Source organism: Nonomuraea sp. LPB2021202275-12-8, from assembly GCF_037044575.1.
Classification (GTDB): Bacteria; Actinomycetota; Actinomycetes; order Streptosporangiales; family Streptosporangiaceae; genus Nonomuraea.
Genome location: NZ_JBAHWD010000048.1, coordinates 1 through 55,038, shown reverse-complemented (window position 1 = coordinate 55,038; position 55,038 = coordinate 1). Strand labels below are relative to the sequence as shown.

58 protein-coding genes (1 of these 58 only partly in view) are annotated in these 55,038 nt (G+C 70.9%); 20 read left to right on the top strand and 38 right to left on the bottom strand.

The window, feature by feature from the left end; all coding sequences use genetic code 11:
* A protein-coding gene (locus V5E28_RS44820; protein WP_336216301.1) for an SDR family oxidoreductase crosses the window boundary here: on the top strand, positions 1-687 show its 3' portion. It extends 60 nt beyond the left edge of the window; the window shows 687 of its 747 coding nt (coding positions 61-747); its start codon lies beyond the left edge, outside the window; the stop codon is at positions 685-687.
* A 13-nt stretch (positions 688-700) separates the two neighbouring features.
* Positions 701-1,108, top strand: a complete 408-nt coding sequence (locus tag V5E28_RS44815; protein ID WP_336216299.1) for a cupin domain-containing protein — start codon at positions 701-703, stop codon at positions 1,106-1,108.
* 27 nt (positions 1,109-1,135) lie between these two features.
* On the opposite strand, the gene V5E28_RS44810 is transcribed toward V5E28_RS44815, so the two are convergent.
* Positions 1,136-1,459 carry a cupin domain-containing protein gene (locus tag V5E28_RS44810; RefSeq protein WP_336216298.1) on the bottom strand — a complete coding sequence of 108 codons (324 nt, stop codon included), beginning with the start codon at positions 1,457-1,459 and terminating at the stop codon, positions 1,136-1,138.
* 71 nt (positions 1,460-1,530) lie between these two features.
* Here V5E28_RS44810 and V5E28_RS44805 point away from each other — a divergent pair, with 71 nt between their 5' ends.
* Positions 1,531-2,520, top strand: coding sequence for a helix-turn-helix domain-containing protein (locus V5E28_RS44805; RefSeq protein ID WP_336216297.1), 990 nt, complete (start codon positions 1,531-1,533; stop codon positions 2,518-2,520).
* Here the strand turns inward: V5E28_RS44805 and V5E28_RS44800 are convergent.
* The 8 genes from V5E28_RS44800 to V5E28_RS44765 form a co-directional block, all read right to left on the bottom strand.
* A complete protein-coding gene (locus V5E28_RS44800) occupies positions 2,467-2,790 on the bottom strand; it encodes an STAS domain-containing protein (protein WP_336216296.1) in 324 nt (107 codons plus the stop codon). The genes V5E28_RS44805 and V5E28_RS44800 overlap by 54 nt on opposite strands.
* Positions 2,791-2,963: 173 nt before the next feature.
* Complete coding sequence (locus V5E28_RS44795) at positions 2,964-3,356, bottom strand: YkvA family protein (RefSeq protein WP_336216294.1); 393 nt, start codon at positions 3,354-3,356, stop codon at positions 2,964-2,966.
* Positions 3,357-3,359: 3 nt separating this feature from the next.
* Positions 3,360-3,485 carry a hypothetical protein gene (locus tag V5E28_RS44790; protein ID WP_336216293.1) on the bottom strand — a complete coding sequence of 42 codons (126 nt, stop codon included), beginning with the start codon at positions 3,483-3,485 and terminating at the stop codon, positions 3,360-3,362.
* A 130-nt stretch (positions 3,486-3,615) separates the two neighbouring features.
* Positions 3,616-4,980, bottom strand: a complete 1,365-nt coding sequence (locus tag V5E28_RS44785) for a serine hydrolase domain-containing protein (RefSeq protein WP_336216292.1) — start codon at positions 4,978-4,980, stop codon at positions 3,616-3,618.
* A gap of 50 nt (positions 4,981-5,030) precedes the next feature.
* Positions 5,031-5,540, bottom strand: coding sequence for a GbsR/MarR family transcriptional regulator (locus tag V5E28_RS44780; RefSeq protein ID WP_336216290.1), 510 nt, complete (start codon positions 5,538-5,540; stop codon positions 5,031-5,033).
* Between the two features lie 134 nt (positions 5,541-5,674).
* The gene (locus V5E28_RS44775; protein ID WP_336216289.1) at positions 5,675-6,214 is read right to left on the bottom strand and encodes a YdeI/OmpD-associated family protein; all 540 of its coding nucleotides are present in this window, start codon (positions 6,212-6,214) and stop codon (positions 5,675-5,677) included.
* On the bottom strand, positions 6,211-6,618 hold the full coding sequence (locus V5E28_RS44770; RefSeq protein WP_336216288.1) for a VOC family protein: 408 nt from the start codon (positions 6,616-6,618) through the stop codon (positions 6,211-6,213). The genes V5E28_RS44775 and V5E28_RS44770 overlap by 4 nt, the downstream gene beginning before the upstream one ends.
* 80 nt (positions 6,619-6,698) lie before the next feature.
* Positions 6,699-6,908: a hypothetical protein gene (locus V5E28_RS44765; RefSeq protein ID WP_442945977.1), complete on the bottom strand. Its 210-nt coding sequence runs from the start codon at positions 6,906-6,908 to the stop codon at positions 6,699-6,701.
* Here V5E28_RS44765 and V5E28_RS44760 point away from each other — a divergent pair, their 5' ends adjacent.
* The gene (locus V5E28_RS44760; RefSeq protein ID WP_336216286.1) at positions 6,909-7,061 is read left to right on the top strand and encodes a TetR/AcrR family transcriptional regulator C-terminal domain-containing protein; all 153 of its coding nucleotides are present in this window, start codon (positions 6,909-6,911) and stop codon (positions 7,059-7,061) included. It begins immediately after the preceding gene.
* A gap of 16 nt (positions 7,062-7,077) precedes the next feature.
* Here the strand turns inward: V5E28_RS44760 and V5E28_RS44755 are convergent, their stop codons facing one another.
* From V5E28_RS44755 to V5E28_RS44730, 6 genes are all read right to left on the bottom strand, one after another.
* Entirely contained in the window at positions 7,078-7,524 is a 447-nt protein-coding gene (locus V5E28_RS44755) for a hypothetical protein (protein ID WP_336216285.1), read from the bottom strand.
* 78 nt (positions 7,525-7,602) lie between these two features.
* Positions 7,603-8,043 (bottom strand): MarR family winged helix-turn-helix transcriptional regulator, encoded by a 441-nt coding sequence (locus tag V5E28_RS44750; RefSeq protein ID WP_336216283.1) that lies wholly within the window; start codon positions 8,041-8,043, stop codon positions 7,603-7,605.
* Positions 8,044-8,071: 28 nt separating this feature from the next.
* Entirely contained in the window at positions 8,072-8,530 is a 459-nt protein-coding gene (locus V5E28_RS44745; protein ID WP_336216281.1) for an ATP-binding protein, read from the bottom strand.
* A gap of 95 nt (positions 8,531-8,625) precedes the next feature.
* Positions 8,626-9,567, bottom strand: coding sequence for a DUF5996 family protein (locus V5E28_RS44740; protein WP_336216280.1), 942 nt, complete (start codon positions 9,565-9,567; stop codon positions 8,626-8,628).
* Between the two features lie 183 nt (positions 9,568-9,750).
* The gene (locus V5E28_RS44735) at positions 9,751-10,485 is read right to left on the bottom strand and encodes an RNA polymerase sigma factor (RefSeq protein WP_336216278.1); all 735 of its coding nucleotides are present in this window, start codon (positions 10,483-10,485) and stop codon (positions 9,751-9,753) included.
* A gap of 112 nt (positions 10,486-10,597) precedes the next feature.
* Positions 10,598-10,750 (bottom strand): VOC family protein, encoded by a 153-nt coding sequence (locus V5E28_RS44730; protein WP_336216276.1) that lies wholly within the window; start codon positions 10,748-10,750, stop codon positions 10,598-10,600.
* Between the two features lie 176 nt (positions 10,751-10,926).
* On the opposite strand from V5E28_RS44730, the gene V5E28_RS44725 reads away from it, so the two are divergent.
* Positions 10,927-12,027 carry a serine hydrolase domain-containing protein gene (locus V5E28_RS44725; protein WP_336216274.1) on the top strand — a complete coding sequence of 367 codons (1,101 nt, stop codon included), beginning with the start codon at positions 10,927-10,929 and terminating at the stop codon, positions 12,025-12,027.
* Positions 12,028-12,066: 39 nt separating this feature from the next.
* On the opposite strand, the gene V5E28_RS44720 is transcribed toward V5E28_RS44725, so the two are convergent.
* On the bottom strand, positions 12,067-12,708 hold the full coding sequence (locus V5E28_RS44720; RefSeq protein ID WP_336216273.1) for an SDR family NAD(P)-dependent oxidoreductase: 642 nt from the start codon (positions 12,706-12,708) through the stop codon (positions 12,067-12,069).
* An 86-nt stretch (positions 12,709-12,794) separates the two neighbouring features.
* Between V5E28_RS44720 and V5E28_RS44715 the strand changes: the two genes are divergently transcribed.
* The 4 genes from V5E28_RS44715 (at position 12,795) to V5E28_RS44700 (ending at position 15,334) form a co-directional block, all read left to right on the top strand.
* Positions 12,795-13,184, top strand: coding sequence for a MerR family transcriptional regulator (locus V5E28_RS44715; protein WP_336216272.1), 390 nt, complete (start codon positions 12,795-12,797; stop codon positions 13,182-13,184).
* 274 nt (positions 13,185-13,458) lie between these two features.
* The gene (locus tag V5E28_RS44710) at positions 13,459-13,887 is read left to right on the top strand and encodes a DUF418 domain-containing protein (RefSeq protein ID WP_336216271.1); all 429 of its coding nucleotides are present in this window, start codon (positions 13,459-13,461) and stop codon (positions 13,885-13,887) included.
* Positions 13,888-13,921: 34 nt separating this feature from the next.
* On the top strand, positions 13,922-14,383 hold the full coding sequence (locus tag V5E28_RS44705) for a VOC family protein (RefSeq protein ID WP_336216270.1): 462 nt from the start codon (positions 13,922-13,924) through the stop codon (positions 14,381-14,383).
* Between the two features lie 129 nt (positions 14,384-14,512).
* Positions 14,513-15,334 (top strand): SCO6745 family protein, encoded by an 822-nt coding sequence (locus tag V5E28_RS44700; protein WP_336216269.1) that lies wholly within the window; start codon positions 14,513-14,515, stop codon positions 15,332-15,334.
* 109 nt (positions 15,335-15,443) lie between these two features.
* Here the strand turns inward: V5E28_RS44700 and V5E28_RS44695 are convergent, their stop codons facing one another.
* The 3 genes from V5E28_RS44695 to V5E28_RS44685 all read right to left on the bottom strand — a co-directional run bounded on the left by V5E28_RS44695 (position 15,444) and on the right by V5E28_RS44685 (position 18,271).
* A complete protein-coding gene (locus tag V5E28_RS44695) occupies positions 15,444-16,049 on the bottom strand; it encodes a TetR/AcrR family transcriptional regulator (protein ID WP_336216266.1) in 606 nt (201 codons plus the stop codon).
* Between the two features lie 279 nt (positions 16,050-16,328).
* Positions 16,329-17,123, bottom strand: a complete 795-nt coding sequence (locus tag V5E28_RS44690; protein ID WP_336216265.1) for an SDR family oxidoreductase — start codon at positions 17,121-17,123, stop codon at positions 16,329-16,331.
* A gap of 158 nt (positions 17,124-17,281) precedes the next feature.
* A complete protein-coding gene (locus tag V5E28_RS44685) occupies positions 17,282-18,271 on the bottom strand; it encodes an NAD(P)-dependent alcohol dehydrogenase (RefSeq protein WP_336216264.1) in 990 nt (329 codons plus the stop codon).
* Positions 18,272-18,362: 91 nt separating this feature from the next.
* Here V5E28_RS44685 and V5E28_RS44680 point away from each other — a divergent pair, with 91 nt between their 5' ends.
* The 3 genes from V5E28_RS44680 to V5E28_RS44670 all read left to right on the top strand — a co-directional run bounded on the left by V5E28_RS44680 (position 18,363) and on the right by V5E28_RS44670 (position 22,277).
* The gene (locus V5E28_RS44680; protein ID WP_336216262.1) at positions 18,363-20,636 is read left to right on the top strand and encodes an ATP-binding protein; all 2,274 of its coding nucleotides are present in this window, start codon (positions 18,363-18,365) and stop codon (positions 20,634-20,636) included.
* Positions 20,637-20,709: 73 nt separating this feature from the next.
* Entirely contained in the window at positions 20,710-21,348 is a 639-nt protein-coding gene (locus V5E28_RS44675; RefSeq protein WP_336216261.1) for a TetR/AcrR family transcriptional regulator, read from the top strand.
* A gap of 122 nt (positions 21,349-21,470) precedes the next feature.
* On the top strand, positions 21,471-22,277 hold the full coding sequence (locus tag V5E28_RS44670) for an aminotransferase class IV family protein (RefSeq protein ID WP_336216260.1): 807 nt from the start codon (positions 21,471-21,473) through the stop codon (positions 22,275-22,277).
* A gap of 45 nt (positions 22,278-22,322) precedes the next feature.
* Here V5E28_RS44670 and V5E28_RS44665 read toward each other — a convergent pair whose 3' ends face one another.
* Positions 22,323-23,600, bottom strand: coding sequence for an alpha/beta hydrolase family protein (locus V5E28_RS44665; RefSeq protein ID WP_336216259.1), 1,278 nt, complete (start codon positions 23,598-23,600; stop codon positions 22,323-22,325).
* 59 nt (positions 23,601-23,659) lie between these two features.
* On the opposite strand from V5E28_RS44665, the gene V5E28_RS44660 reads away from it, so the two are divergent.
* From V5E28_RS44660 to V5E28_RS49875, 4 genes are all read left to right on the top strand, one after another.
* Positions 23,660-24,214 carry a helix-turn-helix domain-containing protein gene (locus tag V5E28_RS44660; RefSeq protein WP_336216258.1) on the top strand — a complete coding sequence of 185 codons (555 nt, stop codon included), beginning with the start codon at positions 23,660-23,662 and terminating at the stop codon, positions 24,212-24,214.
* 164 nt (positions 24,215-24,378) lie between these two features.
* A complete protein-coding gene (locus V5E28_RS44655) occupies positions 24,379-24,768 on the top strand; it encodes a VOC family protein (RefSeq protein ID WP_336216257.1) in 390 nt (129 codons plus the stop codon).
* Positions 24,769-25,008: 240 nt separating this feature from the next.
* Positions 25,009-26,217, top strand: a complete 1,209-nt coding sequence (locus tag V5E28_RS44650; protein WP_336216256.1) for a low temperature requirement protein A — start codon at positions 25,009-25,011, stop codon at positions 26,215-26,217.
* A gap of 49 nt (positions 26,218-26,266) precedes the next feature.
* Positions 26,267-26,779 carry a histidine kinase gene (locus tag V5E28_RS49875; RefSeq protein ID WP_442945976.1) on the top strand — a complete coding sequence of 171 codons (513 nt, stop codon included), beginning with the start codon at positions 26,267-26,269 and terminating at the stop codon, positions 26,777-26,779.
* Between the two features lie 309 nt (positions 26,780-27,088).
* Here the strand turns inward: V5E28_RS49875 and V5E28_RS44640 are convergent, their stop codons facing one another.
* Complete coding sequence (locus V5E28_RS44640) at positions 27,089-30,370, bottom strand: AfsR/SARP family transcriptional regulator (RefSeq protein ID WP_336216255.1); 3,282 nt, start codon at positions 30,368-30,370, stop codon at positions 27,089-27,091.
* Positions 30,371-30,602: 232 nt separating this feature from the next.
* Here V5E28_RS44640 and V5E28_RS44635 point away from each other — a divergent pair, with 232 nt between their 5' ends.
* Entirely contained in the window at positions 30,603-31,889 is a 1,287-nt protein-coding gene (locus V5E28_RS44635) for an MFS transporter (RefSeq protein ID WP_336216254.1), read from the top strand.
* A 265-nt stretch (positions 31,890-32,154) separates the two neighbouring features.
* Here V5E28_RS44635 and ilvD read toward each other — a convergent pair whose 3' ends face one another.
* From ilvD to V5E28_RS44620, 3 genes are all read right to left on the bottom strand, one after another.
* On the bottom strand, positions 32,155-33,801 hold the full coding sequence (ilvD, locus tag V5E28_RS44630; protein ID WP_336216253.1) for a dihydroxy-acid dehydratase: 1,647 nt from the start codon (positions 33,799-33,801) through the stop codon (positions 32,155-32,157).
* Positions 33,798-34,181: a hypothetical protein gene (locus V5E28_RS44625; RefSeq protein WP_336216252.1), complete on the bottom strand. Its 384-nt coding sequence runs from the start codon at positions 34,179-34,181 to the stop codon at positions 33,798-33,800. Before V5E28_RS44625 ends, ilvD begins: the two co-directional genes overlap by 4 nt.
* Before the next feature lie 587 nt (positions 34,182-34,768).
* Entirely contained in the window at positions 34,769-35,548 is a 780-nt protein-coding gene (locus tag V5E28_RS44620) for a class I SAM-dependent DNA methyltransferase (protein WP_336216251.1), read from the bottom strand.
* Between the two features lie 194 nt (positions 35,549-35,742).
* Here V5E28_RS44620 and V5E28_RS44615 point away from each other — a divergent pair, with 194 nt between their 5' ends.
* Positions 35,743-37,908 carry a transglycosylase domain-containing protein gene (locus V5E28_RS44615; RefSeq protein ID WP_336216250.1) on the top strand — a complete coding sequence of 722 codons (2,166 nt, stop codon included), beginning with the start codon at positions 35,743-35,745 and terminating at the stop codon, positions 37,906-37,908.
* A gap of 197 nt (positions 37,909-38,105) precedes the next feature.
* Here V5E28_RS44615 and V5E28_RS44610 read toward each other — a convergent pair whose 3' ends face one another.
* The 13 genes from V5E28_RS44610 to V5E28_RS44550 all read right to left on the bottom strand — a co-directional run bounded on the left by V5E28_RS44610 (position 38,106) and on the right by V5E28_RS44550 (position 52,995).
* Positions 38,106-38,564 carry an SDR family NAD(P)-dependent oxidoreductase gene (locus V5E28_RS44610; protein ID WP_336216306.1) on the bottom strand — a complete coding sequence of 153 codons (459 nt, stop codon included), beginning with the start codon at positions 38,562-38,564 and terminating at the stop codon, positions 38,106-38,108.
* Between the two features lie 162 nt (positions 38,565-38,726).
* Positions 38,727-39,602: a recombinase family protein gene (locus V5E28_RS44605; RefSeq protein WP_336216249.1), complete on the bottom strand. Its 876-nt coding sequence runs from the start codon at positions 39,600-39,602 to the stop codon at positions 38,727-38,729.
* Positions 39,603-39,845: 243 nt separating this feature from the next.
* Positions 39,846-41,408 (bottom strand): ABC transporter permease, encoded by a 1,563-nt coding sequence (locus tag V5E28_RS44600; protein ID WP_336216248.1) that lies wholly within the window; start codon positions 41,406-41,408, stop codon positions 39,846-39,848.
* Positions 41,405-42,301, bottom strand: coding sequence for an ABC transporter ATP-binding protein (locus V5E28_RS44595; protein ID WP_336216247.1), 897 nt, complete (start codon positions 42,299-42,301; stop codon positions 41,405-41,407). Before V5E28_RS44595 ends, V5E28_RS44600 begins: the two co-directional genes overlap by 4 nt.
* An 86-nt stretch (positions 42,302-42,387) precedes the next feature.
* Positions 42,388-44,007: a LuxR C-terminal-related transcriptional regulator gene (locus V5E28_RS44590; RefSeq protein WP_336216245.1), complete on the bottom strand. Its 1,620-nt coding sequence runs from the start codon at positions 44,005-44,007 to the stop codon at positions 42,388-42,390.
* Between the two features lie 179 nt (positions 44,008-44,186).
* Complete coding sequence (locus V5E28_RS44585; RefSeq protein ID WP_336216244.1) at positions 44,187-45,050, bottom strand: ATP-binding protein; 864 nt, start codon at positions 45,048-45,050, stop codon at positions 44,187-44,189.
* 197 nt (positions 45,051-45,247) lie between these two features.
* A complete protein-coding gene (locus tag V5E28_RS44580) occupies positions 45,248-45,412 on the bottom strand; it encodes a hypothetical protein (RefSeq protein ID WP_336216243.1) in 165 nt (54 codons plus the stop codon).
* Positions 45,413-45,472: 60 nt separating this feature from the next.
* Positions 45,473-45,904, bottom strand: coding sequence for a hypothetical protein (locus V5E28_RS44575; protein ID WP_336216242.1), 432 nt, complete (start codon positions 45,902-45,904; stop codon positions 45,473-45,475).
* Positions 45,905-46,024: 120 nt separating this feature from the next.
* On the bottom strand, positions 46,025-49,087 hold the full coding sequence (locus V5E28_RS44570; RefSeq protein ID WP_336216241.1) for a Tn3 family transposase: 3,063 nt from the start codon (positions 49,085-49,087) through the stop codon (positions 46,025-46,027).
* A 51-nt stretch (positions 49,088-49,138) separates the two neighbouring features.
* Positions 49,139-49,612, bottom strand: coding sequence for an SDR family NAD(P)-dependent oxidoreductase (locus V5E28_RS44565; protein WP_336216239.1), 474 nt, complete (start codon positions 49,610-49,612; stop codon positions 49,139-49,141).
* Positions 49,613-49,625: 13 nt separating this feature from the next.
* The gene (locus V5E28_RS44560) at positions 49,626-50,279 is read right to left on the bottom strand and encodes a TetR/AcrR family transcriptional regulator (protein ID WP_336216238.1); all 654 of its coding nucleotides are present in this window, start codon (positions 50,277-50,279) and stop codon (positions 49,626-49,628) included.
* Positions 50,276-51,484 carry a cytochrome P450 gene (locus V5E28_RS44555; protein WP_336216237.1) on the bottom strand — a complete coding sequence of 403 codons (1,209 nt, stop codon included), beginning with the start codon at positions 51,482-51,484 and terminating at the stop codon, positions 50,276-50,278. Before V5E28_RS44555 ends, V5E28_RS44560 begins: the two co-directional genes overlap by 4 nt.
* Before the next feature lie 239 nt (positions 51,485-51,723).
* Complete coding sequence (locus V5E28_RS44550; protein WP_336216236.1) at positions 51,724-52,995, bottom strand: S1 family peptidase; 1,272 nt, start codon at positions 52,993-52,995, stop codon at positions 51,724-51,726.
* Positions 52,996-53,005: 10 nt separating this feature from the next.
* On the opposite strand from V5E28_RS44550, the gene V5E28_RS44545 reads away from it, so the two are divergent.
* Both V5E28_RS44545 and V5E28_RS44540 read left to right on the top strand, forming a co-directional pair.
* A complete protein-coding gene (locus V5E28_RS44545; RefSeq protein ID WP_336216234.1) occupies positions 53,006-53,155 on the top strand; it encodes a hypothetical protein in 150 nt (49 codons plus the stop codon).
* 33 nt (positions 53,156-53,188) lie between these two features.
* Positions 53,189-53,704, top strand: coding sequence for a response regulator transcription factor (locus V5E28_RS44540; RefSeq protein ID WP_336216233.1), 516 nt, complete (start codon positions 53,189-53,191; stop codon positions 53,702-53,704).
* 40 nt (positions 53,705-53,744) lie between these two features.
* Here V5E28_RS44540 and V5E28_RS44535 read toward each other — a convergent pair whose 3' ends face one another.
* The gene (locus V5E28_RS44535; protein ID WP_336216231.1) at positions 53,745-54,989 is read right to left on the bottom strand and encodes an RNA polymerase sigma factor; all 1,245 of its coding nucleotides are present in this window, start codon (positions 54,987-54,989) and stop codon (positions 53,745-53,747) included.
* Positions 54,990-55,038 lie beyond the last annotated feature (49 nt).

Genomic DNA, 55,038 nt, shown 5'->3' with positions numbered 1-55,038 from the left:
CGTGAGCGCGGCCACGAGGCGCTGGCCGCGTCCCCCAAGTCGGGCGTCAACACCATCACCGGCGAAGGGCTGGCCGATGCGCTGGAGGGCGCCTCGGTGGTCGTCGACGTGGCGAACTCCCCCTCGTTCGAGGACGCGGCGGTGATGGAGTTCTTCCGGACTTCGACCGGGAACCTGCTCGCCGCCGAGGCGGCCGCGGGCGTGGAGCATCACGTCGCCCTGTCCGTGGTGGGGAGCGACCGCCTGCCCGACAGCGGCTACTTCCGCGCCAAGATCGCTCAGGAAGAGCTGATCAAGGAATCGCCCATCCCCTACTCGATCGTCCGCGCGACGCAGTTCTTCGAGTTCGTCACGGCCCTCGCTCAGGCCGCGACCAACGGCAACACGGTCCGCCTGGCGCATGTGCTCATCCAGCCCATCGCGGCGGCCGACATCGCCGAAACGGTGGCGAAGGTGGCCGTGGGCCCGCCCGTGAACGGCACCATCGAGCTGGCCGGCCCCGAGCAGTTCCGCCTCGACGAGCTCGTCCGGCTGGATCTGAGCGCACGCGACGACCCCCGCGAAGTGATCATCGACTCGCACGGGCGCTACTTCGGGGCCGAGCTGAGCGAGCGCGTCCTCATCCCCGCCGATGGCGCGATCCTCGCCGAGACCCGTTTCGAAGACTGGCTCAGAACCAAGGGATGAAAGGAGCCCTCCCATGCCGGAGAGGTCCAGCACCTGGCGCGACGCGCTCACCACGCTGCAGACGGCGAAGCCGCCCTTCGTCCCGGAAGGGGCCGAGGTGATGACCGTCCTCATCCAGTACCCGCCCGGCGACCCCGGTGCTCCGCCGCACCGGCACTCCGGACCGGCCTTCGGTTACGTGCTGGAGGGCGAGATGCTGTTCGAGCTGGAAGGCGAGCCCGAGCGCGTCATCCGGGCCGGGGAGGCGTTCTGGGAGCCGGGCGGCGACGTGATCCACTACCAGGACGGCAACAACCGGACGGACAGTTGGAGCCGGTTCGTCGTCACGATGATGGGCGAGCCCGGCAAGCCCATGCTCGTCGTCGTCGACGACGAGGAGCTGGCCCAGCGCAGGGACCGGCGCGCACCCCGGCCCTCCTGACCGTGCCGCCCGAGGCCGGCGGCGACCCTATCGAGGCGGGATGCTGATGCCGAGCATGCGCGCCCCCGTCTCCGTGCGCGGGCGGTGCGAGCTGCCCGGCGCGAACACCACGTAGCTGCCCGGCCCGAGCCGGCGCCCCCTGTCGAGAAACTCTCCCGACACGACGTAGTAGCGCTCCTCACCATCGTGTACGTCCACTTCCGGCCATTCGGTGCCGGGTGCGAAGTCGTACATCCAGCCGCGCGCCCACTCGGTGGCCGGCAGCCGCCGCCGGATGATCCCGGGGACGACCTCGACCGCTTCCACCTCGTCGACCTGCAGGACCTGGATGTCATCGGGTTCTTGCGTCATGCCGCCATCGTGGCCGGAACGCGGCATCCGGGCCCAGTGTCTTGATTGACGCGTTCAGGTACATTCCTGCCATGAGTCTGCATAGGGTGGTCGCCCTGGTCCTGCCCCCGCAGTCCACCTTCGAGCTCGCGTGCGCCGCCGAGGTCTTCGGGATGCGCCGTCCCGGCCTGCCCGCCCGCTACGAGTTCGCGGTGTGCGCCGAGAGTCCCGGCGCGGTGCCGACTCTGGCGGGCTACGACATGGCGGTCGCCGACGGCCTGGCGGCGCTGGAGGCCGCCGACACGGTCGTGATCCCCGGCAGGCAGCGGCGCGACGAGCCCGTTCCGCCCGCCGTGATCGACGCGGTGCTGCGGGCCCACCGGCGCGGGGCGCGGATCGTCGCCATCTGCTCCGGCGCCTTCCTCCTGGCCGAAGCGGGCCTGCTCGATCACCGGCGGGCCACCACCCACTGGCGGATGGCCGCCGAGCTGGCGGCCCGTTTCCCCGAGGTGCGGGTCGAGGCCGACACCCTCTACGTCGACCTGGGGGACCTGGCGACCAGCGCGGGCACCGCCGCGGCCATCGACCTCTGCCTGCACCTCGTCCGCGCCGACCACGGCGCCGCCTACGCCGCGCAGGTCGCCCGGCACATGGTCATGCCTCCGCACCGAGAAGGCGGGCAGCTCCAGTACGCGGTGGTCCCCGGCGGCGTGCCCGACTCCCTGGCGCCGGTCCTCGACTGGGCAGCCGAACGGCTCCACGAACCCCTCACCGTCGACGACCTCGCCGCGCGGGCGGGGGTCTCGCCTCGCACGCTGGCCCGCAGGTTCGCCGAGCAGCTCGGCGTCAGCCCGGGCAGGTGGCTGCTCGGGCAGCGCGTCTCGGCGGCCCGTGCGCTGCTGGAGGAGACCGATCTGCCGGTCGAGACGATCGCCGGGAGGGTGGGGCTGTCCTCCGCCACCAACCTGCGCAGGCGCTTTCACCGTATCGTGCGCACCACCCCGGCGGCCTACAGGCGATCCTTCGGCTCACACCACGATCGGCAGGCTGCGGTCCAGGCCGGCGATGTGCAGCAGCCTTGACACGCACGGGCGCGGAGCCGCCAGGGCGAGGACGATCCCGCGCTGCCGGGCGCGGCGCTGGATGTCGATCAGGACAGCTAGGCCGCAGGCGTCGCAGAAGGTCACTCCGGCCAGGTCGAGGATGAGCAGGTCGGAGCTATATCGCAGAACACCGCGCAGTTCGCAGCGGAGCGGCTGGCAGGTGACGATGTCGAGCTCACCGGACAGGTGGACGATGGTCGGAGCTGTCGGGCCGGCCCCGCCTAGCGGTGAGGTGTCGGTAACGGTCATCGGCTTCTCCTTTCGGACAAGCGAAGCAGCGAGGCCCAGTGCGATGAGGGCTTGCAGCGGGTGACGCCGACCTGAGAAATCCTCGGTAACGCAACTCTACGCCGCCGCACTCGGGAAAGCACCGGTGCCGGCGCTCTGACCTGGGCGTGCGCCGGAAAAGAATCAGCCAACCTCTAGAAGCCGGCCAGGCGCGACAGGACGGCGAAGCCGTCGTCGGTGCCGGGCCAGTGCCGGCGCACCGCCTCCGGCCCGGCGCGACGGACCACCGAACGCAGCACCGCGACGACGATGATGGCGTCGTCGGCGTACCCGAGGACGGGGATGAAGTCGGGCACCAGGTCGATCGGGAAGGCGAGATAGCCGAGCAGCAGGGCCAGGCGCACCCGTACACCTCTGGGCAGGGCGGGGTCGGCGGCGAGGCGGCGCACCAGGCGCAGCACGTCCGGCAGCAGCCGCAGCGCCTCACGCAGCAGCCCACCGCGCGGCCGGACGACCACCAGCGTCACGACCAGCGCCAGCCAGCCGGCCGTCAGCGCGAGCGCGATCCCGATCAGCAGGTCCAGCACGGGTCACCGCGCCCGGCGCGGAGCTGTGGCGAGGTCGCCGAGATACCGCGAGACCGGCCCCGGGGTGAGCGGCCCGCTGCCGGCCGGCTCCGCCGCCGCGGGGGTGAGCTCGTTGTGTGCTCGTTCCATCCTCCGAGTGTCGCCGACGGCGATCGCCTCATGCTGTGGTACCGCCGCCCCGTCTCGGCTCCCCTTCCCGACGAACCCCACGACGGCCCCGCCCGGCAGGGCGGGAACGCCTGAGATCCCCTTCTGAGGATCAGCCGGACTTGGGGGTGGCGCGCATGCCGATGTACAAGCAGTCGGTGCCGTCGCTCAGGGTGGAGAAGACCACGGGGATGTAGTCCTCGCTGAAGGACGGTCCGGCGCCCGTGGCGGCGAAGACCGTCTCCGAGATCGGCACGAGGTCCACCTCCAGCGGCGGGGAGAAGTCCTTCATGCCGTCGACGAACTCGTAGCGGACGCGGGCGCTGCCGTCGGCGTCCTGGGCGACGGTGACGACGACGCCCTCGCGCTTGTACTCGCCCAGCAGCCGCGTCATGTCCACCACGGGCGGCTCGGCCGCGGGCCCGAAGGCGTCCGGCATGCGCACCCCCGCCAGCTCGGCCAGCAACTCGCGATACAGCTCGGCGTACAGCTGCCGGGCGCCGCCGCCGTTGGTCAGCAGGGCGACGACCACGCCCGCGTGCGGGACGACGCGCAGGTAGGCGTACTGGCCGATGGCGGCGCCGTCGTGGCCGTAGCCGGAGACGCCGTCCCAGTCGTACAGGGTCCAGCCCAGGCCCCAGCCGTCGGCGCTGACGGTCCACTTGTCCGGGCTGTCGACCTCCCGGCGCTGCATCGCCGCGACGGAGGCGGGGGACAGGACGCCGCGTCCGCCGTCCAGGTGCATCTGGGCGAAGCGGGCCAGGTCGCCCGCGGAGATGATGACCCTGCCGTACGGGCCCGCGGAACGCGGCATCAGGTCCCAGGCCGGCGCCGGGTCGGGATCCTGACCCGGCTCGCCCAGGTGGCTCATCGCCGCCCGGAACCGCAGCGCCTCCTCGGGCAGTGTCATCGAATGGTCCAGTCCGAGCGGGGTGAAGAGCCGGTCCTTCAAGGCCTGGTCCCAGGTCTGGCCGGTCAGCACCTCGACGATGCGGCCCAGCACGACGTAGCCGAGGCTGCTGTAGGAGAGCGCCGTCCCGGGCGGGCAGTCCAGCGCGACCTGCCGGGCGGCCTTGACGTAGGTGGCCAGGCAGTCGTCACCCCGGCCGGAGTCATAGGTGAAGTCGCAGGTCAGGCCGCCGGTGTGGCTGAGCAGCTGCCGGACGGTGATCGTCTTGGTGGCCACCTCGTCCGGGGTGGCGAACTCCGGCAGCACGCTCACGACGGTCGCGTCGAGGTCGAGCAGGCCGGAGTCGGCGAGCTGCATGATCAGGGTGGCGGTGTAGACCTTGGCGATCGAGCCCGACTGGAACACCGAGTCGGTCGTCACCTCCACACCCGTGCCCCGGTGCAGCACACCGCTGGCCAGCTCGTGCACGCTCCCGCCGGACAGCACGGCCAGCGACGCTCCGGGGACGTGGTGGGCGGCGCGAAGCTCGTCGAGCCTCGCCTGCCAGCGAGCGGTGTCGAAAGTCATCAGGGGTCTCCTCATCAGGTTCGGGGGATTGCGCGAAGTGTCGCGGCGGCTCAGAGCCGGCTCGTCCCGGAGTCGCCGGGCAGCTCGCCCGAGGCGAGCAGGGCGTCGCGGTGGGCGCGCCACTCGGCCGCGAGTGCGGGCATCCGCTCGGCCAGGAAGCCGGCGAAGGCGGCCGTCTCCATCAGGCGCGCCCGCCGGGTGGCGGGCGCCTCGCCCAGCACCTCGAGGCCGCGCCGGGCCAGCGTGCCGAGCGAGGCGTATTCAGCCTGCTTGTCCACCATCTTCAGCCAGATCGCGGGATGCAGGCTGATCCGGTCCACCCGCTCGCCGGCGGCGCGCGAGCGCTGGATCCAGGACCACTCCTCGAGCACGGCGACCGCGCCGCTGACGGCGCTGCGACTGGCCCGCAGCGCCTCGCTGAGCTCGGCGATGGTCTGCTGCGGCGGATCGCAGATCAGGAGCCACCCTGCCACCCGGCCGGTCATCGGCGGCAGGGCGTTCTGCCGCGCGAAGTGACGACCGACCTCGTCGGCGAAGGCGAGTTCGCTTTCGTAAGCCATGCGCCCGACATTACCGACATACCTGAAATAACACAAATCTCTGTCATTTCAGGCAGGATGCCGCGTGGGCCGATCGATGGCTGAGGGCGACGACGTCGAACCGCGGACCCCCACCCGCTGCAATCCCGGCCCGGTCAGGCCGGCAGGCCGGAGATCTGCTTCCGCAGGCGAGCCGCGCGCCCGGCCGGGGTCCGGGCCTTCAGCAGCGGCAGGATCACCAGGTAGCGGGCGGTCCTGTCGAGCGCCTCGAAGCGGGCGGCGGCCTCCGGGTCGGCGGCCAGGGCCTCGGCCAGGTCCGGCGGGACGGTGGCGTTGCGCTGGGCGGTGTAGGCCGCCGCCCAGCGGCCGTCGGCCTGGGCGGCGGCGACCTCCGCCAGGCCGGGCGGCCGCATGCGCCCCTCGGCCGTCAGCGCCTCGACGCGTTCGACGTTCTCCCGCGACCAGGGACTGCCCCTGCGGCGGCGCGAGTATCGCTGCAGGTAGCAGTCCTCGTCATGGGCCTTGCGCTGGCTGTCGATCCAGCCGTAGCACAGGGCCACCCGCAGCGCCTGCTCGATGGTGATCGACGAGACGGGCGACCCCTTCTTGGCGATCTTCAGCCAGACGCCGCCCTCGTCCTCGTGGTGATCGGCCAGCCACGACTCCCACTGGCCGGCGTCCGCGAAGTGCATCATCGGCCCAGGATCTCCAGGTAGTGCTTGTTGTACATGACGCCCAGCACGTTCCCGAACGGGTCGACCACCGAGGCGGTGACGAATCCGGGTCCGTGCTCGGTGAGCGGCAGGTACGGCTTCGCTCCCAGGGACAGCAGCCGGTCCAGGGCGGCCTCGACGTCGTCGACGTGCCAGTGGATGATCGCGCCCCCCGGCTCGCCGGACGCGCCCGGCGGGGCGTAACGCCGGTCGATGATGCCGAGCTCGGCCTGGTAGTCGCCGATCCTGAACTCGTAGTAGGCGGCCGGCTGCCCGTTGCCCGGCCGCTCGAAGTACGGCTCGACGCCCAGCAGTTCGACGTACCACTTCCTCGCCGCCTCCATGTCGTCGGCGAAGAAGTTCACGGTGGCCAGTCCTCGCAGCATGTGCTGCTCCTTTCGTCTCTTCGAACACTAGGAGCCGTTGAGGAACCTCCGTTTCCGCAATGCCCGGCGGGCTGACCGATTCAGAGGGTGATGCCGTTCGCGGCCTGCTGCACCCTCTCCGGAGCGGCGCCCTGGCCGGGGTTGTCCAGGGCGAGTGCCTGGTTCTGCGCGACGAACGGGCGCATGCGCTCCTCGTAGCGCCCGAACGCCCCGGCGGGGTTCTTGCCCAGCTCCTCGGCCAGCACGTACGCCCCGACCATGGCCAGGCTGGTGCCCTGTAGGAGGACCACATGCGGGGAATCGCCGAGTCCGGGGACTATCCCACCTTCGTCAAGGTCGTGGACGAGCTGGCCGGCACCTTCGACCTCGATCTCGACCGGCTCTTCGAGTTCGGCCTCGGCCCGCTGCTCGACGGGCTCACCGAGGTGATCGAAGGGCGCTGACAGCACGCACGCGTCTCTACGCGCCCGGGCGCACGATCATCAGGACGACCACGACGGCCCACAGCAGGTTGTAGATCCCGGCGAGCATGGACAGCGTGCGCAGGCCCTTGGCGTCGCCGGGTTCGGCGAGCGCGTCGCGCTGGCGCGGGTAGATCTGCAGGGCCAGCACACCGCCCGCGACGACGGTGAGGACCATCGAGATGTTCAGCCAGATCTCGCTCATGCGACCCTGGACCAGGGCCAGGGCGATCCCGGCGACGGGCACGACGAGGCCGAAGACGCCGTAGCCCCGGGTGATGCGATGCAGTGCGACGGCGACGGCCCGGCTGCGCTCGCCCGAGACATCCGCCGGCGAGCCGGCGGCGACCGGCGCGTAGCGGGGGAACAGGCTCGCCGCGACGGCCGAGCCCCCGACGAACACGATGCCGGCGAGCACATGCACGGACAGCAGTACGGCTTCCACGACACTCCTCCTCGGTACCTTCAGGCAGGCTGAAGCCTACACGAAAGCTTCAGGCAACCTGAAGCCCTTGTGGAGAAGTCAGGGGCGGCCCTCGAACGCGGCGCGGACGGCGTCGGCGATCTGCCGCTGGACGGGATCGGAGTCCGGGCCGAACAGCGTGTCGTCGACCACGGCCACCGCGTCCTTCGCCGATCGCAGGAGGCGCGCGCCGTCAGGCGTGAGCTCGATCGCCGACGCCGAGCCCGCGCGGGCGGTGTTGTCGCGCACCAGACCGGCGACGGCGAGCCCCTTCACCGCCGTGTGCACGCTCTGGACCGTGGTCCCGGCCATCCGCGCCAGCTCGCTGAACGACACTCCGGGCACGCCGGCGATGTGACCGAGCAGCGCGAGCCTGCTGACCGTGAGATCGAGCGGCGCGAGTGCGGCGTTGAGCTCGGACTCGATCCGCCGCGCCAGCGTGAGCAGCACGATGGAGGGACTGGTCGCGGGCGGGTCGGGGCGGTCGTCTTCGGTGGTCACCACCCAAGTTTCGCGCACCGAGCCGTCGTCAGCGGCACCGTGTGGGCGCCGGCCGGCCGCCCCACGCGCTCCGGCGAGCCGGAGCATGCCGCCGTCTGGCGGCCGGTTCCCCCTGCATGCGCAGGCGCAGCCGGGTGTGGCCCGCGGGGTGGTCGAGGGTGACCTGGTCGCACAGCCGACGGATCGTCCACAGGCCGAACCCGTGCGGGGTGGTGGTGTCCAGCTCGGTGTCCAGGTGGCCGGGAGTCAGGGTGCCCGCGTCGTCCAGGATCTCCACGGTGATGCCGCCGCCGTCGCTGCTGGCCGTGACCGTCCCGACTCCTCCGGCGTGTTCGAGCACGTTGGCGGCGGCCTCGTTGACGGCCAGCACCAGGTCCTCCAGCCGCGGACCGGACAGCCCGGCGCCCTCGGCGTAGGTGCGGACCGTGGAACGCAGCCCGCCCAGGTCCTCCGTGATGGGGCAGCGGAGCTCGGGCTCTGCGTTCATGATCATCGTGACCTCGCGACGGTTCATGCGGTGTGTACGTCCCGTACAACTTCCTCACAGGCGCGAACTAAACCCCGCGGGCCGTACGGGCTCCGTCACGTCGCGGTGCTCAGCTGCGGATCGGTGACCCCGCCAGGACAGGCGAACCGGGCGATGTCCCAGCCGGCGCGGCGCGCTCCGGCCTGATAGGCGCTGTCGAAGAAGGCGAGCACGGCGGCGCGTGGGTCGGGCGCGGACCGGACGTCGGCGTACGGCAGCACCGCCAGATGGCTGCCCCGCTGCTTGATCCAGCGGGCGGCCCCGGGCTCCAGGGGCTCGCTGTCGAGGCCTTCGGGCTCCGGAGCGGTGTAGGCGTAGAAGGCCGGCTCGGGGAAGGCCGCGTCACCGAACCAGAAGCCGAAGCTGATCACCTCCCGCGAGTAGGCCTCGCGGGTCACGGGGTCGGCCTCGGGCGGCTGTTCGATCGGGCGGTCGGAGAAGCGGGTGCAGGCGATGTCGAAGGTGTGCCAGAAGTGGTGCACCGGGCTGGTCTTGCCCGAGTAGTCGGCGGCGAACTCCTCCAGCAGGAGATTCACCTGGCTCAGGATCTGCCAGTAGCGGGTGACCAGGACGGGGTCGTAGGCGGCGTGCTCGGTGTCTTCGGCGAACGGCCGGTCCGCGTCGGGCAGGTCGAACGGGTGCGGCAGGGCCATGTCCACCCGCACGTCCAGGGCCTCCAGCGCCCGCATGGTGTCGCGGTAGAAGGACGCAACCGACTGGCCGGGGAGTCCGAACGACACCTCCCGGCCGTCCACCGTCGTGACGATGAGCCGGTGGCTCAGGAAGTCGAAGTCGATCGTGAAGATCGGGTTGCCGTCGACCTGGCCCATCGGCCGGGTGGTGATGCCGTGCCCGGTGAGATGGAACGGCGCGTTCCACCAGTGATTGCGGCGGGCCGCGCAGGAGAGCCGGACCTTGCCTATCACCTGGCAGAAACGGTGCAACGTGGCCTTGGTGTCCTCCCAGTCGGCCAGCGGCAGCGCCGCGAACTGTTCCATGACGACAGCGTTCCCCGGAGTCGTCGGCCGAATACCCGGCCAGGTCATGGAGAGCGAGATCTTCGGTTCGCTGCCTCGACGTCCAGTTGATTCTCCATCGCTCTGATCAAGGACGCACGAGGAGCACGTCCCGCGACGGCATCCGATCCGCTCGCGGACGGAGACGCTGTGCTCGACGCCTTCCTACCGGCCGCCGGGCAGGTCGCGAGCCGCTCGGTCCAGCAGGTAGCGCTGCTCGGGAAGGCTGGTGGCCAAGCGGGCGGCCTTCCGGTAGCTGTCACGGGCGCCCTGGTGGTCGCCGGCCATCTCCAGCAGGTGTGCCCGGACCGCGTGGAGCCGGTGGTGCCCGGACAGCCGGTCATCGGTTTCCAGGGGCTCCAGGAGCGCCAGCCCGGCCGCCGGGCCCTGAGCCATGGCCACCGCGACGGCGTGGTTGAGCGTGACCATGGGATTGGCGTCCAGCTCTTCGAGGAGCCGATACAGGGCGACGATCTGCGGCCAGTCGGTGTCCTCGGCGCGCGCCGCCTCCGCGTGCACGGCCGCGATGGCCGCCTGCAGTTGGTAGGGGCCGGCGGGGGAGCGGGCCAGGGCGCGGGTGATCGAAGCGATGCCCTCGTCGATCGGCTCGCGGCTCCATCGGCTGCGATCCTGTTCGGCGAGCGGGACCAGGCTGCCGTCGGGCCGGGTGCGGGCCGGTCGGCGGGCGTCGGTGAGCAGCATGAGAGCGAGCAGCCCGGCGACCTCGCCGTCCCCGGGCAGCAGCCGGCGCACGATCCTGGTGAGCCGGATCGCCTCCCCGGTCAGGTCGCTGCGGTGCAGGCCCGGGCCCGAGCTGGCGGTGTAACCCTCGTTGAAGATCAGGTAGAGCACGTGCAGGACGCTGTGGAGCCGGTCCGCCCGCTCGTGCTCGGGCGGCATGCGGAACCGGGCGCCGCTGCCTCCACGTCGGGAACGCCCACGTAGAACAGGACGCGGCGCCCGAAGCCCGGGCCTCCGCCGATCCCGCCGTTGACGCCGGTCGTGCCGCCGTTCACGAAACCGTACTCGCCGGGCCGGGCCGGGAGACCGCGGCCGCGACCGGGCCGCCTGTGTCGAACTCCCAGCCGAACAGCTCACCGAAGTAGCCCCGCAGCCTCGCCGGATCGCTGCCGATGATCTCGAAGTGCACCACTGGCCTTGCCATGACGTTCCTCTCCGGACGCCCAGGACGGGCGCCTCACATCCAAGGTCGGAGCGCGTGGCGCTGGCTCGACATCTTCCCGGGAGAAATCTTGTGAAGGGATGTCGAAAACCAGCCTTCTCGTACGACCTCTACGGTGAGGTTCGGGTGGCCGAGCCGTCGGGCAGAGAGGATTGATCATGACTTCACTACAGGACCAGGTGCAGAAGGTCATCGACGACCGGGTGCGCAGCGGCGCCGAGGCCGGCCTGCAGGTCGCCGTCTTCATGGACGGCAAGCAGGTCGTCGACGCCGTCGCCGGTGCGGCCGACTCCACGACCGGACGCCCGGTGACATCGGACACCCCGTTCTACGCCTATTCGGTGGGCAAGGCGATGACGGCCACGATCGTGCACATCCTCGCCGAGCGCGGCGCGTTCGGCGAGGCCGGTTACGACGCCCCCGTCGCCGAGTTCTGGCCGGAGTTCGCCCACAACGGCAAGCAGGGGGTGACGATCCGGCACGCGCTCACCCACACCGCCGGCATCCCCGGGCTGCCGTCCGACGTGACGCCGGAGGAGGTCTGCGACTGGGACCGCATCTGCGCCCGCGTCGCGGCGCTCGAACCGTGGTGGGAGCCGGGCACGAAGACCGCCTACCACGCCTACACCTTCGGATTCATCCTCGGCGAGCTGGTCCGGCGCGTCACCGGACGGCGCATCTCCGAGCTGTTGCGGACCGAGGTCGCCGAGCCGCTCGGGATGCCCGGCGAGCTGTGGTTCGGCATGCCCGCCGCCGAGGTCCCGCGCGCGGCGCGGCTGGAGGACGACCCGGCCGCGGCAGGGTTCGAGCTGCCGCCCGACTCGCCCTTCTGGAAGCTCGCCCCGCCCGCCGTGAACCCCGACGCGACCTTCGGCAACCGTACGGACGTGCTCCAGGCGGACATTCCCGCAGGCGGGAAGGTGTCGGCCCGCGCCATCGCCCGCCTGTACGCCGCGCTGCTCGGCGAGGTCGACGGCGTGCGGCTGCTGACCCCCGAGCGGGTGAAGGGCCTCACCCGCGTCGACTACTCCGGTCCCGACGAGATCTTCGGCATGCCGTCGTCATGGAGTCTCGGCCTGGCCTGCGGCCGTCCGGGCGCCGAGCCGGGCACGCAGGACACCTGGTTCGGCTGGGGCGGCGTCGGCGGTTCGTACGCGGGCATGGACGCCGCGACCGGCACCACGCTCGCGATCGGCAAGAACCGGCTCGGCATGGACTTCGAGACGGCGACCCGGATCGCCGCCCTCCTCGACGGCTGACCTGCTCGTGCACGGATGGCCGAGGAGGTACGACCCGGATCACGGCCCGACGGTGATCTCCTGCTGCCACAGGTGCCGCGGCTGGGTGTGCAGCCGCCAGTAGTGCTCGGCGATGGCGTCCGGGTCGAGGGCCGTGCCCGGCGCGACAGGGCCGTCCACGGTGACGCAGGCCACGTGGACGCCGAAGGGCCCGTACTCCTCGTCGAGCAGCGCCACCAGCGTCCGGACGCCGGCCTTGCCGAGCGAGAGGCTGACGTACTGCGGCTTCGGCTCGGGCATCCCGCCGGTGACGATGAACGAGCCGCCGCCCCGCCGCGCCATCGCCGGCGCGAGGTGGGCGGCGGCGGTGAGCGCCCCGACGACGTTGACCGCCCAGGCGTCCAGGTGCTCGCGCACGGACAGCTGGCCCGGCGCGTCCGCCTGGATGATCGCCGCGTTGTAGACCACCACGTCCGGGAGGCCGAGCTCGCCGGTCGCCGCGTCGAGGGCGGCGCGCAACGCCGTCTCGTCGGCGCTGTCGGCGATCAGCGGGACCACCGGAGCGCCGACGGCTCCGGCCACGGTTTCGAGCGTGCCGGCGGTCCGTGCCAGCAGGGCGATGGGCAGGCCCTCTCGCGCGAACCGGCGGGCGACCGACAGGCCGATCCCCGGGCCCGCTCCGATGACCACAGCTCCCGGCATGACAGTCTCCTTCACTTTTCGGTGGCGGACATGGGGAGGTTAAGGTGTCACATCGATGTGAAGGTCAACCTCGGGGGAGGGCGCACATGCGGATCGGTGACCTGGTCCACGCGACCGGCGTCAACCGGCGCCTGCTGCGCTACTACGAAGAGCAGGGGCTCCTCCGGCCGTTGCGGCTGGCCAACGGTTACCGCGAATACGCGGAATCGGACGTCGCCGCGGTGCGCCACATTCGCGCCCTGCTGGCCGCCGGCCTGCCCACCGCGGTCATCGCCCGGCTGCTGCACTGCGTCCACGACGACGGCGAGCGGCTGGTCGCGTCGGCCTGCCCGGGAGTGATCACCCACCTGCGGCGAGAACGTCACCGCATCGCCGAGGCGATCAACCGGCTCCAATCGTCCCAGGACGCGCTCGACACCATGATCACTGTCGCCCTACGGCAATCCGACGGGCATGAGGAGGACGGCCCGGCCTGACATCGGTGACGCTGTCGTGCCGCACGGCGTCGAGGGCGCGGTCGGGCCGTACCGGCCGAAAGTACGGTCGCGGGCGGTGCGGCTCCCTGCTTTCGACCGATGCCGGCGCCCGGCCGGGTCCGCAGGATGAGCCCATGCCATCCGAACCTCTGTTGGAAGCCGGGGCCGCGGCGCCCCTCCCCGGCCGGCCGCGCATCGCCGCGCTCGATGTGGTGCGCGGGTTCGCGCTGTGCGGGATCATGCTCGCCAACATCCAGCCGATCGCCCGCCCGCCGTGTGGTGGCAGGCCGGCGGGCACGACGCGCACGACCCCGCCTTCGGGCTCTCGCTCGCCGTGGCCGGGCTGCTGCTCGCGGGAGTGTACGTGTGCGCCCTGCTGATCCTGCTCAGGACGCCGCTGCGACCGGCGCTGCAGACCGTCTTCGCACCGCTGGGCCGGATGGCGCTGACCAACTATCTGACGGCGACCATCCTCGTCCTGGCGGCCCGCCCCATCCTCGGCGGCTCACCTGAAAACTGGTCGACGGCGACGGTGCTCCTGCTCGCCGGCGCCATCCTCACCCTCCAGTGGCTGCTGTCCACCCTCTGGCTGAGCCGGTGCCGCCAGGGGCCGATCGAGTGGCTCTGGCGCTGGGCCACCTGGGGGCGCCGCCCACCTCTACGCGCCACCCCGAAGAGTAATCAGATCAGCACAGTTGGTTAGAATGCGGACGCTGAACACTCAAGGGGGCACCAGCATGGATCTCAAGCTCGAAGCCGTCATCATCCCCGTCTCGGACGTGGATCGCGCCAAGCGGTTCTACGCCGAGGCCCTGGGCTGGAGGGTGGACATCGACCACCGCGCCTACACCTTCGAGGAGGCCGTGGGCTTCAGATATCCCGGCGCGGAGAGCTACCGCATCGTCCAGCTGACGCCACCGGGATCCGAATGCTCGATCCTGATCGGCGACGGGGTGACGAAGGTGCCGCCGGGCGCCTGCCAGGGGATGCACCTGGTCTCGTCCGACCTCGAAGCCACCCGGGCCGAGCTCGTCGAGCGCGGCGTGGAGGTCAGTGAGCCCTTCCACTTCAGCCCCGAAGGGCGCACGTCCGGCCTCGAGCCCGGGCGTGCCGACTACAACGGCTACGCGTCGTTCACCGACCCCGACGGCAACGGCTGGCTGATCCAGGAAGTCAAGCAGCGCGCCCCGGGGCGGTGACTCGCGAGTCTCGTGGCCTTCGCCGTGGCGCTGGTGGGCGCGGACGACACCGGAAGTGAGCCGGGGACTACCGCGACCGAGAGGATAGAACTATCTTCTAGAAACCACGACGGCTCGGAAGGGTGACGGATGAAGGCAGCGCGAACGGCCTGGCGGCGGCTCGAGCCGCTGCACGGCATGATCTATTTCGTCCCCGAAGGCGCCCGGCGTTACGCCGAGCTCGGGTTGCGCGGCCGCGCCGGCTACTTCGCCTCGCGGGGCGCCGCCTTCGGCCGGGCGCCGGCGGAGCTGGTCATCGCGACCTTCTACAACTTCCATCCAGGCCTGGTACGGCGATCGCTGTCCGGAGTCTGGGACGCGGTGTCGCCCGAGGAGGTGCTGGCCGCGCGGTACGCGGCGGCGGACGAGGCGTTGCGCCGGGCGGGGGTGCACGAGCTGGACGGCCTGGCGGAGGTCGTCGAGCTGGCGCGCCGTGCCGCCGAGGCGGCGTGCGAGCACCCGCAGGGCCGCCCCCTGTTCGCCGCGCATGCCGCGTTGCCGTGGCCCGAGGAGCGGGTGCTCCAGTTGTGGCACGCCCAGACGCTGCTCAGGGAGTTCCGCGGGGACGGGCACGTCGCGTGCCTGCTCGGTGAGGGGATCGGCGGGCTGGAGGCACTGGTCCTGCACGCCGCGAGCGGCACGGTCCCCACCGTCTTCCTCAAGATGAGCCGTGCCTGGCCAGAGGAGGAGTGGGATGCCGCCGAGCAGGATCTGCGCGAGCGCGGGCTGCTCGACGGCGACACGCTCAGCACCGACGGCAAGGCGCTGCGCCAGCGCATCGAGGACCGTACCGACACCCTCGCCCTGCCCGCCTACGCCGCACTCGGCGAGGCCGGCTGCGAGCGCCTCGCCGAGCTGGCCGTCCCGTTCCGCCGGGCCGTCGTCGACGCGGGCCTGCTCCAGCCTGGCTGAACACTCCAGCTGTAGATCGTGATTTTGCCGGTCATCGCTGGTGCGGAGTCATGCAGGGTGCATTTCTCCACGTGGTGCCGTGACCGGCGGCGTCGAAGGCGGCCGGTCATTACGTTCGAGAGTTGAGTACGCAGTCGACGGCCATGTACAGGGTTTCCGTCTCGGATCGCAGGATCGACTCCTCGGCGGGCAACGCCCTCTCGGTCGCGAGCCCGTTGAGGACGGTCATCAGGAACCTCGCACGTCGCGTGTTGTCACCTACGGCCAGCGCACCTTCCTGCGTGAGGCCCGCCAGCCATGACTCGACACGGCGTTGCCCTTCCAGGTCCATGGCGAGATACGCCGCACGAACCTCGTCGGTCGGCTCGGGGGCGATGAACGCCTCGAAGACCTTGCCCCATGCTTCTCGTGCCTGTTCCCCTACTCCGGCAGGCGCGAGCACCTGCCGGAGACAGTCCACGAGTCGATCTCGCGCCGGTATCGAACGGTCGTGGATCCAGTCCTTGGAGACCACCTCGTCGTAGACGACGGCGAGCACCGCATCCCGCAGTTCGCGCTGCGTGGGGAAGAAGTGCCTGAGTGATCCGGTGCTCACCCCGGCCCGCGCCGCGACCGCCCGCACGCTCAGGCTCGCCCCCGCATCCTCTCCGATCATCGCCGCGGCCGCCGCGAGAATCTTGTCCCGAGAGCTGGTGCTCGTCTTCTTCTGTGTCACTGCCCCCACCTCCCATCACACTGTACTAGTACGCCGTGCTAACGTAGCTCATAGTGCACTAGCACAGCGTGCTAGTGCAGGGTTCGGTCGAGCGCCAGGGAGGCTGAGAAATGTCCGAGGAGCGGCGGCGACGTCGGGCGGCGAACTCGTTTCCCCCGCCGAGCCGGCCACGCTGATCGCCAGCGACGAGGGCCAGCCGGTCTACGAGGCGATGGGCTATCTCCGGCTGATGCGGCTCACGATGTGGCACCGGCCACCGGAGGCCTGACGGCGCCGAACTCACAGGCCCCGCTTCGCCTGCTCGATCAGGAAGTCCTCCCAGATGCGGCGGCCGACGGCCCGCTCGGGGGCGAGGTTGGCGCCCGCCCGGTACGCGGCGGCGGCTCTGCCCGGGGTCCTGACCGACAGGACCAGCCGGCGCTTGCCGCTCGCGCGCAGGTAGTCACGGGCAAGCTCGTCCATCCCGTACACGCGCGGCCCGGCCATGTCGGGCACGAGGCCGGCGGGCCGGTCCAGCGCCAGCTCCACAAGTCTGGCCGCCACCTCGCCGGCGTCGACCGGCTGGAACCGGACGCCGCCCCAGAGCGGCATCACCGGCAGCTTGGCCATCTGTCGCAGGGTCGTCAGGATCCAGTCGTGGAACTGGGTCGCGCGCAGGGTGGTCCACGGCACTCCGGACTCGGCCACGATGGTCTCGGCCGCCCGCTTGGCGGCGAAGTAGCCGAACATGGCGCGGTCGACCCCGCTGACGACCGGGACCTGGTCGGCTCCGACCACCGAGATGTACACCAGGTGCCGGACGCCCACCCGCGATGCCGCCCGCACCAGGTGCCTGGCCTTGTCGGCGTCGCCCTTGGCGCTTCCGGCGCAGTGCACGATGGTCTCGGCACCCTTCACCGCCGCGTCGAGCCCCTCGCCGGTGGACACGTCGCCGGTCACGTACTCGATGCCGTCTCCGGGCTCGTGGCCGTGCCGGCTGAGCACCCGCACGTCGCACCCGGCGTCCCGCAGCAGCGGCACGACGAGGCGCCCGAGTGTGCCCGTGCCGCCGGTGACCAGAATGGGTGACGTCATGGTCTCTCCAACCTCGCCAGGTCCGGGAGGCGTTCTCCCGGTGGGTCCACTGCTATGACCCACGACGAGGAAGGAATGTGACGGGAGGGCAGAGGCGGCCGGGAGGGCTGGGCGCGGCCGTGATGCGGCAGCGCGACGGTGCCGGCCTCGAGGACGTTTCAGAGGGTGATGACGACCTTGCCCCGGGCGTGTCCTGTTTCGAGGTAGTCCATGGCCTCGGGGACCTCGCTCAGCGCATAGGTCCGGTCGATGACCGGGGCGATCTTGCCGGCCTCCAGCAGGTCGTACAGGACGGCGAGGTCGTCCTGGTTCTCGCGGGCCAGGAAGGGAACCATCGTCTGGCTCACCATCCGCGAGAGCACGAGCAGCTTGATCACTCCGAACACCGGCCCGGTCCAGAGGCCCTTGGCGGGGGCGCATCCCACGAGTACGCCCGTGCGGGCGAGCACGCGCCTGCTCTCCTTCGGGGACCGGTTCGCCACCAGGTCGATCAGCACGTCGTAGCGCCGCCCGTCGCGGGTGAAGTCCTCCTTGGTGTAGTCGACGACGTGGTCGGCGCCGATGGAGCGGACCAGTTCCACGTTCCCGGTGCTGCACACGCCGGTGACCTCGGCGCCCATCGTCTTGGCGATCTGGACCGTGAACGTCCCCATGCCGCCGGCCGCGCCGTTGACCAGAACCCTGTGGCCGGGCCGTACCCGCGCCTTGTCCCGCAGGGCCTGCAACGCGGAGATCGCCGCCACGGGAACGGCCGCCGCCTGCTCGAACGTCAGGTTGCCGGGCTTCTTCAGCACCATCGCGTCTTGGGGGATGCTGAGGTACTCGGCCAAGGCCGCGCTGCGTTCGACGAGCGACTGGCCGCGGCCGCCGAACACCTCGTCACCGGGCCGGAACCTGGTGACGTTCCTGCCCACGGCTTCGACGCGTCCCGCCATGTCGCCGCCCAGCCCGTGGGGCCTGGGGCGGGACAGGCCGGCAGACATGCGGACGAGGTACGGCGTGCCCCTCATGTGGTGCCAGTCCAGCGGGTTGAGCGCGGCCGCCCGCACACGTATCAGGACGTCGTCGTCGTTGACGACGGGCCGGTCGATGTCCTCGAGCCGGAGGACCGTGGGCGAGCCGTAGGCGTGATAGCGGATGGCCTTCATGGGCTCCAGCCTCAGGGAGCACGCGCGACGGCGACATCACGGGAATTCGTGATGGGGTAGCCACCCGGCGGTAGTAATGTCCAAGTCAATCATGGCCAGACCCCCGCGCCGCTCGGGCAACCTCCCGGCCGAGACGACCAGCTTCATCGGCCGCCGCCGCGAGCTCTCAGCAGTCAGGAAGAGGCTCTCCGAGGCCCGCCTGGTCAGCCTCGTCGGGCCCGGCGGGGTCGGCAAGACACGCCTGGCGGTCCGGATGGCCGCCGCGCTCGGACGCGGGTTCCCCGGCGGCGCGTGGCTGGTGGAGCTGGCCGAAGTGCGGGACTCCGCCGGGGTCGGCGACGCCGTCATGGCGGCCCTGGACGTGCGGGACCAGGCCGCGGGCGAGCCCTCGGCGCACCTGCTGTCCTACCTTCGGGACAGGAAGCTGCTGCTGGTGCTGGACAACTGCGAGCACCTGCTCGAAGCGGCCGCCCGGCTCGTGGCGGAGGTCTTGAGGGCCGCACCGGACGTGCGGGTGCTCGCCACCAGCCGGGAGCCGCTGTCGGCGCCCGGCGAGCACGTGGTCCCGGTCCCGCCTCTCGAACTGCCCTCACCGCACGCGCCTCTGGCGCGGTTACGGCAGAGCGAGGCCGTCATGCTGTTCACGGAACGGGCCGCGGCCGGATCGGGCGGATTCGAGCTGACCGCCGCCAACCAGGCGGACGTGGTGAACCTGTGCCGCCGCCTGGACGGTCTGCCACTGGCGATCGAGCTGGCGGCCGTCAGGACCCGGGTCCTCACCGCCGGCCAGATCCTCGATCGCCTGACCGACCGGTTCGGCCTGCTCACCGGGGGAGGCCGCACCGCGCTGCCGCGTCACCAGACGTTGCGCACCACCATCGACTGGAGCCACGACCTGCTGGCGGCGGACGAGCGGGCGCTGCTGAGGCGGTTGTGCGTGTTCGCGGGCAGGTTCACCCTCGAGGACATCGAGTCGGTCTGCGCGTCGGGCGACGTTCCGGCGGCACGTGCGCTGGACCTGCTGGCATCGCTGGTGGACAAGTCACTGGTGACGAAGGAGGACGCCGGAGACCTCGCCTGCTACCGCCTGCACGAGACGATGCGCGAATACGCCGGCCTCAGGTTGCGAGAGGCCGGTGAGCAGGAAGCCGTCGAACGCCGCTGCGTCGAGTACTACGAGTCGAGGTGCCGGCGATCCGCGGCGGAATCCCGGTATCGGCTCGTCGAGTGGCTGCGATGGCTGGATCTGGAGATCGACAACGTCCGATCGGTCCTCCGGCGGCTCCTGACCCGTGGCGACCCATCACGCGCGACGGCTCTGGCGTACTCCATCGGCTACTACTGGATCACGCGGGCGACGAGTGAAGGCGCCCGGTGGATCGACGAGCTGATCGCGTCCGGAGCGGGCGATCCGGAGGCCTACTACATGCGCGGATTCCTCTCCGTGCTGCAGTCCGATCCGGTGACGGCCCGGCCGGCGCTCGAACGTGCGGTGCCGGCGGCTCAGCGGGCCGGACTGACCAGCCTGGCGTCGCAGTCGCTGTCCCTGGCGTCGATCGCCGCGAACATGGCCGGTGACCGGTCGGCGGCCAGGCGCCTGGGCGACGAGGCGGCGACGGGTCTCGTCGACCTGCCGGCCACGCTCATGTTCCTCCAGTCGCGGGCACTGAACGGCCTGTCCGACGGCGACCTCGACACGGTCAGGTCCGCGTCGTCGCAGGGCGTGCGTATCAGCCGTGAGGCGGGTGACCTCTACAGCCTCGACATGATGCTGATGAACCTGGGCTCCGCCGCGCTCATCGCCGGCGATCTCGACGAGTCCGAGCCGCTGCTCACGGAGGCGCTGCGCATCGCCCATCGGATCGATGACCGGGTGGGACAGTATTGCCTGCTCGACGCCCTGGGCTGCCACGCCGCGAGCTCCGGCCGGGCGCGGCTCGCCGCGCGGTTGCTCGGCGCGGCGGAGACCGTGCGAACGGGCGCCGGCGCGAGTGTCCTGCCCTTCCTCGCTTCGCTGCTGGCCCGGGCCGAACAGTCGGCTGTGACGGCGCTCGGCGCGGCCGGGTTCGAGGGAGAGTTCGAGGCCGGTGGACGCCTGAGCCGTGACGCCGCGATCAGCCTGGCGCTCGGCGAGCCCGCCCGGCCCTCCGCCGAGGCTTCGGACGGCGCGGGCACCGCACCGCTCGGGAAGCGGGAAGCGGAGGTCGCGCGACTGGTCGCCGACGGCCTGAGCAACAAGCAGATCGCGACGCGCCTGTTCATCTCCGAGCACACCGTCGACAGCCACGTGCGCCGCATCCTGGACAAGCTCGGGTTCGGCTCGCGTACGCAGATCGCCACCTGGGTGACGTCGGCGGATGGGTAGCGATCACGTGCGGTAAAGTACAACGTGTATGGCAAACGTGAGACGGTCACTGCAGAGCGCTGGAGGACCCCGGATGGCCAGTGAGAATCCCGCCAAGCCCCGCCCCCGCGGAGGCCGAGCGGACAAGCGCCAGGCGATCCTCGCCGGCGCCCTCACGGTCTTCGCGCGCGACGGTTACACCCGCGCCAGCATCGACGCGATCTCGGCCGAGGCCGGAGTGTCCACGCGTACCATCTACAACCACTTCACCGACAAGCCGGAGCTCTTCCAGGCCGTCATCCAGGAGAGCGCCGCCCGGGCCGCCGACGCCGAGATCGCCATCATCGACCGCCACCTGCGCAAGATCACCGATCTGGAATCCGACCTCATCGAGTTCGGCCGGGACTGGGTGACGCCCATGCCCGACTATGCCGACCATTTCGCCCTGGTCAGGCAGGTCAACGCCGAGACCGGGCACATCCCCCAGGAGGCGATCGACGCCTGGAGGGAGATCGGCCCGCTGCGGGTCCGCCGCGAGCTCGCCGGACACCTGCGAGGGCTGGGGGAGCGGGGGCTGCTGCGCATCGACGACCCGGAGCGCGCGGCGCTGCACCTCATGCTGCTGGTCTCGGCCGCGTCGCCGGCACTGGGCGCCGGCGCGCCCACCGAGGAGGAGATCGCCGAGATGGTCACGGCGGGGGTTCGCACCTTCCTGCACGGCCATCTGACCTAGCCGGCGCCCCCCGCCTCTGTTGATTGCATGGAGCACTAGCATGCTTGTGCAACATAGCGCGTGTGCAATTATTGTGGATGCCGGTAGTTCCACTGAAGGGGGCGTTTCCTATGTCAAGTGGTTTGACCTCGAGTTCCGTCGTTCACCGGAACGGCCTGGCGGCGACCGCCGACGACCTGGCGCCGCTCGCCTTCGCGGGCTATGCCCACTTCACCGCCATGCAGGTGCGCGGCGGCCGGGTCCGGGGCCTCGACCTCCATCTGGAGCGGCTGCGCTCCGCCTCCGTGGAGCTGTTCGGCCAGGCGTTGCCCGGCGATCGGGTGCGGTCCCATCTCCGGGCGGCGATCGACGCCGGTCCTGCCGACCTCTCGCTGATGGCCACGGTCTACTCGCCGACGGGGGAGTTCGCCGTGGCCGGGGCCGATGTCGAGCCCGAGGTGCTGGTCCGCACCGGTCCGGCCGCCTCCGGCCCCCAGGGGCCGCTGGCGCTGGCCACGGTCGAGTACGAACGCGTCCTGCCCGCTGTGAAGCACGTCGGCGAGGTGGCCAAGACGTACTTCCTCCGCCAGGCCGTCAAGCAGGGCTTCGACGACGCCGCCTTCGTCGACCGTCGGGGCAGGCTCAGCGAGGGCACGATCTGGAATCTGGCCTTCTGTGACGGCGCCGCCGTGGTGTGGCCCGAGGCCGAGATGCTGGGCGGGACCACGATGGGCATCGTCCGCCGGCAACTGGATCGCCTCGGTGTCCCCCAGCGCGTCCAGGAGGTCACCCTGGACGACCTGCCGGCCCTGGCCGGGGCGGTGGTCATGAACTCGTGGACGCCGGGGGTGGCCGTCCACCGGATCGGCCCCACGCCCGTGCCCGAGGCGCCGTCCTTCCTGGCCCTGCTTCACCGGGCCTACGAGGCCGAACCGCTCACCTCGCCGTAGGCCCGGCACGGCCGGATCTCGGGCCCGATCTGGGCCGGAGACCCGTCAGGCGCCGACCCCGTGGCCGTGCTCCAGCCACTCGACGATGTCGGCGACGACGGCCGGGTCCACGTGTTGCGCGGGCTCGTAGTCCGCCGGGGTGGACGGGCCCGTACCCGGAAAGAACAGGTGGTCGTCGGCGTCGTAGACGCGGATCGTGACGTCCGGGCTGTGAGCGAGGCCCGCCCTCCACCCCGGCAGGTCGTCGGTGACGGTCACCTGATAGTCGCGGCCTCCTTGGAGGATGAACATCGGCTTGTCCAGTGCCGCCGCCGTCGCGACCGGGTCGTAGCCGCGCAGATCCAGCCAGAACGCCGCCGGCCAGCCGAACAGCAGCGCTTCGGCCGGCGTCGAGGGTGACAGGTCGGGACTGGCGACCATCGCGGCTTGCTGTGTGATCGTCTTGGCGAACGCCTCCATCGCCGGGCTGGGATCCAGTGCGGCGAGGTAACGGACGACGCGCACGGCGGCCTCATGCATCGGCTGCGTATCTCCGGCCATGATCACCAGGCCGGCGACGGACGGCTCGGCGGCCGCGACACGCGGGGCGACCTTGCCGCCCATGCTGTGGCCGAGAACGAAGACGCGGCCGGGGTCCACGCCCGGCTCCCGCTGGAGCAGGCGGACGGCGGCGACCGCGTGCGGCACGTACTCGTCGGCCATCGTGAAGCCGGCTGTGTTCGCCATCTGGCCGCTGTGGGTGTGGGTCACCTTGTCGAAGCGCAGCACGGCGACACCGCGGCAGGCCAGGCCCCAGGCGAGATCCTTGAGCGGTTTGTTGGCTCCGCTGGTGGCGTCACGGTCGAACGGCCCGCCGCCGCTGAGCAGCACGACGCCCGCCCGCGGGCCGGGCCCGTGCGGCAGGCTCACCGTGCCGGTCACGGCGAGAGGACCGTCGCCGACCGTGACGTCGTGCTCGTCGAACCTCGTCGGGTCGGCGTACGGCGGCGGCGCCCAGGGGGCGGTGGCCGCGGCAAGCCGCAGATCGTTCAGCATGCCGTCGTGGTCGACCGCCACCACCACGGTGAGATCCGCGCGCTCGCAGACCACCGGGACACTCACCCTGACCAGCCCCGCCTGGGCCGGCTCGCTCACCGGTTCCCCGATGGCGGACACCGGTCCACGCCTGCCCGTTTCGGCAGTCCAGGCGGCCCGCAGCACCTCGGCGTCGATCACCGCTCGCAGCGGCGGTGCGAAGAACCGCTCGATCTCGGCGAAGCTTCCCTTGCATGCCAGCTCGACGATTGTGACCGCGATCGCCGCCGGGTCGGTTTCTGTCGTCATCTCAGTCGCTACCTTTCTCATTTGTTAAGAAAGGTAGCATGACATGAGATCGTAGAGGAATGAACACGTTGGAGCTTCTGGGCCACCCGGTACGGCTGCGCGTCGTGCACGCCATGCGCGGCGGGCGGATGCTGACGACGTCCCAGCTGTGCGCGCGGATCCCCGATGTCTCGAAGGCCACCGTCTACCGGCACGTCGACCTGCTCGCGGCCGAGGGAATCCTGGAGGTGGCCGACGAGCAGCGAGTGCGCGGCGCGGTGGAGCGCCGATACCGGCTGCGCCAGGACCGGGCGTCGATCGACGCCGACACGAGCGAGTCGCTGTCGCTCGACGATCACCGGCGCGCATTCGCCACGGCGATGGCCACCCTGCTCTCCGAGTTCAACGCCTACCTCGACCGGGACCAGGCCGACCCGGCGGCAGATCTCGTCGGCTACCGGCAGCATGCTGTGTGGCTCAGCCGGGACGAGGTCCTCGAGCTGATCGGCGAACTGCGCAGGGTGATAGTGCCGAGGCTGACACACCAAGCCACACCCGACCGCGCACAGTATCTGCTCAGCCCGACCCTCTTTCCGATCGAGGAGTCGTCCGCCGGCCCCGACTCCGGCCTGTGAGGGCCGGTACGCTGACGATACGTTAGGAATCTACATTGTAAAGGCGTCGGGCCTACGTCTGGTCTCACCGCCGAAACCACAAGCTCAGCTCAACGACCCCCAAAGATGACCGCCGCGCACCCAGGGCGGCGAGATCCCGGCCCCCTGCGGGGAACAGATCCGGCATGGAAGTGCTGAGCAGTCGCGTGCTGCTGCGTCCGGGCGATCCCGCGCGCAGCCGCCGTTTCTACGCCGAGACGCTCGGATTGGCGGTGTACCGGGAGTTCGGCCCGGCCGACGGGGAGGGGGGCACGGTCTTCTTCCTGGGCCAGGGATTCCTGGAGGTGTCCGGGAGCTGCGACGACGGGGGCGGTCCGGGGATGTCGCTCTGGCTGCAGGTGCGTGATGTCCGGCGGGAGGAGGAGCGCCTGCGGCGGGCGGGTGCCACCGTGCTGCGCGAGGCGCGCCTGGAACCGTGGGGGCTTGTCGAGTTGTGGATCGCCGATCCGGACGGGCATCGCGTCGTCCTGGTGGAGGTGCCGCCCGGTCATCCCCTGCGGCGCGATCCGCGCTGAGCCGGCGTTCGGCGGAATCCTGGTGCCGGTTTCCCGTCGTGACCGGTTGGGAGTCTGTGCGTCGTAGCTCTGTCGTCGCCGGATGCATCGGCGGTCGCCGACTGACCGGGGGGCTCTTGTCTCCGGTCCGTGACAGCTCGTGAGATGTTTTGCGGGTTCCTCAATCCGCTGGCACCACGGATCGGGGCTCTGTCTTGTCTTCTCAGGAGGACGGCGTCATGGATCGACGGGAGTGAGATCTTGCCTTCTGCCAGTAAGGGGTTCCGGGTCCGGATGCGGGCGCGGGCGATCGACGAGCCGCATCGTGTCTCGAGCCAGCTCGAGCTGCTGTTCGACCTCACCTTCGTGGTGGCGGTCGCGGTCGTCACCGCCCGGTTCGCGCACGCCATCGCCGACGGCCATGGCCTGGCGGGGCTGATCCCGTTCCTGCAGGTGTTCTTCGCGGTGTGGTGGGCGTGGATGAACTTCACCTGGTTCGCGTCGTCGTACGACACCGATGATGTCCCTTATCGGCTGCTGACCATGGTGCAGATGGCCGGCGTGCTGGTCCTGGCGGCGGGCGTGCCCGCCGCGGAGGGCGAGTCGGACTTCCGGGCCGTGACGCTGGGCTATTTCATCATGCGGATCGCGCTCGTGGCCCAATGGCTGCGTGCCGGTGTCGAGGACCCGGCGAGCCGGCGTCCCGCGCTGCGGTATGCCGTCGGCATCTCGGTCGTGCAGGCGGGCTGGCTGCTCCGGCTGGCTCTCGTGGAGACGGGTGTCCTGCCGCCGTCGGCTCAGTTGCCGTCCTTCGCCGCTCTGGTGGTGCTGGAACTCGCCGTGCCGTGGTGGGCGGAACGGGCCGGGACGACCAACTGGCACCCGCACCACATCGCCGAGCGCTATGGCCTGTTCACGATCATCCTGCTCGGTGAGAGCGTCCTCGCCGTGTCCAGGGGCGTCGAAGGGGTGCTGGCGGGCGCCGAGGTCAGCGGTCCTCTCGTCGTCATCGCGCTCTCCGGTCTCGTGCTGCTGTTCGCCCTGTGGTGGCTGTACTTTCTCTCGCCGGCCGGCGAGGGGCTCAGTGCCCGGCGTCATCGGTCGTACCTGTGGGGATACGGCCACTACGGCATCTTCGCGGCCCTTGCGGCCCTCGGCGCCGGCTTGGAGGTCGCGGTCGAGCAGACGGGGCACCACCTGCCGGTATCGCCGGTCGCGATCTGTTACGCCGTCGCGATCCCGACGGGGGTGTTCCTGCTGTTGCTGTGGGTGGTCCACGCGTTCATCGTGGACGGGCCGGTGATCCTTCCCGGCGTGGTCCTGGGTGGCGTCACGGCGATCCTGTTGCTGCCGCCGGCGGCGCCGTGGATCGGGGTGGCCGCGGTCGTGGCGGCGATCGCGGCCGTCTGCGTCCTGATGATCGCGGTCACCGTGTCCGGACGCCCCCGTCGGCCGGGCCGAGAAGGATGACCGCCAGGAGGCGCCATCGGCGCGCGCGACTTTACGCGAGGCGTTCGTTGTGGCCGCCGTCGCGTACGTGTGGCTGGTCGCGTGGCCGGCCGCCGTGGTGGCGTCGTACTACGCGGGTGTTCAGCTGCGTCGCCGGCGTGACCTGTGGCTTTACGCCGGTGGCGCGGTCGTGGTCTGGGGGCTCGGCGGGCTGGCCTCCTACGTGAGTGGCGGCTATCGGGCGCTGGTCGCGGGTTCTCCCGCCAACGCGGTGCTCATGGGTGTCGCGGTGTTCGGGCTTCCGCTGGTCGCGGGCCTGTGGGTGGGGGCCCGGCGGCAGGTGCTCGACGCGATGCGCGAGCAGGCGGAGCAGCTGCGACGAGAGCAGGCGCTACGTACGGAGCAGGCCCGCAGCCAGGAACGTGCCCGGATCGCACGGGAGATGCACGACGTGGTCGCGCACCGGGTGTCGCCGCCGGCCGGCTCAAGCCTCAGGTCGTGCTCATGGACGTGCGCATGCCCCGCCTCGACGGCCTCACCGCCGCGGCGCGCATCCTGGGCGTCCCGGGCGCATCGCCGGTAATGTGACCTAGAACACACGCCTTCGGGTCGTTCGCCTCAGATATCAGAGCTGGACGGAGAGAAGGCGAGGTCACCTGAAGCCGCTGAGCCCAGTGAGGGTGATCGAAATGGCCGTTCTCGCTGCCTTGGCGGGCCGGCCATGCGTGGTAGCGCCGCAGCCACTCCTCGCGAGTCCGGTAGGCGGGAGATGCGGCCGCCGCCCGCGACCCAGCACGCCGCCCTCCTGGGCGCCGCCCCCACACCCTGACCACCGGGCCAACCCCGCCCACTGGACGCGGCGGGCGGAGGTATCGGCAGGCGCCGAGTCCGACTACGTCGCCAGCGCGGCGGCGTCGTCACGCTCGGGTGCGCCGATCTGCTCGAAGAGGGCGTGAGCCTGCCGCCAGGAGGCGTTGGCCAGCCGGGTTCTCCCCTGGCGCTGGTAGGCGTGGCCGGCGGTGAGCAGGGTGCGGGCCTGTGCCAGCCGCTGGCCGGCGTGTCGTTGGGTGCTCAGTGCGCGCTCGCAGTGGTCCAGGCATCCGCTCACGTCTTCGAGGCCGAGATGGCCGATGGCGAGGCGACTGTGGGCCTGCGCGGTCGCGAGCGTGTACCCGGACGTGCGGGCGAGGTCCAACGCCTGGGCGGCGTGCTTGTTGGCACCCTCGTAGTCGTTCTGCGTGGCGTGGAGGTGGGAGAGGGTGAGCAGGGCCTCGACCTTGCCGCGCCGGTGTCCGGTGCGGTCGACGATGTCCAGGGCGAGGTCGAGCCGGTCGGCGGCGTCGGCCAGATGAGCCTGCCGGATCTGGACATCGGCGAGGCCGGTGTGGGCGAAGATCTCGTGGCGGCTGTCGGACAGCCGTTGGGTGATGTCGAGGCTGGTAGTGAGGGCGGCGGTGGCATCCTGATGGCGTCCGGCGTCGCGGTGCACCAGGCCGAGGGTGGTCAGGGCGGCTGCTTCCTCGTGTTCTGCGCCGATGGTCCGGCAGATGGTCAGGGACTCCTCGAGTGCGTGGAGTGCGTCGTCGAAGCGGCCCTGTTCGCGGCGGACCATGGCGATGTTGATGCCGGCGATGGCCTCACATTGGTGCTGACCGGTCTGGCGCAGCAGCGGCAGGGCGAGCTCGCCGAGCCTGGATGCCCGGGGCAGGTCGCCGATCTGTTCGTATGCTGCTGCCAGGTTGGTGAGCATGGCGGCCTCCCCAACTCCGTCGCCGATCTCCCGGTCGATGGCCAGGGCCTGTTCCAATCGGCGGATCGCCAGCCGGGTGTGGCCGAGTTGGTCCAGCGCGATGCCGGTGTTGCACAAGGCTACGGACTCTCCCTGCCGCCACTCCGCGCGCCGCGCGAGGGCCGCTGCGGTCTCGCATTCGTCGATGGCCGCCTGGAACTCGGCGGTCCGCCAACGCAGGAGCCCCAGGCTGTGCCGCATCGCCGCTTCGCCGAGCACGTCGTCGGCCCGCTGCGCGGCTGCGAGCCCGGTCTGCGCGACGGACAGCCACTGGGTCAGCGGGGCCTGCACCTGCATGAAGTCGCGAAGCGCGTGGGCCAGCTGCCACACCATCCGATGCCGGCCGGCCGCGGCGGCGTGGTCGAGCGCCGCGATCAGGTTCGGCCACTCGATGGCGATCCACTGCCGAGCCTGGCTCTCTTCGGGGAACTGGACAGTGGATACGCCGGCCGGCGGGAGGGCGGCAGGCAGCCGCAGGCGGGACAGACCGTTGAGGGCGGTGGCGGCCTGGCCAGTGGTGTGGAGGTAGAAGTGGAGCAGACGGCCGATCGCGGCGTCCCGTTCCGCGGGCGCGTCGTGCTCTGCGGCGAGTTGCCTGGCGTACCCCAGCAGCAGGTCGTGGCAGACCAGCCGGCCGTCCGCGGTGATCTCGGCCAGATGGAAGCGGGACAGCGCGTCGATCAACGGCGCCGCATCGTCTGCTGGCAGACCGGTCAGCGCCGCCACGGCGGTGGAGGCCAGCCCGGCCGGAGCCGGCACCAGGCTCAGCATTCGAAACATCCGCCCGGCCTCAGCCGGAAGGGCCTGATACGACAGGTCGAACGCACCGCGTACGGTCGCGGTGCCGTCGCCGTCGACCCGCAACTGACTCATCGGGCCCCGCGCGGCCAGCTCCTCGACGTGCCGCCGCATACTCAGGTGAGGCCGGTCCGCCAGCCGAGCCCCGGCGATACGAAGAGCCAGGGGCAGGTGACCGCAGAGATTCGCCAGTTCGGCCGCGGTGTCCCGGTCGGCGCCGACCCGGTCCGCGCCCGCCGCGTGAGCCAGCACGTCGACGGCGTCGGCGGCAGGCAGGACGTCGAGTTTGAGCCGGCGGGCGCCGTCCAACGCCACCAGGCCACTGAGCCGGTCCCGGCTGGTCACCAACATCAGACAGCCGGGATCACCCGGCAGCAGTGGACGCACCTGATCCGCGTCGGCGACATTGTCGAGGACGACCAGCACCCGCCGGCCCACCAGCATCGACCGGTACAGGGCGGTCTGGGCGTCCACGCTGATCGGGATGCGCTCGGCGGCCACTCCCAAAGCACCCAACGACAGAGCCAGCGCCTCGACAGGCGACATGGGCGGCCCGGTGTGGAAGCCACGCATGTCCACGAAGAGCTGCCCATCCGGGAACCGCTCGCTGACTTGGCGAGCCCAGTGCACTGCCAGGCTGGTCTTACCCACCCCGGCAGTCCCGGTGATCACCGCGAGCACTGTGGCCGTCGCGTGGGCCTTCGAGCCCAACAGCGCGTCGAGTTGGCGCAGGTGTGAGGTGCGGCCGACGAAATCGGCGACGCCCGGCGGGAGTTGCGCCGGCATCACAGGCTCCGCCGTACGGGCTGCCTGCTGGTCGATGTCCGCGCCGGGCCGCGCGGTGTCGGCGATGATCGACGCCTCCACTTCGCGTAACTGCGGGCCGGGCTCCAGGCCGAGTTCGGCGACCAGCAGGCGGCGGGCGCGCTGGTAGGCCTCGAGGGCGTCGGCACGGCGGCCGCACCGGTACAAGGCGATCATCAACTGGCCGTGCAGCCGCTCTCGAAGCGGGTGTTCGCCGATCAGCCTGGACAGCTCGCCGACCAGTTCGCCATGCCGGCCCGCTGCGAGTTCTGCGTCTATCCGGTCCGTGATCGCGGCGAACCGTGCTTCCTCCAGGCTGCCGCACAACCGTTCGCGCATGGCGCCGGTCGCGGCGTCAGCGAGCGCCGGCCCCTGCCACAGCGTGAGCGCCTCGGCCAGCCGGGCCGCGCGCAGATTCGGATCCTTGATCGCCCGCGCCTCATCGATCAGCACGCCGAACCGGTGCAGGTCCACCGATTCCGGCTGGACCTGAAGGCGGTAACCCCCGCCGAGGGCCAGCAGCCGCACCGGCTCACCGGGTTCGCCACCCGTCGCCGATCGCAGGGCGCTGCGGATGCGGGACATCAAGGTCTGCAGCGTCGCCCTGGCCGTCGATGGTGGAGCCTGGTCCCACAGCAGTTCGATGAGTCGCTCGGCGGTGACCACCCGTTGCGGCTCCAGCAGCAGCACCGCCAGGGCGAGGCGTTCTTGGCGCCGTTGTAGGCGAAACACCTCGCCACGAGCGGAGTGAATCTCCACCGCACCCAGAAGCCTGAACTCCACACCGCAGAGGTTACCGGTGGCTCGCACGCGCCAGTTGTCCAAGAGATGGCAAGGAAATGTCATGGCGGGCGGACAAAGCTGCGACGTGCGACAACACACGTACGGATGGAGGTGATCGGGATGCGGCGCGAACCGAGCTGGGGCTAGTCCAGGCAGTGTGTGAGCGTGGTCCGGCGGCGAAGCCGGACCACATCTATTTGTGCCGCGATGAGATGTGGGGAACGGAGCGCTCGTGGACAAGCAGGAAGCTGAAGGCCCTGCGGCTGACCGGTCCGCCACCTTTCGGGAGGTCCTCCTCGTCGCGGAGTATCGCTCTCTGTTCGCGGCGGCGGTGCTGTCCTGGATCGGCGACTATTTCGCCAAGGTCGCTGTAGCAGTTCTGATCTTCAATGACACTGGCTCCGCACTGCTGTCCGCCGCGGGCTTCGCCGTAAGCTACCTGCCCTGGGTGGTGGGAGGACCCGTCCTCGCCGCTCTCGCGGAGCGGTTCCCTTACCGGCGCGTCATGATCATTTGCGATCTGGCCCGGGCGGCTCTGGTGGCGCTGGTCGCTGTGCCCTGGGTGCCCTTGCCTGTCCTGCTTCTCCTGCTCGCGGTCTCCTCTGTGCTCACACCGCCGTTCGAAGCGGCTCGTTCGGCCATGGTGGCGCAGCTACTGACCGGAGACCGCTACGTGCTGGGCCTTTCGCTGCAGAACATGGCAGGCCAGGCCGCGCAGGTCGCGGGTTACGCGCTGGGAGGAGTGATCGCCGCCGTCGACCCGCGTGGCGCGCTGCTTGTCAACGCGGCGACGTTCGCCGCTTCCGGGCTGCTGCTCTGGCGCGGAGTACGGCCACGTCCTGCGGCGATGATCAGGGAGCAAGGCCGGTCCCTGCTGAAGGAGACCGGTGACGGCCTGAGGCTGGTCTTCGGGCACCCGATCATGCGGCCGATCGCCCTCGTGGTTTTCAGCCTCGTCGCGATCGTGATCGTCCCGGAAGCCCTGGCCGCCGCCTGGGCGGCCGAGCAGGGAGGGGATTCTCGGATCGCGGGCCTGCTGATGGCCGCCATACCGATCGGTAATGCCATCGGCGCCATCCTGACGCGGGTGACGGGACCGGAGCGACGGCTGAAGCTGATCAAGCCGCTCCTCTTGGCGACCCCTCTGCTTCTCGTGCCCGCTCTGGTCCGGCCGCCGTTGGTCGTGGTGTTCTTCCTGATGGTCGGTGCCGGTGTCGCCAACACGGTCATTGTGCCGCTCAACGCGCTGTTCGTCAGCGTGCTCCCTGGCGACTTCCGGGCCCGCGCTTTCGGGATCATGCAAGGAGGCATCCAGATGACGCTCGCGATCGCCGTGCTCACCGCGGGCGCCCTTGCCGAAACGCTGTCCGTGCCGGTCGTGGTCGGGACGTGGGCCGTCTGCGGCCTTGCCCTGGCGGGGGTCGCGATCAAGGCCTGGCCGCGCGGTGATGCCATCAGCGCGGAGATCGCGCGAGTCGCGGAGCTCAACCGCAAGGCCTCGGCCGCGTCGGCGTGCTGACCGGGAGGTATCGCACGGCGAGGGCGGACGGCTGAGGCTGAAGGTTTCGCCTGGTCGGCACGACGCGGGGTGGTGTACGGGGCATAACCGGTCGGATTGTCCCGCTCTGCGTGTTGGCCGCCGCGCTGCCCCACAACACTTCCAGAGCGCCGATCTCGTCGGTGAGCGCGATCAGCGGAGGCGGTGCTCGCAGAGTTGGAGGCGGTGATCATCAGAGGGCGGGCGCACCTCGGCAGGCCGGGGAACGACCCGGCTCACCCCCGCGTCAGTGGGTGGTGGCGCCGTCGGAAGCGGAGCCGACCGTCGCCACATATTTGGCGAGCACGCCGCGCTCCGTGGGCCGCTTCAGAGGTTGCCAGATGGTGCGGCGCGCAGCGAGCTCGTCCTTGTCCACGAGCAGGTCGAGGGTGGCGTTCGCGGTGTCGACGACGACCGTGTCGCCATCGTGCACCAGTGCGATGGGTCCGCCCTTGAACGCCTCAGGGGCGACGTGGCCGATGACGAGCCCGTGTGACACGCCACTGAAGCGCCCGTCGGTCACCAGCGCCACGGACTCACCAAGCCCCTGGCCGACCAAGGCACCAGTGATGGAGAGCATCTCCCGCATGCCGGGCCCGCCAGCCGGCCCCTCGTACCGGACGATCACCACATCCCCCGCCACGATGGCGCCGCTCTGGATGGCAGCGAAGCATTCCTCCTCCGAGTCGAAAACCCTGGCGGGCCCATCACGGCGGAAGTCCTCGCGGCCACCGAGCTTGAGCACACAGCCGTCCGGCGCAAGCGAACCGCGAAGGATCGCCAGCGCGCCCGGCGGCTTGGCGGGAGCATCCACCGTTGTCACCGTGGTCTGGCCTGGGGTCTCCGACGCGCCGGCGGCCACGTCGGCGAGCGTGCGGCCGTCGACGAGCGCCACATCCTCGCGCAGCAGCCCTGCTTCCATGAGCCGCTGTACCACGAGTGCGGTGCCGCCGGCCCGCCACAGGTCGGCTGCGGTATGTGGTCCTCCGGGCTTGAGCGCGGTGATGATCGGCACCTGCCTGCACACCTGGCCGATCTCGTCGATCTGCAGAGGCACTCCTGCTTCCCTGGCGATAGCGAGCAGGTGCAGCACCGCGTTGGTGGAACCGCCCATGGCCGCTACGGAGACGATGGCGTTGTGCAGGGCGTTCGGGGTGAGAATACGGGAGGGCCTGGCGTCCCGGGCGTGGGCGTCCATGACGATGTTGCCTACCTGCCTGGCAGCGTCCAGCTTGGTTTCGGCGACCGCGGGGATGTCGCCGATGCCGAAGGGCGCCAGTCCGAGGAAGTCGGCCACTCCGCTCATGGTGTTGGCGGTGTACTGGGCGGCGCAGGTGCCGGGGCCGGGGCAGGCGTGACGGGCCAGATCCTCGATGTCGTCCTGGTCGAGCCTGCCGACCGCGCGTTCGCCCAGAGACTCCCACATGTCCTGGATGGTGACGTCGCGGTCGCGCCAGCGGCCTGGCATCATGCTGCCGCTGTAGAGGATCACCGAGGGCACGTCGAGTCGTGACAGCGCCATGATTCCCGCTGGGACGGTCTTGTCGCATCCGACGATGCAGACGAGAGCGTCGAACTGATGTGCGCGGCCCATGAGTTCGATGGAGTCGGCGATCACCTCTCTGCTCACCAGCGACGCTCGCATGCCGGCAGTGCCCATGGTCAAGTTGTCGGAGACGGCGATGGTGTTGAACTCCATCGGTAGGCCACCGGCGCTCCGCACGCCCTCGGCGACCTGGGCGGCCAGTTCGCGGTGAGTGAGGTTACACGGCATGGTGCCTGTCCAGGTCGAGGCGATGCCGACGGTCGGGCGTCGCATGTCCTCCCGGGTCAGGCCCATGGCGTACAGGTGGGAACGGGCTGGTGCGCGGTCGGGGTCGTCGGCGATGTTCATGCCGTCTCCTGGCGGGTCGTGGAGATGCTTGGAAGGTCGAGGTTCAGGAGCCTGACCGCGTTGCCGGCGAGGATCAGTGCACGGTCGCCCGGCGACAGGTTGAGTTCGTCGAGGATGCGGATCTGCTCGTCGGCATACTTCTGAATGTAGCCCCAGGGGAAGTCGCAGGAGTCGGTGCCGGACAGGCCGCTCAGGCCAAGAGTACGCATGGAGCGGAGCGGGAAGCGTCGGCGCGGGTAGTCGGTGACGATACGGCAGTGGGCGCGCCGGTACGGCGTGCGGGTCCTGGGCCGGGTCGGTCGCGAGGTCGCTGCGACGTTGGCGCCGGCGTCGGGGACGGAGTTGAAGGTGGTGCAGGGCACGTTGGGGTATGCCGGCATTGTGCTGACCGCCCGACACCTACGTCTCGGTGCTGCCGCAGCAATATCACGAGCGTGCCTGGGCGACGGCCCGGCTGGTGCGGAAGGCGTCGGATGAACAGGTCACCAGCCTCGGATGTCGTCGGCCAGGTTGGCCGGGGGACTGGGTGTGATCTTCACCCACCGCCCGAGCGACTCCCATGGTGGCGTGGCCGCGCGGACCTTGGCGTCGACAGTGGGGGGCCGGGCGACTTTTGTCGGCTTCGAGCAGCCATGACAGGCTCAGGCGTACGAGCTCGTCGAACAGAGCGCCCGCCGAGCCCTCGGCCGCCCGCCCAAAGCCCACCGCAAGCCGGGGCAATCCAGCTGCACGTGCTGTTGATCACGTACTTCGAGACAGGCGCCTGGGTCACCGGGAAGTGCGTCGGCTCTGGGGCCGGTTGGCCCAGGCGTTCTCTGCCGCCGCCCGCTCACTTTGTCGATGCGTGACAAGGGGCAGCCAGTCGTGGCGCACGACGGTCTACCGTTTGAGCTTCTGGACGCACTTGCCGTCGAGTCCGACCCGCGGGCGGAGCGGCTTCTGGACCTGATGCGCCAGCGTGGCTGGGTCAGTTGGACCCGGCCGGAGCGGCTGGCGGAGCCGCCCGACCAACCTCCGGGAGCCGGTAGACGGACACGTGGGAACGCGACTCGGCGGTGAATTCGGCTCCTGCCCAGTCGGCATGCCTGCTCTCCAGCTCGAACCCGGCCAGCTGAGCCATGAGGTCGAGCTCGGCGGGCCAGATGTAGCGGTGCGGGCTCCGGAACAGCTCAGCCCGCCGGCTCTCGTCGAAGGTGAAATGGTGCGACACGACGTGCTGGCGCAGGATGTCGTAGGTGTCCAAGCCGACGTAGCCGGGCTCGTACTGCCACACCGTGGCCTGCTGGCCCGGAGGGAGCTTGCGCAGCTCAGGCACCCAGAGCTCGATCACGAACCGGCCGCCGGGGGTGAGGTGGCGGGCGGCGTTGCGGAAGCACGCGACCTGCTCGGCCTGGGTGAGCAGGTTGGAGATCGTGTTGAAGACGAGATAGACGAGTGTGTACTTCCCCGGGGCGGCGGCGTCCGCCATGTCGCCGACGATCACCGGGATCGTCGCTTCATCCACCTTTGTTCGCAGTTGGTCGATCATCGGTCGTGACAGCTCGATGCCGGTGACGGAGACGCCTCGCCCGGCGAGCGGCACGGCCACGCGGCCGGTGCCGATGGCGAACTCGAGCGCCTGTCCGTCGCCCGAGAACTCGGCGAGGCGGTCCACGGTCGGCCCCAGGACCTCCGGCGAGAACATGCCGGTGCCCGGCGTGTCATAGCGCTGGGCGGCCTCGGCGTCCCAGATCTGCTCCTGGTTCATGTCATCGACCCTGGCCTGTGAGCGCGTCGGACGGCAAGTCGATTTCGGCCAGGGCGCGGATCCGCTCGCCATGGCACCTTGACCTCGTTTGATATTGGTTCGGATATCGCAGAGCGATCCATATCAGTCTTGGACGGTGTGCGGGCTTCTGTGCTGTCATGGCCGCCATGTCCAGCTCGCATCTTCGCACGCGCATGTCCAGTATCGTCCGGTTGGCCGGGGCCGCTGCCGCCGCCGGGGTGTTGACCGCGGCGTTCGTGCTGCCGGCCGTGGGGGGCTCGGGAGTGGTCGTCGTCGCGGCGACCGAGGCGGTGAACCTCCAGCCGGAGGAGCTCGCGGAGCCGCCGCTGGCGGAGAAGACGACGGTGTACGACGCCGAGGGCACCAGGATCGCCCAGTTCTACGCGCAGGACCGCAAAGTCGTGCCGCTGGAGCGCATCGCGGACGTGATGAAGACGGCCATCGTGGCGATCGAGGACGACCGCTTCTACGAGCACGGCGCGATCGACATCGAGGGCACGGCCCGCGCCCTGGTCAAGAACCTCACGTCGGGCGGCATCGGGCAGGGCGGCTCGTCGATCACGCAACAGTACGTCAAGCAGGTCCTGCTCAACTCGGCGGAGACCGAGAAGGAGAAGAACGCGGCCCTGGAGGCCAGCTACGCCCGCAAGCTCAAGGAACTGCGCCACGCCATGGCCATCGAGCAGAAGTACACCAAGGACGAGATCCTGGAGAAATACCTGAACATCGCCTACTTCGGCGCAGGGGCCAACGGGGTGGAGGCGGCGGCCAGGCGCTTCTTCGGGGTGCCGGCGTCCCGCCTCAACGTGGCCCAGGCCGCCGCCCTCGCCGGTGCCGTGCAGGATCCCAACAGGACCTCACCGGACCGCGGGGCCAAGGCGCGCGAGCTGTTGCTGCAACGGCGCGACGTGGTACTCGACCGGATGGCGGAGCTGGGCCGGATCACCCGGGCGCAGGCCGACGCGGCCAAGGCCCGCAAGCTCGGCTACAAAGGCGTCAAGCAGCCCAACGGCTGCCAGGAGAGCCGCTATCCGTACTTCTGCGAGTACGTCCGGCACGAGCTGTTGTCCGACCCTGCCTTCGGCAAGACGCGGCGGCAGCGGGAGGCGGCCTTCAGCCAGGGCGGGCTCAAGGTCCACACGACGCTGGACCCCAAGGCGCAGAAGGCGGCCGAGGCGGCCGTCAGGAAGCACGTCCACGCCTCTGACCGCGCGCTGGCCGCCGAGGCGCTGGTGCAGCCGGGCACGGGCGCGATCAAGGCGATGGCCGCCAGCCGTCCCTTCGGCGGCTCCGCCCGCAGGAACGAGATCTCCTACAACGCGGTGGCGGACACGGACCACGGCGGGCTGATCGGCTTCCAGCCGGGCTCGACGTTCAAGACGTTCACGCTGATCACCGCACTCAAGCAGGGCATGAAGATCGACGACGGCATCACCGCGGGCGCGGGCTACACCGCGCCCGGCTACGCCGCGTTCAAGAACTGCGCGGGCGAGAACGTGGGCGATCCGTCCTGGACGGTCACCAACGACGAGGGCTCGCCCGGTTTCAAGACCCTGGCCACCGGCACCTGGGGCTCGGTCAACACCTTCTTCATGGCCCTGCAGGAGCGGGTGGGCCTGTGCCCGACCGTCGAGACCGCCACGTCGCTGGGCATCAAGCGGGCCGACGGCGCGAAGCTGCGAGAGTTCGAGACGTTCACGCTCGGCATCAACGAGAGCGACCCGGTGACCGTGGCCACCGCCTACGCCGCCATCGCCGCACGCGGCACCTACTGCCCGCCCATGGCCATCACCAAGATCACCGGCCGCGACGGCAGGACCGCCACCTACCGCCCGCGGTGCGAGCGGGTGCTGGACCCGCAGGTCGCCGACGCGACCGCCCACATCCTGTCCGGGGTGTTCACCAAGGGCACCATGAGCGGCGTCGGTGGCATCGGCCGCCCGGCGGCCGGCAAGACCGGCACCACCGACGGATACGCCAGCGCCTGGTTCGCCGGTTTCACCCCCGACCTGGCCGGGGCGGTCAGCATCGGCGACCCACGCGGCTCGCAGCGCCACAAGCTCACCGGCGTGACCATCGGCGGCCGCTACTACGGCGCGGTTCAGGGCGCCTCGCTGCCGGGCCCCATCTGGAAGGACACGATGACCTCCGCCCTGCGCGGCGTGGCGCCGGCCCGGTTCACGCCGGTCGACACGGCCCGCTTCGGCGGCTGCGGCCAGGACTGCGCACCGGCCCGCCAGCACCCGGACGACGCCACAGACGACGCCGCGGACGACTCCACAGACGACTCCACGGACGGGGCCGTACAGGAGCCGTACGAGGACCCGTTCGGCCAGTAGCGGATCGCGCGGCGACCGCCGTGGTCATACTCCGCGCAGGTGCCGTGCCTCGGCGGGACCATCCGGCCGGTCCTGGTCCTTGCGGGCCAGGATCCGGCGAAGGAGAGGAGGTATCACGCCGGAAGGCCGTACACATCGCACCCACTGCCCCGCCCCGCAGCACGTGTCCGTGTCGACGGAGACTTCCACGTTCTTCCTCAGTCGCGTAGCGAGCCGCCGCCGTCGATGGACCACGTCTGGCCGTTGATCCACTCCGCGTCGTCGGACAGCAGGAACGCCGCCGCGGCGGCCAGGTCGGACGGGCGGCCGAGGCGGGTGCTGCGGTTTCCGGCGAGCCCGGCGGCCTTGAACTCCTCGCTCATCGTCGCGAGGCCGGTCTCGCTGAGCACCATGCCGGGCGAGACGCCGTTGCAGCGGATGCCCTCCTTGCCCCAGCGGGAGGCGATGTGCCGGGTGAGGGCGTTGATGCCGGCCTTGGAGGCGGCGTAGGCGGGACGCACCGCCTCGCCGACGAAGGCCGCGCCGGAGGAGGTGTTGACGATCGCCCCGCGCCCGCTCTCCAGCAGCAGCGGGATGGCCGTGCGGCAGGTGTGGGCGTACCCGATGAGGTTGACCTCCAAGGTGCGCCGCCAGATCGCCGCGTCCATCTCCGACAGGTCGCGGGGGTCAGAGAGATTTGGAACGGAATCCGGCGTTAACGGGGTTCCCGCTGGTCAGTGAGCCCCTGCCGTTGAGGTCCTCCGGACATGGCCCAGGACTCCCGGAGCTACGGCCAGGGGCGAGGTAGCGCTCCAACTGCAGGTCAATGGGTGTTGGAGCTAATCCTTCCGCGTCGCGGAGGCAGTCGCTTCGTCGTGTTCGCGCAGCATCCGGAGGATGGTGGCTGCCGACGGGTGCTGGCCCTTCTTCTTGCCCTTGGTGATGACGAGTTGGAGGGCGATGTCCCTCAAGCTGAGGTTCTGTTCGCGTAGGTGCAGGGCCATGGAGAGCATGGCCGAATCGGTGACAGCGGCTCCGCCGATGCTCTTGCCTCGGGCGCGGGCGGATTCGTGGCCTTCGAGGGTGCGGTCGCGGATGTACTCGCGTTCCATCCCGGACAGGGCGGCGAGCACGGTGAAGACCACCCCGGACGGGTCGTGCGAGCCTTGCAACTCGCCGTTGAGGAACTCCAAGCCGATGTCGTCGGCTCTGAGTTGCTCGGCGAGGGCGGCCAGGTCGATGCCGCGGCCGAGCCGCTTGTGCTCGTGGACGACGAGGGTGACCGCAATGCCCGAGGCACGCATGTCCCGAGCGAGGGTGACGGCCTTGTCGAGTTCGGGACGCTGCTTGGCGCGGGTGGAGATCTTCTCGTGGAAGATTCGGGTGACCCCGGCCGTCTTCAGCGAGTTGAGTTGGGTGTCCAGCGACTGGCGGACGGTGGACGCGCGGGCGTACCCGATCCGCGCGTGCCCGGCCGGCGTAGTGTCGGCCACGGAAGGGCGCGGCAGTTCTATCCAGACGGAGCCTGGCTTGCGGGCGGGCGGGGTCGGTACGTTGAGGGTCTTGGCCAGTGACGATACGAGTCGGAACCGAGCGGTGTGGTACTGCGCGGCCACCCGTCCCTTGCCGGTCCGGCACGGTGACCCGGCCGGGGCCGCGCAGGAGGACATCGGGCAGTCGTTGGCCTCGACCCGCTGGAAGTCGCCGTCGCTCACCCCCAGATCGTTTCATCTGCTGTTGCAAACGTCCAGAGCTATGCACCGACCTATGAAACAAAGGCGCGGCGTGAACGTCCAGGTCGCGCGAGCGGGCTCGTCGTGTTTCATAGGCGACCGCTTATGAAACACCGCACCTGACTGCACCATCGAGAGTGTGGGCATGTCTTGGGCATGGTGCTGGGGGTACGGAGAGATCCGCCCTGGAGTCCAGGGCGGATCTCTCCGTGGCGTCGCTGGGGCTCAGGTGAGTGCCCTGCGTCTAACGGCGGCGAGGCCGGCCGAGACCAGGACGGCGGTGATGCCTGTCATGATCGCGATGGCGGTGGCCGTGAAGGGCTCGCCGGAGATGACCATGGGCAGGTTGGGGTAGGGCACTGCGTACTTGGCGATCCAGTAGTCGATGCCGAGGATCGGGCCGAGCACCTCGCCGAAGAGGTTGACGAACAGGAAGGCCGCCCAGGAGATCGCCGCCGCGGCGCGGGGCAGCAGGCCGAAGGCCAGGACGCCGACCCCGGCCAAGGTCCAGGTGGCGGGCACTTGCACCAGGGCGCCGGCGAGGACCTTGCCGGGCGCTCCGGCCACCAGGCCCATGGTCAGTCCCGCGGTGGCGAGGATCAGGGCGGTTCCGGCCAGGGCGAAGAGCAGGTGGCCTGCGACCCAGCGCACGCGGGAGACCGGGGTGGACAGGAGCAGCTCAGCCCGGCCGGTGGTCTCCTCGCTGCGCAGCCGCAGCAGGACCAGCAGCGGGTAGAGGGCCGAGACGTAGCCGAGGCTGAGCGCGATCAGCCACAGGTAGGCGTCGGTCATGGTGGCCTCGGGCGAGGCGGTGTAGCGGCGGAAGAACTCCTCGACCGCAGCGCCCTGCCGGGCGACCTCCTCGATGGAGGTGGCCAGGGCGCCCAGAACCAGCCCGGCGATCGCGTATCCGGCGATCCAGCCACCGAGCAGGCCCTTCTGCAGCCGCCAGGCCAGGCGCAGGGAGCTGCGCAGCCGGTCGGAGGCGGCCGGGCCGGGACGTTCGGGAATCAGGCCGTGGCCCAGGTCGCGCCGGGCGAGCAGCCGGTAGGCCAGGGCGAGGGTCGCGGCGGTGAAGGCGAGGCTGAGCAGCAGCACGGCCACGTTGTTGTCCCCGTACGGCCGTACCAGGTGCGACCAGCCGTGCGGTGAGAGCCACTTGAGCGCGGCCAGGCCGCTGCCGTCGGCGACGAAGCGCAGCACGTAGCTGAGGCCCAGGCCGAGCGCGGCCACGCCGATCGCGGTGCGCGCGGTCTGGGTGAGCTGGGCGGCCACCGCGCCCATGCCGGCGAAGACCAGGCCGGCGGCGGCGATCGCGGCACCGAAGGCCAGCGACCCGGCCGCGCCGGCGCCGGTCGCGGCCATGGCGGCGGCGGTGAGCAGCCCGGCCAGGACGGCCGAGCCGCAGGCGACGGCGAGCGCGGCGGTCAGCGGCGCCAGGCGGCCGACCACGCCGGCCCCGACCAACTCGGCGCGGCCGGACTCCTCCTCGCCCCGGCTGTGCCGGACGACGGTGAGAATCATGATCAGCCCGAGGATGGTGTAAATGGCGTCGGCGTTCTTCCAGACCGCCATGCCGGCCAGGGTGGCGGAGGGGATCTCCCCGGCGAACGCGGTCAGCGCCTGGTTCGCGGCCATCTCGCGGGCGAAGGCTGCGATGTCGGGAATGCCGGTGGCGTACCGCTGGACCTGCCCGGCCGCGAGCGCGACGAGCAGCACCAGCCAGAGCGGGACGACGAAGCGCTCACGCTTGAGCGCGAGCTTGGTCAGGGTCCAGGTGCCGTTCATCGCTCCGCCTTCGCGCTCTCGTAGTGGCGCAGGAACAGGTCCTCCAACGAGGGCGGGGTGCAGGTCAGATCGCGTACGCCGACGCGGATGAGCTCGGCCAGCGCCGCGTCCAGCCGGGTGCGGTCCACCTCGAAGGAGATGCGGTTGCCGTCGATTCGCACCGCGTGCAGGTCCGGCATCCGGGTCAGGCCGTTGGGCGGGGAGGCCAGCTCGGCGCTGACCCGGCTGCGGGACAGGCCGCGCAGCTGGGACAGGGGCCCGGCCTCGACCGTGCGGCCGCGCCGGATGATCGTGACGCGGTCACACAAAGCCTCGACCTCCGACAGGATGTGGCTCGACAGCAGGACGGTCCGGCCACGCTGCTTCTCCTCGGCCACGCACTGCTGGAAGATCGCCTCCATCAGCGGGTCCAGGCCGGAGGTGGGCTCGTCCAGGATGAGCAGGTCGGCGTCGGAGGCGAACGCCGCCACCAGGGCGACCTTCTGCCGGTTGCCCTTGGAGTAGGTTTTGGCCTTCTTGCGCGGGTCCAGCTCGAAGCGCTCCAGCAGGTCGGCCCGCCGGGCCCGGTCCAGGCCGCCGCGCAGCCGGCCGAGCAGGTCGATCACCTCGCCGCCGGTCAGGCCCGGCCACAGGCTCACGTCGCCCGGCACGTAGGCCAGCCGCCGGTGCAGCTCGGCCGCCTCGCGCCACGGGTCGCCGTCCAGCAGCGTCACCCGGCCGGAGTCGGCTCGCAGCAGGCCCAGCAGGGTTCTGATGGTGGTGGACTTGCCGGCGCCGTTCGGGCCGAGGAAGCCGTGCACCTCCCCGGCTCGCACGGTCAGGTCCAGACCGTCCAGGGCCCGGGCCCGGCCGAAGGACTTGACCAGTCCCTCCACTTCGATGGCCAGTTCCATGGCCGCCACGCTCCTCGTCTTGTTCGTTTTGCTGCTGGTCAAGACGGTAGAAGCGGCGAACATTCAACGGTATCGGGCATGTTCCCCTATTCGAGGTTCAGGCGGGCCAGCTCCGTGCGGGTGGAGACGCCCAGCTTGGGGAAGGCGCGGTAGAGGTGGTGGCCGACGGTCTTGGGGCTGAGGAACAGCCGTGCGGCGATTTCCTTGTTCGTCGCGCCGGTCGCCGCGAGCCGTACCACCTGCAGCTCCTGCGGGGTGAGCTGGGCCGCCGCGTCCGCCGCCGCCGGGGTGGAGCTTTCGCCGGCCGCGCGCAGCTCGGCGCGGGCGTGCTCGGCCCACGGTGCCGCGCCGAGCCGTTCGAAGCGCTCCAGTGCCTCGCGCAGGTGCGTGCGGGCCTCGGCCTTGTGCCGCTCGCGGCGCAGCCATTCGCCGTACAGCAGCTCGGTGCGGGCCCGCTCGAACGGCCGGGCCTCGCCCTGCAGCTCCAAAGCCCGCTCGTACAGGGTGCCGTCGCCGGTCGTCAGCGCGCGGCAGCGCAGCACGAGACCGTCCTCCCAGGGCAGGCGGGCGGCGGCGGCCCACTGCTCCAGCCGGGCCAGCGGCTCGGCAGCGCGTTGCGGGCGGCCGAGCCGCACGGCGGCCTCCACCTGGTCGGCGGCGAAGTGCACGCCGGGGCCCACGTGCTGGATCGGGCCGCGGGTGGCCGTCTCCAGCCGGTCCAGTGCCGCCTCGTAGCGGCCGTAGCCGAGGTCGAGCAGCGCCAGCGCCCACTCGCACCACGCAGCGACCAGCGCGTTGGCGTGCGCGGGGAACTGCCGCAGGCTCTGCTCGGCGGGACGCGTGCCGGGCTCGTCGCCGCGGACGGCGGCCACGTACGCCAGCAGCGCCTCGGCGTGTGCCATGCGGCTGGGCTGGCCGATGTCCGCGGCGATGCGCAGTGCCTCGCTCGCGGACTGGACCGCGTCGCGGTGGCGGCCGAGGTTGATCTCGGCGGTCGCCAGCGTGCACAGCACCATCGGCAGCCAGCCGATGGCGCCGCTCGTGCGGCTCTCCTCGGCCAGGCCGGCCATGATGTCGCGGGTGTCGTCGTAGTCGCCGGTCAGCAGCGCCTGCGAGGCCACGTTGAGCCGCAGCCCCGGCGGCCCGTTCCTGCCCTGCGCGATGTGCTCGCGCAGCAGCGCCACCCCGTCGGCCGCCTCGGCCGCATCGTCGGAGTACAGCTTCAGCGCCCCGCCGATGGACGCGACGAGCCTGTCCCTGACCGTGTCCGGCGGCAGCTCCGCGAGGATGCGGTGGGCCTGTGCCACCCGTACGGGCTCGCCAGCCGACCAGGACGCCCGTGCCGCGTCGGCCAGCATCGACGCGGCAGTGTCCGGATCGAGCGGCGCGACCTGACGGGCCGCCGTGACCAGCACCTCGTGCACCGTACGCAACGAGCCGTGCTCAAACTCCACCCGGGCCCGCACGGTCGCCACGCGCGCCAGCACGCGGGTGTCCTCGGTCAGCCGGAGCGCCTGCCCCGCCAGATGCCGGGCGCGATCGGGCAGGCCCGCGTCCACAGCGATCTCCCCGGCCAGCGCCAGCCGCCGCGCCCGCTCCGCCTCCTCGAAGGTGAGCCGCACGGCCCGTTCCAGCGCCGCCACGGCCGTGGCGTGCCCAGAACGCCGGCGGGCCCGCAGGGCAGCCCCCTCCAGCTCCGCCGCCACCTCCTCATCCGCTCCTGTGGCCGCCGCCGCCCGGTGCCAGGCCGCCCGGTCGGGGTCGCCGGCCAGCGCGTCCGCCAGCGCGGCGTGCGCGGCCAGCCGGTCCGTGAACGGCGCGCCCCGATAGGCGGCCGTACGGATGAGCGGGTGCCGGAAGACGACCGTCTGCTCCTCTACGGCGATCAGCCCCTCGCCCTCGGCGGCCGCCAGCGCGTCGCCGCCAGCCCGAGAACCGTCATGGCCCGCAGCGTGGCCGCCAGCGCGCCACTCTCCTCCGCCGCCGCGACCAGCAGGGCGTTACGGGCCGGCGCGGGCAGTTTGGCGATGCGTTGCTGGTAGGCGTCCTGCAGCCGGTGCGGCAGCGGGAGGTGCCCGGGCTCGCCGCCGTCGGTCTTGGGCAGTTCGAGCAGGGCCAGCGGGTTGCCGTCGGCCTCAGCCAGCACCCGGTCGCGTATATGGACGGGCAGGTCGGGAGCGTGCTCGGCAAGCAGCGCCCGCGCAGCCGTCGCATCCAGCCGCTTGAGCGCCAGTTCGGGCAGGCCAGGCAGGGCGGCTCCCTCTCGCGCCGCGAACAGCAGGAACACCTTCTCGGCCATCAGCCGGCGGGCGGCGAACGCCAGCGCCTCGGCCGACGGCCGGTCCAGCCACTGGGCGTCGTCCACCAGGCACAACACCGGCCCGTCCGCGGCCAGCTCCGCCAGCAGCGACACCGTGGCAAGGCCGACCAGGAACCGGTTGTCGCCCCCCGGCGCGGCCAGCCCCAGCGCCGCCCGCAACGCCTCCGCCTGAGGACCGGGAAGGCCGGGCAGGTGCCCCATCGCGCCGGACAGCAGCACCTGCAGCGCCGCAAATGGCAGCTCGGCCTCGCTCTCCACGCCCGTGCAGCCGAGCACCTGGAACTCCTGGCCCGAACCCGCCCACCGCAGCAGCGCCGACTTGCCGCCGCCCGGTTCACCCAGGACCACGACGGCGCCGCCCCGGCCAGAGGCGGCCTCCGCCAGGAGCCGGCCGAGTTCCCGCTGCTCCCGCTCCCGCCCATACAACATCAGGCGCTCCTTGCGCTCACAGGCATGGTGATCTCAACGCTGGGCAGCATACGCGTTTGGCGGTGTGCCGCTGATTGGGCAGCGCGTCCAGATCCACCTCCTGCGGCATCTAATGCCGATGGAAGGCGCCGCCGCGGAGCCCGCTGCGCAGGGCGGGCCCGCGATGTCGGCCGTCACCGCCTCGCGCAGCACGTCCTTCAGGCGGACGCCAGCCAGCGGCACCAGTTCGGCCATGGCCGGCAGGTCATCGGCCGGGCCTGCCGGATGCGAACGCCGGCGGCGCCGGACCAGCCGTTGATCAGATTCTGCTCGCTCAACGCCTCGGACTTCTTGCGTGCCCTCAACCGGCTGCCCTTGCTCACCGCGTCGCCCCTTCAGACGTCTGTCGCCGCAACCCCTGCCAGAAGGTCCCGGGGCCGGCCTTACTCGCCGGGAGCGAGATCCGGCAGGGTGTAGACGGGCAAGTCGATCCCGGTCGCGCTGAACCGTTCGGCCCACATGGCGACGTCTCCGGTGTCGTCATCGCCGGGGTCGGGGTCGGGGTCGGGGTCGCCAGCCACCCGCTGTGCCTCCTCCCCGCCGCTGCGCAGTGCGTCGGCGAAGTCGCGCAGCGCGGCCACGCAGTTGTAGGGGTTGCGGGCGGCCGGGGTGCCCTCGCCCGGCTTGGTGGCCTTGACCGCATCCCACATCGCGTCGGCATACAGCCGCAGCGCCTGCCGGGCCCGCACTTGCCGGGCCCGGTCCACCGGATCGAGCTGCGCCAGCAGCGCCGCGTCCAGCTCAGCCAGATCATCGGCCAGATCGATCACGTTGTCTTGATGGCGGGTGTCCCACTCGCCGCTGTCAGCTACCACGTCGGCGACGCTACGCCTTCCGCATGCTCCTCGTCCCCTGCTCTAACCAGGCGCTATGCCTTCGCGGACACCCCACCTGGAATCGAGGAAGATCACCGGGGCCCGGCGGGGGCATCCCCATCAATCCTCGTCGTCGGCGTCGTCGGCGTCAGGATCGCGCAAGGCCCGCCGCCCGGCGCCCAACTGCGGACGTTGGAAGGAATAGCGGCCGTGCACGTTGATGTGCCGCCTGATAAAGGGACTGAGCCGGGCCACATCGTCATCCAGCACCGGATAGCCCTGCGCCCGCAGCTGACGCAAAGCGTCGTCAATGTAGACCGTGTTCCACAGCACCAGGCAGTTCAAAACAATGCCCAGTGCTCCTAATTGGTCCTCCATTCCCTCGTAGTAGCGCTGGAACACCTGGCTCTTGCGGCCATGGAAGACTTTCTGCGCCAGATCGTGACGGCCTTCCTGGAGGTTGCGGATGCCCTTGATACCGCGCCGCATGCCCTCGTCATCGATCAGCGCCAGCACATGCAGACTCTTGAAAATCCGGCCGTAGGTGTTGATCGCCTCGCCCATCGCGGTCGGCCGGCCGTCGCGTTGCAGCATCCGCACCACGTCATACGGGTTGACCGCGCTGGTGTAGATGGAGCCGACCAGACGCAGGATGTCCGGCCACCACCGGGTCACCTTGCCCAGATCAAGCCGCCCGCGCGCCAGCGCGTTCAGCGCCCCGTAGTCGGCGTCGGCCTGCACCCGCCACAGCTTCTGGTCCGGCAGATCGGCCAGCGCCGGACGGTATTCCTTGTCCAGCAGATGCGCGAGACCGAATACCAGATCGCTGTACGATCCGGTATCGGTGACAATCACATCGGCCCGGCGGCCCTCGCCCGAGCCGAAGATGACATCCAGCGCGTGCAGGCAATCCCGGTCGGTGCCGGACACGATTTTCGCCGCGATACCGAACGCCTGATCATTTATCATGTTCAGCCAAGTGATTCCGCGCTTGGGCCCGAAATACTTTTTGTTCGGCCGGGCGTACGCCGACGGCACCGGGACCACGAACCGCATGCCGTCGATGGCCGCCACCAGCCCGCCGCCCAGCGCCTGAGCGAACCCGATCCCGGCCTGCTTGGCGATCAGGTGCGGGTTGGCCGCGCCGTAGTTGTCGGCCCGCAGGTAGGTGTGATCGACGTAGCCGAGCCGGTGCCGCTCCAGCGCGGGCACGCCCTTGACCGCGATCGGCCCGTAGGTGATGTTCAGCGCCTGGGCGGTCAGGCACGCCGCCACCGAGATGTCCAGGTCGTCCAGGTGCGGGCCGGTGCCGGCGATCGAGGTGAAGGCCTCCATGAACTTCGGGCACCAGCCCAGCACCTCCACGACCGCCTCTGAGATGTCCACCCGCGGCATCATCGCCTCCACCCGCTTGCGCAGGTCGATCAGCGACGGCGGCTCATCGATCGCCTTCACGCTCGCCACGTGGATCTTGCCGTCGTCGTCGATGGTGACGGAGGTGTTGGTGGCCAGCCCGGCCCGCACCACCCGGTAGGCGCGATCCAGCCGCTCGGCGTGCTCGGCCAGCAGCCCGGCGGGGTCTTCGGGCAGGCCCAGGTCGGTCAGCACGCTGTACTTGACCGCCGCCCAGGCCGCACCCTTGAGCAGCTGGGCGTCCGGGTCGCGCCACCGGCTGGAGGCGGGCGCGTGGATCTCACGCCGCTTGAGATGGCGATGGAACTGCTCCAGCACGCAGAACACGTACGCGTTGCGATCGACCAGCCCGTCCGTGCGGGCCGGATGGCCGAACACCAGCCGCTTCCACGCACCCGTCACCACCAGCGGGTCGATCAGCCGCAACGGCAGCACCGTGACCGGATGGTGGCGCGAGCGGTAGGCCAACGCGTCCGGCAGGCGCTGCATGGCGGCCAGCACCCGCCGGCCCTCGGCGTTGGCCTCGAACGCGATCACCGCGGTCAGCAGCTTCACGAACCCGGACACGGTGGCGTACTTGTTCGCCATCGCCGCCCGCCAGCCGCCGTCGTCCTCGGCGTCCGGCGGCGGCACCAGCCCGGTCACGGTGGCCACCGCCGAGCGCAGCTGAGCGCGGGGCACGACCGCGTCGATCATCTCCCACACCTCGAACAGCCGCACGTCCTCGCTCCACGTCTCGGCCTCCAGCAGCACCTCCACCGCCTGGGCCAGCCACGCTGAGGCCTTGGCCAGGCGCGGATGCTTGACGACCTTCTGCTTGTCGGCCTCCCGCTGCGCCTTGCCGAGCAGCTCGGTCACCATGAGCAGGTCCAGCAGCTCCAGCGTGTCGTCGATGGTCTTGGTCTCCAGCCGCTGCGCGGTGGCCAGCAGCGTGGCCAGGCGCCGCGAGGCGGGATGCTTCTTCAACTGGGAGGAGTGGGCGGTCAGGCCGTAGCGGGCCAGCTCGTCCAGCCGCCGCTGCGGCACCGCGGCGTCCAGCTCCAGCCGGCCCAGCTCGGTGCCGCCGATCTCGGCCACCAGGTCCAGCGACTTGACGATCTGCGGCCCGGACGCCTTCGACGGGCCACTCCGCCAGCGCTCCAGGTCCGAGACCTTCTTGCCCGGCGGCACCTCCAGCAGCAGGTCCAGCGCCGCCCGCTGCTGCGCGCTCGGCAGCGCCGCCAGAGTGTCATGCAGCTCCCGCGTCGCGCGTTCCCGCTCGCGCGCCACCAGCCGGGTCAGCGTGCTGATCCCGGGCAGCAGCACGTCGTTCTGCCGCAGCCAGCGCACCGCGTACTGGAAACAGGCGGTCGGGCCGTCGCCGGTGTTCCACGCGTGCGCCCGCACCTTGCCCGCCAGCTCGGCCTCGGCCGAGGCGAAGTCCTTCAGACCGAACGCCTTGGCGATCTCCCAGGTATGTTCCAGCCGCGTCTTGTCCCGCTCGGTGTAACGCTTCACGCAGGACGGATCCTCGATCCCCAGCTGGCCGGCGACGACGTCCAGGACCTCGTTCGGCACCTCCAGCGGATCGGCCAGGAAACACCCCAGGTAGCGCATGGTCACGAGCTGGAGAGCGAAGCCGCACCGGATGTGCCGGCCGCGATGCGCCTTGATCAGAGCCATGTCCTCGTTGTCGAGAAAGAAGATCTTCTCCATCTCGACCCGGGAGGGCGGACCGTCGTAACGGCCGTACTTCGTCGCTTCTGAGTCGCTCAGGAAGTCGACAGGCATGTACGCAACGTATGACCCAACAGACACAGCGTCATCAGAGCAACATAATCGTTACCAACTGCTACCTACCGTCACACAACGTAGATCAAAGTCGCGCTGTGAAACCGAACGGAATCCGGCGCCAGCCGCGTTCGGAGGCAGGGAAACCCTCGGCTCGCTGACCAGCGGGAACCCCGTTAACGCCGGATTCCGTTCCAAATCTCTCCGACCCCCGTCGCCGTCGCGGCCCAGCGTGGCCTGGGACAGGTCGGCGCCCACGTTGAACAGCCCGTCCACGCCGCCTAACTCGGCCACCGCCCGTTCGAACAGCGCCCGCACCGACGCCTCGTCGGCCAGGTCGAACGCGGCCGCCACCGCCGTGCCGCCGGCGGCGGCGATCCGCTCGGCCGTCTCCCGCGCTCCGGCGAGGTTGACGTCGCCGATCAGCACGCGCGACCCCTCCTCGGCCAGCCGCTCCGCGGTGGCGGCCCCGATGCCGGTGGCGCCGCCGCACACGACGATCCTCTTGTCCTTCAGTCCACGCATGATGTGTCCGTCCTCATCGGTTGTCGGGCGGGGTGACTTCGGCCTGCCACAGGCCGACCAGTGCGTCGATCAGGCCCACAGCGGTGGCGCCCCAGCTCGTGCGCGGCGTCGGCCCGCCTTCGTGCAGGGCGCGTTCGCGCTCGGCCAGCGTGTGTACGGCCAGCAGCCGGCTCATGTCGCCACGCTCGGCGTGCACCTCCGGCGGCAGGCCGGGCAGCAGGCGGAACATCCCCTCCAAGGTCCGCCGCATCGAGGGCGTCGCCACGGACTCCTCGATGATGATCTGGCGCAGTGCGGGCACGGTGGTGGCCTGCGCCAGGCAGCGAGCCCGCCAGCTCGGCACGCCGAGCGCGTCGAGATGGTCGGTGGCGGGCCGTACCAGGCAGGAGACCCACTCGCGCAGGTCGTCGGAGTCGGCGATCGCGGCCAGCATCTGCAGGCGCCGCTGCTCCGTCTCGGTGGTGTAGCGGCGCACGATCGCCCGCACCAGGTCGGCCTTGGCGCCGAAGTGGTAGCCGACCGCGAAGTTGTTCGCCTGCCCCGCCGCCTCGCTGATCTGGCGGTTGGAGACCTCGCCGACCCCGTGCTCGGCGAACAGCCGCTCGGCGGCGTCGAGAATGGCCTCACGCGTCTCTCGTGCGCGTTCGGTCCTGCCGGCCACGGTCACCAACGCACCGGCACCCGCTCCAGCCCGCCGACGACCAGACCTTCGCGGCGCCTGAGCTCCTCGGCGGGAACGGCGAGCTCCAGCGCGGGCAGCTTGTCGAGCAGCACCTTGAGCACGGTCTGCAGCTCGGTGCGGGCCAGCGCCTGGCCGATGCAGGAGTGCGGGCCGGCGCCGAAGGCCATGTGCGGGTTCGGCGCGCGGTCCAGCAGCATGTGGTCGGCCTGCTCGAACTGCCGCTCGTCACGGTTGGCCGCGGCCATGCTGCACACCACCGTGGTGCCTCCCGGCAGCGTCTCGCCGGCCACCTCGACCGCCTCGCTGAGGTAGCGCGGCATGCCGAAGCCCGGGTTGGCGTCGAAGCGCAGCACCTCCTCCACCGCCGGGCGGATCAGGGCGCGGTCGGCCAGCAGCGCCTCCCAGCGGCTGCGGTCGGCCAGCAACATCGACACCATCTTGCCGATCATGTTCGCGGTGGTCTCGTGCCCGGCCACCAGCAGCCCCTTGGCCGTCCCCAGCATCAGCTGCTCGGTCAGGCGCCCGTCCAGCCCTTCGACGAGCGAGGCCAGCTCGCTGATCAGGTCGTCGCCGGGCTCGGCCCGCTTGGCCTCGACGTGCGCGACGAGGTAGGCGTCGAACTCGACCTGGGCGGCGTCGATCTCGTCCTGGCCGAACTTCGTCATGCTGAGCATCGTGTCCGACCAGTACGCGAACCGGTCGCGGTCGGAGTCCGGGACACCCAGCAGGTCGCAGATCACCCAGACCGGCAACGGGAAGCCGACCGTGCTCACCAGGTCGCCGGGCGAGCCCTCGGCGATCAACTGATCGACCAGGTGCCCGGTCATGGCCTCGATCCTGGGCTGCATCGCGGTGACCCGCCTGGCGGTGAACGCCTTGCCGATGAGCTGGCGCCAGGCCCGGTGCTCGTCCCCGGTCATGCTGCCGCCGCCGCTGCCGAACACCCCGCCGGACTCGTTGGCGGTGACCCGGGCGGCGTCGTCGGCGTCGAGCTGGCGGGTGAAGCGGGGGTCGGACAGGACCTGCCTGACGTCGTCGTAGCGGGTGAGCAGCAGCGCCCCGTCGCCGCTGGCCAGCCGGATCGGTGCGACGGGGCAGCCCTGCCGGAGCTCGGCCCACTCCTGCGGAGGCTCCAGCGCGCTGGGGTTGCGGAAGGGGTATTCAGGCGTCTGGGCGCTGGCCTTGGTCAAGTCGACTCTCCCTGAGGTGCGGCTGAGTGTCCATTTAAGTCACTCCGCTTACTTGAGGTCAAGCGACTCGAACGGTGCTGACGGTCGCCTGAACAGCACGTTCCCCGTGCGTGGCGCCCTGACGCGGCGCTGGCAGGCGGCTGCGGGAGGCCGAGGACAAGCTGGTCGGGCCGCCGCGGCGAGGTGGGCCGGCTGCTCGCCGGCCCACCTGCCGCGGATGGATCACGCCCCGCGAAGGGTCACCACACCTGGACGTAAGCGCCGAAGGCGAGGGCGACGTCCCAGGCGCGGGAGAAGACGATCTCGCGCCCGCCGGTGTGGCCGCCGCAGTAGGTGCTCTTGCTGAAGGCCGAGAAGATGCCCTGCGCCGCGACCTCGTCGTAGTAGTTGGTGTAGGAGAAGACCGGGCCGCCGCTGTCGCCCTGGGCGCCGGCGCACGCGCCGTTGACGTGCTTGGCGCGGACCATGTGCTTGACGTACTGCCCGTTGGTGTAGGTGCCGCTGTAGCCGATCTTGGTCACCTGGATGAGGCAGATCTCGCCCATGGTGGCCCCGGAGTTGCACACGTAGTTGCCGACGTACGCCTTCCACAGCTGCACCACCTTGTTGCTGGTGGAGGAGGCGCTGCCGCCGTCGAAGACGTTGGCGGTGGCGTTGGCCAGGACGATCGCGGCGTCCCGGTTGGAGATGCGCCAGGACAGGTTCCCCATGCGGTTGGCCACGTCGTGGGTGCCGCCGCCGTCGTAGAACTCGCTGCCGAGGTTGCCGCAGTGGGCGGCGGTGAGGAACCCGGGGGTGCCGTACTTGTCGTAGACCGCGAAGCCCGAGCTGCAGCCGTTCCCGGCGGTCTTGTTCAGGATCCGGCCGCCGGCGTAGTAGCTCGGGACGTCGTTCTGCCTGTTGTACGCCGGGGTGAACTGGTTCCCCCGCTCCAGGGTGATCGGCGCCGAGGTGCCGTTCGGCCGTTGGAGCTGGTCCGGGGTGGTGTCGTCGCCGGCCACCGACAGCTCGACGCCGCTGCCGTCGGGTTCGGGCGCGGCGCCGGTCACCTGACCGGCCTCGGCCCACCGGTCGGCCTCGGCCAGGAGCTGTGCCTGGGTGTGGGCGGCCGGTGAGACCCGAACCGGAGCGATCTGGCGTCCCTCCTCGATCCTGGCCTGGACGGCGGGTGGCACCTCGCCCCGCCAGTACAGGCGTACCTCGTGGTTCTCCGGCGCGACGATGATCCCCCCGTACCCGTCGGCGGTCTCGGCGGTGGCCAGGATCCGGTCGGCGACCGCGTTCAGCCGGGTCTGCTCCGCGAACAGCGCGCTCCAGCTCCCGAACCCGGCGGGCACCGCGTCCCGCGGCTCCGTCCCGTTCCTGACCGGCGTCTTGCCGGGGTCGTCGGCGACCTTCACGGTCCGGTCGCCCGGGTCCTCCTGCGCCGCGGCGGTCCCCGCGCCCAGCAGCGGCAGGAGCGCGCAGGCCAAGCCCAGGACCGTCAGGCGTAAGCGGTTCTTTCCATGCATGGTTCCCCCCATGAGTGTCGGCGTTTTTGCCCGGGTCATCACAGCACGTGAGCCGGATCGCATCCGCGTCGATTTCCTCGCTTCGGCTGTGTCTTTGGATCTTGTGCGGCACAGGCGGATCGCCGAGGAGAAAGCCGCGAATCGTACTTTCGGCCGGTAGAGCCGGCGGGGTTCCTCTCCTACGCTGATCGCCGTGCGTGTTCCCGATCCGCTCAAGGTGGTGGCTGACGCAGGGCTCGGCGTCGCGTTCGCGGCTACCGTCGCCTTCCAGGCGTACCGGATCGCCGACAGCTGGGGCGTGCGACGGCGTCGAGGCGATCGAGCAGGCCCGCTGCGCCGCGGCGCGGCGGGGTTCGTGCTGAAGGACGCGGGCCCGGTCCTGCTGGTCGAGGCCGTGCGGGCCGCGTACGCGGGAGACGCGCTCATCTCGCCGTCGATCGCGCGGCGGCTGCTGCGCCGCCTCGCCGACAGCGGAACCCGGTCCCGGGCCCGCGCGCCCGCTCAGCCCCTGACCGCGCGGGAGATCGAGGTCGTGCGGGCGGTCGCGAGGGGACGCACCAACCAGGAGATCGCCGGCGAGCTGTTCATCTCCCTCAGCACGGTCAAGGGGCACGTGTCAGGCGTCCAGGCCAAGCTCGGTGTCCGCAACCGGGTCGGAATCGCGGCCTGGGCATGGGAGAGCCGCATGATGGGCGACCCGCGCCGGTAGCGGCGGGAATGCGCGCCACGCGGCTCGTTCGGCCGCCACGTCACGGGCCCGGTGCCGGATCCGGCCCGGCGGCTTCGACGGCACGCAGGCGGCGTCGCAGGTGGGCGCGTTCGGGCTCGGTACCGGCCAGGGCGAGCGCCTCACGGTAGGCGTCGGCGGCCTCCGAGAGCCGGCCGAGCCGTTGCAGCAGGTCCGCGCGCGCCGTCAGGTACGGGGAGTAGGCGCGTAGCCGCGGCTCGCCGGCCAGCGCGTCGAGCAGGGCCAGGCCCGCCGCGGGGCCGTCGCGCAACGCCATCGCCGCCGCCCGGTTCAGCTCGACGACGGGGGAGGGCGCCAGTGCGAGCAGCACGTCGTAGAGCGCCACGATCTGCGGCCAGTCGGTCGTCGCGACGTCCGCCGCCTCGTCGTGCAGCGCGGCGATGGCGGCCTGCACCCCGTAGGGGCCGGGCGGGCCGCCGGACAGCGCGGCGGGCACCAGCGCCCGCCCCTCCTCGATCATCGTGCGATCCCAGCGGCCGCGGTCCTGCTCGTCGAGCAGGACGAGGTCGCCGGCGGGCCCGATCCGGGCCTCGCGCCGCGCATGGACCAGCAGCATCAGCGCGAGCAGGCCCGCGACCTCGCGCTCGGCGGGCAGCAGGCGGCGCAGGATCCGCCCCAGCCTGATGGCCTCCTCGGCGAGGTCGAGCCGCTGAAGGTGCGGGCCTGAGCTGGCCACGTACCCCTCGGTGAAGATCGAGTAGACGACCTGGAGCACGCCCGGCAGGCGCGTCGGCAGCTCGTCCACGCCGGGCACCCGGAACGGGATCCGGGCCTCGCGGATCTTCTTCTTGGCCCGCACGATCCGCTTGGCCATCGTGGCCGCCGGGACCAGGAAGGCCCGCGCGACCTCGGGTGTGGACAGTCCCGCCAGGCAGCGCAGCATCAGCGCCCCGCGATCTTCGGCGGCCAGCGCCGGGTGGGCACAGGTGAAGAACAGCTGCAGCCGCTCGTCGGGCAGCCCGCCGGCGTCGGCGGCCGGGGCGGGAGCCGCCCGGTCCGCCTCCGCCTGCAGGATGGCCAGCCGCGCGGCGTAAGCCTTGTCCCGCCGGAGGCGGTCGACGGCCCGGCGCCGAGCCGTCGTCATCAGCCAGGCGCCCGGCTTGGGTGGGACGCCGTCGACCGGCCAGTGTGTCAGCGCCGCCTCGATCGCCTCGGCGGTGACCTCCTCGGCCAGGTCGAGGTCGCCGAACCGCCGCACGAGGGCGGCGAGCAACAGGCCGTGTTCCTCGCGGAACACGGCCTCCACCGATGCCTGTGCTCCCTCGGGGTGCGCGTCGGCCATGGTGATCTAGAAC

Bases quoted from the DNA above. Each gene is read 5' to 3' on its own strand.
- V5E28_RS44815 (WP_336216299.1), top strand. From the start codon at position 701: ATGCCGGAGAGGTCCAGCACCTGGCGCGACGCGCTCACCACGCTGCAG.
- V5E28_RS44810 (WP_336216298.1), bottom strand. From the start codon at position 1,459: ATGACGCAAGAACCCGATGACATCCAGGTCCTGCAGGTCGACGAGGTG.
- V5E28_RS44805 (WP_336216297.1), top strand. From the start codon at position 1,531: ATGAGTCTGCATAGGGTGGTCGCCCTGGTCCTGCCCCCGCAGTCCACC.
- V5E28_RS44800 (WP_336216296.1), bottom strand. From the start codon at position 2,790: ATGACCGTTACCGACACCTCACCGCTAGGCGGGGCCGGCCCGACAGCT.
- V5E28_RS44790 (WP_336216293.1), bottom strand. From the start codon at position 3,485: ATGGAACGAGCACACAACGAGCTCACCCCCGCGGCGGCGGAGCCGGCC.
- V5E28_RS44785 (WP_336216292.1), bottom strand. From the start codon at position 4,980: ATGACTTTCGACACCGCTCGCTGGCAGGCGAGGCTCGACGAGCTTCGC.
- V5E28_RS44780 (WP_336216290.1), bottom strand. From the start codon at position 5,540: ATGGCTTACGAAAGCGAACTCGCCTTCGCCGACGAGGTCGGTCGTCAC.
- V5E28_RS44775 (WP_336216289.1), bottom strand. From the start codon at position 6,214: ATGATGCACTTCGCGGACGCCGGCCAGTGGGAGTCGTGGCTGGCCGAT.
- V5E28_RS44770 (WP_336216288.1), bottom strand. From the start codon at position 6,618: ATGCTGCGAGGACTGGCCACCGTGAACTTCTTCGCCGACGACATGGAG.
- V5E28_RS44760 (WP_336216286.1), top strand. From the start codon at position 6,909: ATGCGGGGAATCGCCGAGTCCGGGGACTATCCCACCTTCGTCAAGGTC.
- V5E28_RS44745 (WP_336216281.1), bottom strand. From the start codon at position 8,530: ATGAACGCAGAGCCCGAGCTCCGCTGCCCCATCACGGAGGACCTGGGC.
- V5E28_RS44740 (WP_336216280.1), bottom strand. From the start codon at position 9,567: ATGGAACAGTTCGCGGCGCTGCCGCTGGCCGACTGGGAGGACACCAAG.
- V5E28_RS44735 (WP_336216278.1), bottom strand. From the start codon at position 10,485: ATGCCGCCCGAGCACGAGCGGGCGGACCGGCTCCACAGCGTCCTGCAC.
- V5E28_RS44730 (WP_336216276.1), bottom strand. From the start codon at position 10,750: ATGGCAAGGCCAGTGGTGCACTTCGAGATCATCGGCAGCGATCCGGCG.
- V5E28_RS44725 (WP_336216274.1), top strand. From the start codon at position 10,927: ATGACTTCACTACAGGACCAGGTGCAGAAGGTCATCGACGACCGGGTG.
- V5E28_RS44720 (WP_336216273.1), bottom strand. From the start codon at position 12,708: ATGCCGGGAGCTGTGGTCATCGGAGCGGGCCCGGGGATCGGCCTGTCG.
- V5E28_RS44715 (WP_336216272.1), top strand. From the start codon at position 12,795: ATGCGGATCGGTGACCTGGTCCACGCGACCGGCGTCAACCGGCGCCTG.
- V5E28_RS44705 (WP_336216270.1), top strand. From the start codon at position 13,922: ATGGATCTCAAGCTCGAAGCCGTCATCATCCCCGTCTCGGACGTGGAT.
- V5E28_RS44700 (WP_336216269.1), top strand. From the start codon at position 14,513: ATGAAGGCAGCGCGAACGGCCTGGCGGCGGCTCGAGCCGCTGCACGGC.
- V5E28_RS44690 (WP_336216265.1), bottom strand. From the start codon at position 17,123: ATGACGTCACCCATTCTGGTCACCGGCGGCACGGGCACACTCGGGCGC.
- V5E28_RS44685 (WP_336216264.1), bottom strand. From the start codon at position 18,271: ATGAAGGCCATCCGCTATCACGCCTACGGCTCGCCCACGGTCCTCCGG.
- V5E28_RS44680 (WP_336216262.1), top strand. From the start codon at position 18,363: ATGGCCAGACCCCCGCGCCGCTCGGGCAACCTCCCGGCCGAGACGACC.
- V5E28_RS44675 (WP_336216261.1), top strand. From the start codon at position 20,710: ATGGCCAGTGAGAATCCCGCCAAGCCCCGCCCCCGCGGAGGCCGAGCG.
- V5E28_RS44665 (WP_336216259.1), bottom strand. From the start codon at position 23,600: ATGACGACAGAAACCGACCCGGCGGCGATCGCGGTCACAATCGTCGAG.
- V5E28_RS44660 (WP_336216258.1), top strand. From the start codon at position 23,660: ATGAACACGTTGGAGCTTCTGGGCCACCCGGTACGGCTGCGCGTCGTG.
- V5E28_RS44655 (WP_336216257.1), top strand. From the start codon at position 24,379: ATGGAAGTGCTGAGCAGTCGCGTGCTGCTGCGTCCGGGCGATCCCGCG.
- ilvD (WP_336216253.1), bottom strand. From the start codon at position 33,801: ATGAACATCGCCGACGACCCCGACCGCGCACCAGCCCGTTCCCACCTG.
- V5E28_RS44625 (WP_336216252.1), bottom strand. From the start codon at position 34,181: ATGCCGGCATACCCCAACGTGCCCTGCACCACCTTCAACTCCGTCCCC.
- V5E28_RS44620 (WP_336216251.1), bottom strand. From the start codon at position 35,548: ATGAACCAGGAGCAGATCTGGGACGCCGAGGCCGCCCAGCGCTATGAC.
- V5E28_RS44615 (WP_336216250.1), top strand. From the start codon at position 35,743: ATGTCCAGTATCGTCCGGTTGGCCGGGGCCGCTGCCGCCGCCGGGGTG.
- V5E28_RS44600 (WP_336216248.1), bottom strand. From the start codon at position 41,408: ATGAACGGCACCTGGACCCTGACCAAGCTCGCGCTCAAGCGTGAGCGC.
- V5E28_RS44595 (WP_336216247.1), bottom strand. From the start codon at position 42,301: ATGGAACTGGCCATCGAAGTGGAGGGACTGGTCAAGTCCTTCGGCCGG.
- V5E28_RS44585 (WP_336216244.1), bottom strand. From the start codon at position 45,050: ATGTTGTATGGGCGGGAGCGGGAGCAGCGGGAACTCGGCCGGCTCCTG.
- V5E28_RS44570 (WP_336216241.1), bottom strand. From the start codon at position 49,087: ATGCCTGTCGACTTCCTGAGCGACTCAGAAGCGACGAAGTACGGCCGT.
- V5E28_RS44565 (WP_336216239.1), bottom strand. From the start codon at position 49,612: ATGCGTGGACTGAAGGACAAGAGGATCGTCGTGTGCGGCGGCGCCACC.
- V5E28_RS44550 (WP_336216236.1), bottom strand. From the start codon at position 52,995: ATGCATGGAAAGAACCGCTTACGCCTGACGGTCCTGGGCTTGGCCTGC.
- V5E28_RS44545 (WP_336216234.1), top strand. From the start codon at position 53,006: ATGAGTGTCGGCGTTTTTGCCCGGGTCATCACAGCACGTGAGCCGGAT.